65 protein-coding genes, 1 pseudogene, 1 riboswitch and 1 other annotated feature (2 of these 68 running past the window's edge) are annotated in these 57,158 nt (G+C 44.4%); of the genes and pseudogenes, 7 read left to right on the top strand and 59 right to left on the bottom strand.

Annotated features, from left to right (window positions below):
* The 12 genes from rpsA to GK047_RS08815 form a co-directional block, all read right to left on the bottom strand.
* Positions 1 to 396 carry the start of a 30S ribosomal protein S1 gene (rpsA, locus tag GK047_RS08760; protein ID WP_163944324.1) on the bottom strand. 912 nt of this gene lie to the left of the window's left edge, so the window shows 396 of its 1,308 coding nt (coding positions 1–396); it begins with the start codon at positions 394 to 396; the stop codon falls past the left edge of the window.
* 147 nt (positions 397 to 543) lie between these two features.
* A complete protein-coding gene (locus GK047_RS08765; RefSeq protein WP_163944327.1) occupies positions 544 to 1,125 on the bottom strand; it encodes a lysophospholipid acyltransferase family protein in 582 nt (193 codons plus the stop codon).
* A gap of 1 nt (position 1,126) precedes the next feature.
* The gene (cmk, locus tag GK047_RS08770; RefSeq protein WP_163944330.1) at positions 1,127 to 1,810 is read right to left on the bottom strand and encodes a (d)CMP kinase; all 684 of its coding nucleotides are present in this window, start codon (positions 1,808 to 1,810) and stop codon (positions 1,127 to 1,129) included.
* 128 nt (positions 1,811 to 1,938) lie between these two features.
* On the bottom strand, positions 1,939 to 2,229 hold the full coding sequence (locus GK047_RS08775; protein ID WP_163944333.1) for a hypothetical protein: 291 nt from the start codon (positions 2,227 to 2,229) through the stop codon (positions 1,939 to 1,941).
* Between the two features lie 5 nt (positions 2,230 to 2,234).
* Complete coding sequence (locus GK047_RS08780; RefSeq protein WP_163944336.1) at positions 2,235 to 2,906, bottom strand: flagellar brake protein; 672 nt, start codon at positions 2,904 to 2,906, stop codon at positions 2,235 to 2,237.
* A gap of 112 nt (positions 2,907 to 3,018) precedes the next feature.
* On the bottom strand, positions 3,019 to 4,389 hold the full coding sequence (gene ypeB, locus GK047_RS08785) for a germination protein YpeB (RefSeq protein WP_163944340.1): 1,371 nt from the start codon (positions 4,387 to 4,389) through the stop codon (positions 3,019 to 3,021).
* A gap of 118 nt (positions 4,390 to 4,507) precedes the next feature.
* Entirely contained in the window at positions 4,508 to 4,663 is a 156-nt protein-coding gene (locus tag GK047_RS08790) for a hypothetical protein (RefSeq protein ID WP_163943845.1), read from the bottom strand.
* Between the two features lie 70 nt (positions 4,664 to 4,733).
* Positions 4,734 to 5,429, bottom strand: coding sequence for a glutamic-type intramembrane protease PrsW (prsW, locus tag GK047_RS08795; protein WP_163944343.1), 696 nt, complete (start codon positions 5,427 to 5,429; stop codon positions 4,734 to 4,736).
* A 72-nt stretch (positions 5,430 to 5,501) separates the two neighbouring features.
* Positions 5,502 to 6,752: a Glu/Leu/Phe/Val family dehydrogenase gene (locus GK047_RS08800; protein ID WP_163944346.1), complete on the bottom strand. Its 1,251-nt coding sequence runs from the start codon at positions 6,750 to 6,752 to the stop codon at positions 5,502 to 5,504.
* Positions 6,753 to 6,773: 21 nt separating this feature from the next.
* A complete protein-coding gene (locus GK047_RS08805) occupies positions 6,774 to 8,276 on the bottom strand; it encodes a DnaB-like helicase C-terminal domain-containing protein (RefSeq protein WP_163944349.1) in 1,503 nt (500 codons plus the stop codon).
* 114 nt (positions 8,277 to 8,390) lie between these two features.
* The gene (locus tag GK047_RS08810) at positions 8,391 to 8,996 is read right to left on the bottom strand and encodes a genetic competence negative regulator (RefSeq protein WP_163944352.1); all 606 of its coding nucleotides are present in this window, start codon (positions 8,994 to 8,996) and stop codon (positions 8,391 to 8,393) included.
* Between the two features lie 284 nt (positions 8,997 to 9,280).
* Positions 9,281 to 9,622: a hypothetical protein gene (locus GK047_RS08815; RefSeq protein ID WP_163944355.1), complete on the bottom strand. Its 342-nt coding sequence runs from the start codon at positions 9,620 to 9,622 to the stop codon at positions 9,281 to 9,283.
* 175 nt (positions 9,623 to 9,797) lie between these two features.
* Between GK047_RS08815 and GK047_RS08820 the strand changes: the two genes are divergently transcribed.
* Positions 9,798 to 10,634, top strand: a complete 837-nt coding sequence (locus tag GK047_RS08820) for a polysaccharide deacetylase family protein (RefSeq protein WP_163944358.1) — start codon at positions 9,798 to 9,800, stop codon at positions 10,632 to 10,634.
* 48 nt (positions 10,635 to 10,682) lie between these two features.
* Here the strand turns inward: GK047_RS08820 and GK047_RS08825 are convergent, their stop codons facing one another.
* From GK047_RS08825 to GK047_RS08845, 5 genes are all read right to left on the bottom strand, one after another.
* A complete protein-coding gene (locus GK047_RS08825; RefSeq protein ID WP_163944361.1) occupies positions 10,683 to 10,955 on the bottom strand; it encodes a copper amine oxidase N-terminal domain-containing protein in 273 nt (90 codons plus the stop codon).
* Between the two features lie 14 nt (positions 10,956 to 10,969).
* Complete coding sequence (locus tag GK047_RS08830) at positions 10,970 to 11,587, bottom strand: hypothetical protein (RefSeq protein ID WP_163944364.1); 618 nt, start codon at positions 11,585 to 11,587, stop codon at positions 10,970 to 10,972.
* A gap of 11 nt (positions 11,588 to 11,598) precedes the next feature.
* Entirely contained in the window at positions 11,599 to 11,772 is a 174-nt protein-coding gene (locus tag GK047_RS08835; protein WP_163944366.1) for a hypothetical protein, read from the bottom strand.
* 319 nt (positions 11,773 to 12,091) lie between these two features.
* On the bottom strand, positions 12,092 to 12,292 hold the full coding sequence (locus GK047_RS08840) for a hypothetical protein (RefSeq protein WP_163944368.1): 201 nt from the start codon (positions 12,290 to 12,292) through the stop codon (positions 12,092 to 12,094).
* A complete protein-coding gene (locus GK047_RS08845; RefSeq protein WP_163944371.1) occupies positions 12,289 to 12,897 on the bottom strand; it encodes a CPBP family intramembrane glutamic endopeptidase in 609 nt (202 codons plus the stop codon). Before GK047_RS08845 ends, GK047_RS08840 begins: the two co-directional genes overlap by 4 nt.
* Positions 12,898 to 12,987: 90 nt before the next feature.
* Here GK047_RS08845 and GK047_RS08850 point away from each other — a divergent pair, with 90 nt between their 5' ends.
* Positions 12,988 to 13,908, top strand: a complete 921-nt coding sequence (locus tag GK047_RS08850; protein WP_163944374.1) for a hypothetical protein — start codon at positions 12,988 to 12,990, stop codon at positions 13,906 to 13,908.
* Positions 13,909 to 13,948: 40 nt separating this feature from the next.
* Here GK047_RS08850 and GK047_RS08855 read toward each other — a convergent pair whose 3' ends face one another.
* The gene (locus tag GK047_RS08855) at positions 13,949 to 14,272 is read right to left on the bottom strand and encodes a rhodanese-like domain-containing protein (RefSeq protein ID WP_163944377.1); all 324 of its coding nucleotides are present in this window, start codon (positions 14,270 to 14,272) and stop codon (positions 13,949 to 13,951) included.
* A gap of 239 nt (positions 14,273 to 14,511) precedes the next feature.
* Positions 14,512 to 14,742 (top strand) — a binding site (T-box leader).
* A 74-nt stretch (positions 14,743 to 14,816) separates the two neighbouring features.
* Between GK047_RS08855 and serA the strand changes: the two genes are divergently transcribed.
* On the top strand, positions 14,817 to 16,397 hold the full coding sequence (gene serA / locus GK047_RS08860; RefSeq protein WP_163944380.1) for a phosphoglycerate dehydrogenase: 1,581 nt from the start codon (positions 14,817 to 14,819) through the stop codon (positions 16,395 to 16,397).
* Positions 16,398 to 16,526: 129 nt separating this feature from the next.
* On the opposite strand, the gene GK047_RS08865 is transcribed toward serA, so the two are convergent.
* From GK047_RS08865 to GK047_RS08905, 9 genes are all read right to left on the bottom strand, one after another.
* Positions 16,527 to 18,413, bottom strand: a complete 1,887-nt coding sequence (locus GK047_RS08865; RefSeq protein WP_163944383.1) for an ATP-binding protein — start codon at positions 18,411 to 18,413, stop codon at positions 16,527 to 16,529.
* Between the two features lies 1 nt (position 18,414).
* A complete protein-coding gene (locus GK047_RS08870) occupies positions 18,415 to 19,128 on the bottom strand; it encodes a response regulator transcription factor (protein ID WP_163944386.1) in 714 nt (237 codons plus the stop codon).
* Between the two features lie 35 nt (positions 19,129 to 19,163).
* Positions 19,164 to 20,423: a cytochrome c biogenesis protein CcsA gene (gene ccsA / locus GK047_RS08875; RefSeq protein WP_346010307.1), complete on the bottom strand. Its 1,260-nt coding sequence runs from the start codon at positions 20,421 to 20,423 to the stop codon at positions 19,164 to 19,166.
* Positions 20,420 to 22,084: a cytochrome c biogenesis protein ResB gene (gene resB / locus GK047_RS08880; protein WP_163944389.1), complete on the bottom strand. Its 1,665-nt coding sequence runs from the start codon at positions 22,082 to 22,084 to the stop codon at positions 20,420 to 20,422. Before resB ends, ccsA begins: the two co-directional genes overlap by 4 nt.
* A 129-nt stretch (positions 22,085 to 22,213) precedes the next feature.
* On the bottom strand, positions 22,214 to 22,753 hold the full coding sequence (locus GK047_RS08885) for a redoxin domain-containing protein (RefSeq protein ID WP_163944392.1): 540 nt from the start codon (positions 22,751 to 22,753) through the stop codon (positions 22,214 to 22,216).
* A gap of 83 nt (positions 22,754 to 22,836) precedes the next feature.
* Positions 22,837 to 23,583 carry a pseudouridine synthase gene (locus GK047_RS08890; protein WP_163944394.1) on the bottom strand — a complete coding sequence of 249 codons (747 nt, stop codon included), beginning with the start codon at positions 23,581 to 23,583 and terminating at the stop codon, positions 22,837 to 22,839.
* A gap of 96 nt (positions 23,584 to 23,679) precedes the next feature.
* Entirely contained in the window at positions 23,680 to 24,213 is a 534-nt protein-coding gene (locus GK047_RS08895; RefSeq protein ID WP_163944396.1) for a spore maturation protein, read from the bottom strand.
* Positions 24,214 to 24,219: 6 nt separating this feature from the next.
* Positions 24,220 to 24,819, bottom strand: coding sequence for a nucleoside recognition domain-containing protein (locus tag GK047_RS08900; protein ID WP_163944398.1), 600 nt, complete (start codon positions 24,817 to 24,819; stop codon positions 24,220 to 24,222).
* 12 nt (positions 24,820 to 24,831) lie between these two features.
* On the bottom strand, positions 24,832 to 26,025 hold the full coding sequence (locus GK047_RS08905; RefSeq protein ID WP_163945273.1) for a D-alanyl-D-alanine carboxypeptidase family protein: 1,194 nt from the start codon (positions 26,023 to 26,025) through the stop codon (positions 24,832 to 24,834).
* A 236-nt stretch (positions 26,026 to 26,261) separates the two neighbouring features.
* On the opposite strand from GK047_RS08905, the gene GK047_RS08910 reads away from it, so the two are divergent.
* Entirely contained in the window at positions 26,262 to 27,557 is a 1,296-nt protein-coding gene (locus GK047_RS08910) for an ArsB/NhaD family transporter (protein ID WP_481855952.1), read from the top strand.
* Between the two features lie 50 nt (positions 27,558 to 27,607).
* On the opposite strand, the gene ytfJ is transcribed toward GK047_RS08910, so the two are convergent.
* The 14 genes from ytfJ to GK047_RS08980 all read right to left on the bottom strand — a co-directional run bounded on the left by ytfJ (position 27,608) and on the right by GK047_RS08980 (position 40,158).
* A complete protein-coding gene (gene ytfJ, locus GK047_RS08915; protein ID WP_163944400.1) occupies positions 27,608 to 28,108 on the bottom strand; it encodes a GerW family sporulation protein in 501 nt (166 codons plus the stop codon).
* Between the two features lie 125 nt (positions 28,109 to 28,233).
* A complete protein-coding gene (locus GK047_RS08920) occupies positions 28,234 to 28,950 on the bottom strand; it encodes a DUF2953 domain-containing protein (RefSeq protein WP_240343881.1) in 717 nt (238 codons plus the stop codon).
* 77 nt (positions 28,951 to 29,027) lie between these two features.
* Complete coding sequence (gene scpB, locus GK047_RS08925; protein WP_163944404.1) at positions 29,028 to 29,627, bottom strand: SMC-Scp complex subunit ScpB; 600 nt, start codon at positions 29,625 to 29,627, stop codon at positions 29,028 to 29,030.
* On the bottom strand, positions 29,611 to 30,405 hold the full coding sequence (locus tag GK047_RS08930; RefSeq protein ID WP_163944407.1) for a segregation and condensation protein A: 795 nt from the start codon (positions 30,403 to 30,405) through the stop codon (positions 29,611 to 29,613). Before GK047_RS08930 ends, scpB begins: the two co-directional genes overlap by 17 nt.
* Positions 30,406 to 30,421: 16 nt before the next feature.
* Positions 30,422 to 31,063 (bottom strand): site-2 protease family protein, encoded by a 642-nt coding sequence (locus GK047_RS08935; RefSeq protein ID WP_163944410.1) that lies wholly within the window; start codon positions 31,061 to 31,063, stop codon positions 30,422 to 30,424.
* The gene (gene ribH / locus GK047_RS08940) at positions 31,063 to 31,533 is read right to left on the bottom strand and encodes a 6,7-dimethyl-8-ribityllumazine synthase (protein ID WP_163944413.1); all 471 of its coding nucleotides are present in this window, start codon (positions 31,531 to 31,533) and stop codon (positions 31,063 to 31,065) included. Before ribH ends, GK047_RS08935 begins: the two co-directional genes overlap by 1 nt.
* Before the next feature lie 35 nt (positions 31,534 to 31,568).
* Entirely contained in the window at positions 31,569 to 32,795 is a 1,227-nt protein-coding gene (locus tag GK047_RS08945; RefSeq protein ID WP_163944416.1) for a bifunctional 3,4-dihydroxy-2-butanone-4-phosphate synthase/GTP cyclohydrolase II, read from the bottom strand.
* Between the two features lie 76 nt (positions 32,796 to 32,871).
* On the bottom strand, positions 32,872 to 33,540 hold the full coding sequence (ribE, locus tag GK047_RS08950) for a riboflavin synthase (RefSeq protein WP_163944420.1): 669 nt from the start codon (positions 33,538 to 33,540) through the stop codon (positions 32,872 to 32,874).
* 42 nt (positions 33,541 to 33,582) lie between these two features.
* Positions 33,583 to 34,689, bottom strand: coding sequence for a bifunctional diaminohydroxyphosphoribosylaminopyrimidine deaminase/5-amino-6-(5-phosphoribosylamino)uracil reductase RibD (gene ribD, locus GK047_RS08955; protein ID WP_346010308.1), 1,107 nt, complete (start codon positions 34,687 to 34,689; stop codon positions 33,583 to 33,585).
* Positions 34,690 to 34,924: 235 nt separating this feature from the next.
* A riboswitch (FMN riboswitch) is annotated at positions 34,925 to 35,108 on the bottom strand.
* Between the two features lie 227 nt (positions 35,109 to 35,335).
* Entirely contained in the window at positions 35,336 to 35,767 is a 432-nt protein-coding gene (locus tag GK047_RS08960; RefSeq protein WP_147948164.1) for a peptidylprolyl isomerase, read from the bottom strand.
* A gap of 222 nt (positions 35,768 to 35,989) precedes the next feature.
* Positions 35,990 to 37,321, bottom strand: a complete 1,332-nt coding sequence (gene lysA / locus GK047_RS08965; protein WP_163944422.1) for a diaminopimelate decarboxylase — start codon at positions 37,319 to 37,321, stop codon at positions 35,990 to 35,992.
* 161 nt (positions 37,322 to 37,482) lie between these two features.
* Positions 37,483 to 39,081 carry a spore germination protein gene (locus tag GK047_RS08970; protein WP_163944424.1) on the bottom strand — a complete coding sequence of 533 codons (1,599 nt, stop codon included), beginning with the start codon at positions 39,079 to 39,081 and terminating at the stop codon, positions 37,483 to 37,485.
* Between the two features lie 25 nt (positions 39,082 to 39,106).
* Positions 39,107 to 39,526, bottom strand: a complete 420-nt coding sequence (locus tag GK047_RS08975) for a stage V sporulation protein AB (protein ID WP_346010318.1) — start codon at positions 39,524 to 39,526, stop codon at positions 39,107 to 39,109.
* The gene (locus tag GK047_RS08980) at positions 39,526 to 40,158 is read right to left on the bottom strand and encodes a stage V sporulation protein AA (RefSeq protein ID WP_163944427.1); all 633 of its coding nucleotides are present in this window, start codon (positions 40,156 to 40,158) and stop codon (positions 39,526 to 39,528) included. Before GK047_RS08980 ends, GK047_RS08975 begins: the two co-directional genes overlap by 1 nt.
* Before the next feature lie 181 nt (positions 40,159 to 40,339).
* Here GK047_RS08980 and GK047_RS08985 point away from each other — a divergent pair, with 181 nt between their 5' ends.
* Both GK047_RS08985 and GK047_RS08990 read left to right on the top strand, forming a co-directional pair.
* Complete coding sequence (locus GK047_RS08985; RefSeq protein WP_163944430.1) at positions 40,340 to 40,549, top strand: DUF378 domain-containing protein; 210 nt, start codon at positions 40,340 to 40,342, stop codon at positions 40,547 to 40,549.
* A gap of 335 nt (positions 40,550 to 40,884) precedes the next feature.
* Positions 40,885 to 42,108 carry an NAD(P)/FAD-dependent oxidoreductase gene (locus GK047_RS08990; RefSeq protein ID WP_163944432.1) on the top strand — a complete coding sequence of 408 codons (1,224 nt, stop codon included), beginning with the start codon at positions 40,885 to 40,887 and terminating at the stop codon, positions 42,106 to 42,108.
* A gap of 116 nt (positions 42,109 to 42,224) precedes the next feature.
* Here GK047_RS08990 and sigF read toward each other — a convergent pair whose 3' ends face one another.
* From sigF to GK047_RS09070, 16 genes are all read right to left on the bottom strand, one after another.
* On the bottom strand, positions 42,225 to 42,980 hold the full coding sequence (gene sigF / locus GK047_RS08995; RefSeq protein ID WP_163944435.1) for an RNA polymerase sporulation sigma factor SigF: 756 nt from the start codon (positions 42,978 to 42,980) through the stop codon (positions 42,225 to 42,227).
* Positions 42,981 to 42,992: 12 nt separating this feature from the next.
* Entirely contained in the window at positions 42,993 to 43,439 is a 447-nt protein-coding gene (gene spoIIAB / locus GK047_RS09000; RefSeq protein ID WP_163944438.1) for an anti-sigma F factor, read from the bottom strand.
* Positions 43,436 to 43,789: an anti-sigma F factor antagonist gene (spoIIAA, locus tag GK047_RS09005; RefSeq protein WP_163945296.1), complete on the bottom strand. Its 354-nt coding sequence runs from the start codon at positions 43,787 to 43,789 to the stop codon at positions 43,436 to 43,438. The genes spoIIAB and spoIIAA overlap by 4 nt, the downstream gene beginning before the upstream one ends.
* Before the next feature lie 128 nt (positions 43,790 to 43,917).
* Positions 43,918 to 45,093 (bottom strand): D-alanyl-D-alanine carboxypeptidase family protein, encoded by a 1,176-nt coding sequence (locus GK047_RS09010; protein WP_163944440.1) that lies wholly within the window; start codon positions 45,091 to 45,093, stop codon positions 43,918 to 43,920.
* A 163-nt stretch (positions 45,094 to 45,256) separates the two neighbouring features.
* Positions 45,257 to 46,558: a pyrimidine-nucleoside phosphorylase gene (locus GK047_RS09015; protein WP_163944443.1), complete on the bottom strand. Its 1,302-nt coding sequence runs from the start codon at positions 46,556 to 46,558 to the stop codon at positions 45,257 to 45,259.
* Positions 46,559 to 46,624: 66 nt separating this feature from the next.
* Positions 46,625 to 47,008, bottom strand: coding sequence for a cupredoxin domain-containing protein (locus tag GK047_RS09020; RefSeq protein ID WP_163944446.1), 384 nt, complete (start codon positions 47,006 to 47,008; stop codon positions 46,625 to 46,627).
* A 180-nt stretch (positions 47,009 to 47,188) separates the two neighbouring features.
* Positions 47,189 to 47,626 carry a flagellar protein gene (locus GK047_RS09025; protein ID WP_163944449.1) on the bottom strand — a complete coding sequence of 146 codons (438 nt, stop codon included), beginning with the start codon at positions 47,624 to 47,626 and terminating at the stop codon, positions 47,189 to 47,191.
* A gap of 152 nt (positions 47,627 to 47,778) precedes the next feature.
* Entirely contained in the window at positions 47,779 to 48,633 is an 855-nt protein-coding gene (locus tag GK047_RS09030) for a purine-nucleoside phosphorylase (protein WP_163944452.1), read from the bottom strand.
* A gap of 27 nt (positions 48,634 to 48,660) precedes the next feature.
* Positions 48,661 to 49,488: a purine-nucleoside phosphorylase gene (locus GK047_RS09035; protein ID WP_163944455.1), complete on the bottom strand. Its 828-nt coding sequence runs from the start codon at positions 49,486 to 49,488 to the stop codon at positions 48,661 to 48,663.
* Positions 49,489 to 49,575: 87 nt separating this feature from the next.
* A complete protein-coding gene (gene deoB / locus GK047_RS09040; RefSeq protein WP_163944458.1) occupies positions 49,576 to 50,751 on the bottom strand; it encodes a phosphopentomutase in 1,176 nt (391 codons plus the stop codon).
* A gap of 108 nt (positions 50,752 to 50,859) precedes the next feature.
* Complete coding sequence (xerD, locus tag GK047_RS09045; protein ID WP_163945299.1) at positions 50,860 to 51,756, bottom strand: site-specific tyrosine recombinase XerD; 897 nt, start codon at positions 51,754 to 51,756, stop codon at positions 50,860 to 50,862.
* Positions 51,757 to 51,840: 84 nt separating this feature from the next.
* Positions 51,841 to 52,080 carry a DUF4227 family protein gene (locus GK047_RS09050; protein ID WP_163944462.1) on the bottom strand — a complete coding sequence of 80 codons (240 nt, stop codon included), beginning with the start codon at positions 52,078 to 52,080 and terminating at the stop codon, positions 51,841 to 51,843.
* A 190-nt stretch (positions 52,081 to 52,270) separates the two neighbouring features.
* Positions 52,271 to 52,756: a ferric iron uptake transcriptional regulator gene (fur, locus tag GK047_RS09055; protein WP_163944465.1), complete on the bottom strand. Its 486-nt coding sequence runs from the start codon at positions 52,754 to 52,756 to the stop codon at positions 52,271 to 52,273.
* Between the two features lie 102 nt (positions 52,757 to 52,858).
* Entirely contained in the window at positions 52,859 to 53,500 is a 642-nt protein-coding gene (gene spoIIM / locus GK047_RS09060) for a stage II sporulation protein M (protein WP_163944467.1), read from the bottom strand.
* Positions 53,501 to 53,562: 62 nt separating this feature from the next.
* Positions 53,563 to 54,741: an endonuclease Q family protein gene (locus tag GK047_RS09065; protein WP_163944469.1), complete on the bottom strand. Its 1,179-nt coding sequence runs from the start codon at positions 54,739 to 54,741 to the stop codon at positions 53,563 to 53,565.
* A 1-nt stretch (position 54,742) separates the two neighbouring features.
* A complete protein-coding gene (locus GK047_RS09070; RefSeq protein ID WP_163944472.1) occupies positions 54,743 to 55,297 on the bottom strand; it encodes an NUDIX domain-containing protein in 555 nt (184 codons plus the stop codon).
* Between the two features lie 95 nt (positions 55,298 to 55,392).
* Here GK047_RS09070 and mciZ point away from each other — a divergent pair.
* A pseudogene (gene mciZ / locus GK047_RS30570) lies at positions 55,393 to 55,458 on the top strand (Z-ring formation inhibitor MciZ); the annotation flags it as partial.
* Between the two features lie 34 nt (positions 55,459 to 55,492).
* On the opposite strand, the gene GK047_RS09080 reads toward mciZ, so the two are convergent.
* Both GK047_RS09080 and GK047_RS09085 read right to left on the bottom strand, forming a co-directional pair.
* Positions 55,493 to 56,605, bottom strand: coding sequence for a DUF3866 family protein (locus GK047_RS09080; RefSeq protein ID WP_163944477.1), 1,113 nt, complete (start codon positions 56,603 to 56,605; stop codon positions 55,493 to 55,495).
* Positions 56,606 to 56,737: 132 nt separating this feature from the next.
* Positions 56,738 to 57,158, bottom strand: partial view of a M20/M25/M40 family metallo-hydrolase gene (locus GK047_RS09085; protein WP_163944480.1) — the 3' portion only. It continues 710 nt past the right edge of the window; only the last 421 of its 1,131 coding nucleotides appear in the window; its start codon lies beyond the right edge, outside the window — the gene reads right to left on this strand; the stop codon is at positions 56,738 to 56,740.

The raw sequence follows: 57,158 nt of genomic DNA on the forward strand, positions 1-57,158 counted from the left end.
CGCTTCCAAAATTTCTTTGCTATCGAGTTGAGTCTGCAAAGTTTCCCAAGCTTTCTCGTTATCAATTACACGTTTGGACAAAACTAGGGTTTCCTTAGCATCATTAATCGTAACGACTTTCAATTCAACTTCTTGACCGATTTGAACTGCTTGCCCTGCATTTTCCAGCGCGGTAGAAGAAAGCTCGCGAACAGGAATAACACCATCGTATTTGTAGCCGATATCAACGAAAGCTTGATCTGCGTCTACTTTAACAATTTTACCTTTAACGATAGCACCTTTTTTTAATACAGCTACATTATTAAGCGCTAGCTCTGCTTCTGCTTGTGATACGGCAGTTTCCTGCACTTCTTGAACTTCTTGGGCTTGATCTTCAACTTTTACTTCATCTGACATGGGTTTACCCTCCTCTATTTACAACCAACAATACATAATATATAAGTTACAAAGCAGTTGCAAGAACGCGTCTACTCTGTTTCAAACAAAAACTTCCATTCGCTTACGGATAGTATAATTCCAAGCTTTCGTTTCCATACATAACAATTAGCCATGGCTGTGTGCGGCATGGATACTGCGAATTTCTTTCATAATCGTATCGGTAGCTAACTCTAAGTCTTCGGAACTCCCACCCGCGAAAGCGCTCAAATCAAGCGGTTTGCCATAAACGATGGTCATCCTGCGAAACAAGGAGTAATTACCAATAATAGCTACTGGCACTACGGCTGCACCCGATTTCAGCGCAAGACTCGCCGCACCTTTTTTCCCCATCCCACCTGCATTGCTTCGAGTTCCTTCTGGAAAAACCCCCATCATATTGCCGTCTTTCAGCAATTGAATGGCAAGTCTGATGGACTCCCTACTAACGCCTCCACGCTTTACTGGAAATGCTCCCACCTTGGCAATAATCGACCCAAGAATAGGAATATCAAACAGCTCTGCTTTTGCCATGAAGTGAACCATGCGTTTAAGTGGAGTCCCTAACATAGGAGGATCCCAGAGACTAGTATGGTTGCCGCAAAGAACGACAGCTCCGTCTTTAGGAACATTCTCGATACCAATCGCACGAAGTCGGAAAAAAAACGTGAAAATAATCCGAAACATGGCTCTTCCGATGCGATACAGCATCTTATTTGCCACCTCCGACTTTGTCTTTGCAAAGCCCAAGAATTTCGTCCACGACTTCCGCTATCGTCATAGCTGTGCTATCCATTAGTACAGCATCATGTGCACGTTTCAGCGGAGAAATTTCTCTCTCCTGATCCATCTGGTCGCGACGAGCAATATCCTGCTCAAGTTGCTCGAGCGTCAATGTACCCGTTCCGTTAGTGTGCATTTCTTTGAATCGTCGTTCTGCTCGTTCCGTAACGCTAGCTGTAAGAAATATCTTAACTTCAGCGTCTGGAATAACATGGGTACCAATATCTCTGCCATCCATCACGATACCTTTGGCAACTGCCATCTGCTTCTGCAGGGCAACCAAAAGTTGTCGGATACCACCGATGCTAGCGATTTGGGAAACATCATCGGTAATGGTTGTCATACGGATTTCTTTCGTCACGTCGACCCCATCCACAAAAACCTGTTGTCCTTCAGGTCCTGGAATCAGCTCAATTCGCATGCGGTTAGCTAAAGCCACGACTTCCGTTTCTTGATTAGGATGCAGCCCTTCTTGTTGTACCTTCCATGTTACTGCCCGATACATGGCACCAGTATCCACGTAAATAAAACCAAGCATACCGGCAACTAGCCGAGCTATGGTACTTTTACCGGCTCCCGCTGGACCATCTATGGCAATATTAAACTTATCCAAGCTGTTGTTCCTCCTAACAATACCTTACGAACAAAAAAGCAGGCACTGCCTGCTAATTAACAAAATTATACCACACAACGGAGGCATATGCAAAACCTGGACTGTTCTTATGGACGAACATCCTTAATTCAGGAACGCTCTCCGCTATAATTTTGAGGCGATGAATACGGCTTTCCCTCAAGCAGTTCTACACGTGTTAGCCGTTCTCTAACGTACGGAATTTGCAATAGGGCTTGAATACTAATAAGCAGAATTAAAAATACGAGCGTGACCCGAATCATTATCTTCTCTACCTTTGCAGAAAAGAGAATAAACAGCTGCTCGTACGATTTGTCTTCTTGTTCCCGTAGCATGCGACGATTCACCTGCTCGCTTCGTGTAAGTTGCTTCGTAGTATTCCCAAGCAGCGAATGTCTCATGCACCTTATCTTTTGCGGAAATCCATTTGACGTTCGAAACAGAAGCGAATCAGTTTCTGACGGTCACGATCCGTAATTTCAATAAAACGCACCATCGCAAGCTGTTTGCCTGTTTCCAATTGTTTAACTCTCACAACTTCACCTTGTAAAGGTATATGTTCAATAACACCATTCTTATAGGGGACAAGTACCCAGCAAGATATTAAAGCTTGAACACCAATAGGAATATGACCTTCGCAAATAAATGAAATGCCACCGCCACCGACATCATCGGTCATTGCTACAAATTGAATTTGATCCGATAGCCTTACCGCGATTTCGAGTTCCGCTAGAACACGAAGAAAACTTCTTCTCTGAATTTGAGTAACAGCTTCTGGTTCAGGCTTAACAATTTCAACAAGTCGAATAACATCCTCTCTAAACCCTTTAACGGATGTGGTGAAATAATGCTTAACGCCACCTTGGCTTAAAAAGAAAGTGCTAAGCTCGTCGCCTACGTATAGCTTTTTCAACCGTCCTGTCTGCTCATTGAGAGGAACCTCGATTACAATCGTTGTCTCTGTAATGTCGGCAATTCTAGCTTTGTACTCAATTTTGGATTCCTCATCATCGATGGTATTTATTTGCAAATGTAAAATTTGGTTAACCTTAGGAAGCAATCTCTGCACCTCCGACATAATGTGACACATTATTCCTATTTTTACTTTTTCCTTACTCCAACGATTATACCACGACAAATTAATTAAGAAAGCAAAAAAAGAAGCAAGGAATCCCGCTTCTTTTCTCCCATCACTTGGCCGCTTTTACAGCCGCAGCTTGCTCAGGACGTATATTTTCTATTTTCTCCTCTGCGCCGGTCTCTGCATTGATATAGACTCGGTAGAGATTTCCATTCATCGTCCCTATAAATTCATGAGCTAAGACTTCCTCATCCAGTTCATTTTTAATGATTGCTAGTGATTCACTGGACACATCGAGATTTTTACTCAATGTTTTACGCGCCTCTTGGGCACTTATTTTCGGTGATCCGAGGTTGCGTGGTTTGTCTCCGAACACGTAATCCGTTGCTTGAATACCTGTAACTTCCAAGTTATCAAGTGCTACTTTCACACTGACCTGTTGAGGATAAATTGTCACATCTTTTTCTCGTTTAGCGAAAATTATGTTCGCCGTATTCTGATATTGGTCATAGCTTACTGCGCTCATGCTTTTGTACTCATGCTGATCCAAAAATTCATTGGCAATATCTCTGGCTTGTCGAAGTTCAAACTTTTTGTCTTGAACGGTTCGCGACTTCATGTAATAAATAAGATGTCCGCCTTTTTTCGTAAAATCCATATGAATGTCATTCTCACTACCTGAACTTGCGGGTACAACAACGCTAAAACTTTGATATTCTGAAGCAGCACCCCCATTTTCGACTACCTTCAGATTGGTCGTATCGCTTTGCCCTAGAAATTGAACAGCTTTCTGTTTGATTTTATCCACTGTCATCTCTTCACCTGACAGCAGCTTCCCATCATTTTTAGATAATATGCTTAAATTACCCGGTCCCCAATTTAACTCCTCATAAGCACTAACTTTTTTATCTACCAAAGTGAAACCATCGATTATTGCGTTATCGTGGACTTCATTTTGCGAGGCTAAGGCAACTTCAACGTCCATCCAGCGCAAATTGTTGGTAATGACTTTATCCTGAACTCCTCGCAGCTCTGTCGTAATGTCTTTAGAATGATCATAAAGTGTATTCAGTGTCTTTATTTCTTCTTCGTTTAACGGTTGTTTTGTCATATCGCGCACGGACATTCGATAGGAGAAATTCGCCATATTTGCTAAGAAATCTTGTGTTTTATTAAAAGGAAGCAGTGAAAGCGGCAGTTGGTTTATTTCGCTTTGCGCTTGGCTTGTCAACCTCCATACATTGACCAAACCCTTACGGTAAGAAGGCTCCGAAGCCGAATTAACAGCTAAGGTATTCCCTAGTTCATTATGAAGCTTGTCCACATGGAAGGAAAGATCATGGAACGCTCGCTGGTATTGATTCTCAGCTTTGATCAGTATGGTATTCTTCTCTTGATGCTCCAGATAACCCCAAACCGACGCTCCAATAAGGGCTAGCAAAAGGAATGGGAACATGACGATACTTAGTCTTTTATACACAACCTGACTCCCCTTTCATTTCCGTCAAACCTGCCGTTAGTTTTTGCTTGGAAACACAGGTTTATACATCTAAAATTGACAATGAAAAGAGGCCAATTCTATAAGAATGGCCCCTGCGTCAATCATCGACTTCTACGTCAAAATCATGTTCATTGCTGCAAATACATTGACGAAATCCGGTTTCAATTTTATCTATTTCTTTTTTGCCTTTCAGTACAAATCGTTCACCGCACTGCTTGCAGCGAATCTTCACTTTCACTCGTGTCATGGACATGTATACCCTCCCGGCTATTCCCGGCAGCATTCGTTAGAATTTCGCCTGTTACCGTCCATTATGACCCCACTCAACTCATTTTAATCTTCTCATCCGTAGAAGCAATTCTTAGCGGAGATCGTGCATTTGCACGATCAACCCGCCAGAGTGTACGAATCCACAAATATGACATGACTGGAATCATAATCCATACCCAGTATGTTTTGGCGACCAGTAAAATGTAATCGAACAATCCGTGCCAAGCAATAGGCAGCAGCAAGGAATACCATAAATACCTTTGTGACTTGTTTGGGGTGAACTTGGCTTTGCCCATGTAATACCCCATAGTGACTCCGAATAACGCATGACCTGATACAGGCAATAACGCACGAAGCATTAATGCCGAAAAGGATGATGCATTCAAGAAAGCATAAATAATATTTTCTAAGGTTGCATAACCCAAACTCACTGCTACGGCATATACGATACCATCGTAAGGCTCATCAAAGGAAGCGTGTCTGTAAATCAAATGATACAAAACGAACCACTTAAGAAATTCTTCAATCCCACCTGAGAGAAAAAACGCCGATGTAAACGTCCCTTCGCCTATTTCCTCAATGAATGAACGCTGTAGCACCATTGTAGGATACACAAGTAAAACACCAAATAGAAACATTCGAATAACTAAATGTATCGGTTCCGTTTCGTAACGATCCTTTAAATAAAAATATGCAAGCAGAGAGAGACCTGGGGCTATCGCTGCCAACAAAATTGGCAGTATTTGCATGAGTAGCTCCCCCTTTTGCTTAAAATGTAGTTCTTTTACGACTATTATCCATGGAATTCATCTTACGTATAATTACACCCAACCACGGAAACGAGATGCTTCAGCCATCTTGCGAACGCCGACCATATAGGCAGCTAATCGCATATCGACGCCACGAGTACTATGAACATTATAGACATTTTCAAACGACTTTTCCATGACAATTTGAAGTTTGGCATGCACTTCATCTTCCGTCCAATAATAACCTTGGTTATTTTGTACCCATTCAAAGTATGAAACAACGACGCCGCCGCTGCTTGCCAGAACATCCGGCACGATAAGCACACCTCTATCAGTCAACATCTTGGTAGCCTCTAGCGTCGTAGGTCCGTTCGCGGCTTCTACGATAATACTTGCTTTGATACGATCCGCATTCTCAGAAGTAATCTGATTCTCAATCGCAGCAGGCACCAAAATGTCGCATTCTTGCTCAAGAATTTCCTTATTGGATAGGGTGTTTTTGAATAAGTTCGTCACCGTTCCGAACGAGTCTCGACGATCTAACAAGTATTCGATGTCTAATCCATCGGGATTATACAACCCCCCCTGCACATCTGAAATCCCAATCACCCTCGCTCCGGCTTCGTGCATAAACTTAGCAAGATAACTACCGGCATTTCCGAAACCTTGTATAACAACTCGCGCGTCTTGCAAAGCGATATTTTTCTTTTGCAATGCCTTGTCAATCATAATCGTTACGCCTTTTGCTGTCGCTGTCTCGCGACCATGAGACCCCCCTAGTACGATGGGTTTGCCCGTAATGAATCCTGGTGAGTCGTACTCGCGAATGCGGCTGTATTCATCCATCATCCATGCCATGATTTGGGAGTTAGTCATTACGTCAGGAGCTGGGATATCTTTGGAAGGCCCAACAAGTTGACTGATCGCTCTAACGTACCCTCTGCTCAAACGTTCTAGCTCCCGAAATGACATTTCACGCGGATCACAAATGATACCGCCTTTACCACCTCCATAAGGCAGGTCAGAAATACCGCACTTCAGGCTCATCCAGATCGAAAGTGCCTTTACTTCGTCCTCAGTGACATCGGGATGGAAGCGCACTCCCCCCTTCGTAGGACCAACTGCATCGTTATGCTGCGCTCTGTATCCGGTGAACACTTTCACATTTCCATCGTCCATACGAATAGGAATACGTACTGTAAGAATGCGTAGCGGTTCTTTTAACAATTCGTACATTTCATCTGGATAGCCAAGTCTTTTGAGTGCTTCATGAATGACGGTTTGGGTAGATTGAAGTACATTTAAATTTTCTGTGTTTGACATAAAGTCCACCTCTTAAGTAGATTATTCTGTAAATAGAGCGCGATCCATATGGGATTGTAAGGGTAAACTACCTAAAGTTCCATTCCTGTTTTTCGTTAACTCGAGCACTAATGCCTGAGCCTGGTTATTTTCTGCTTCATTAGATTTCATAATCATGACAACATCAGCCGAAGCCTGTACGGATTCTGTTACGGTGTCTTGTCCGAATTCCAAAGCGGTGGCAGCAACGACAGGACAGTTCCATTCACGGGACCATTGTTTAAGCGTATATGCGATTGCAGCTTGCTGCTGCTGCCAAGTCATTGGGCCAGATTGCTTATGAACTGGAATCCGCTGTAAATGATCAATAAAAATTACTGGCTCTCTGCCGACAATAACAGCAATTCGCTCGATAGAAGCAGCAACTTGCTCTAATGACGTGTCAATTGTACTCTCAAGCGTCCATAACATCTTGCTAATCTTAGCGTACTGCTTATTAGCTTCAGTTACTTGATCTGGCTCCACCTTCCCACCGAGTACTTGCTGCGGTGCTATCCCAATGATTCTTGCTATACTGCGTGCCCAAAGCTCAAAATTGGTTAAATCCCAAGACACGAAAATAACGGGAATCTGATCTAAAGCAAGCTGATCTGCCATCTGTTTGAGCAGCATGCTTTTACCAATTGATCCTGTACCTGCCAGCAAGTACAACCCGCTGCCTAACCCTCCAAAAAGCAGGTTGTCCAACTTTGTGAAGCCCGTACTCAAGCTAGCGACTTGTCCTCGATATCGTTTCATATATTCTTCCAGATAGATTGTGCTATTCTTGTTGTCAGGAGCTACAGGAGCGAGCATCGCTGCTTCGACTGATTGATTAATGAGTCGAATGAACGTATCTATCGGATTCTGTGCTCTAACGAACAAATCATTAATATCCCGTATCGTCTCTGGTAAAATCACGATATAAGTTTCTTTAGCATGTTCCCTTAATAAAGATTCTATGCGGGAGGACTCTCTTCTCCCCGACTCATCATTCCCCATACAAATGTAGACCCGTTTGCCTTCAAACATTGAAACATGATGCTCTTTGAAAACCGCATAGTCAGGTACGCAGACAGCAGGCACTCTCGCTTGCACCAAAGTCATCACATCGAATAGGCCGGAACAAAGCACCACCTCATCCGACTCTTCTAAAACCGCATAATTAAACAAATACTGATCTAAACCGTATAACGGTTTATATTTAGGCTCTCTATGATCAATCGCGCGTCCGATTAAATCGACAATTTCACCATTATAGTTACGAATCGGGATAATAACTCGATTCTCGAAATAATCCCCCAGTTGGTTCTGGTCGACATAAAATCCAATTTTACCGATTTCAAATCCGATTCGAAACTGCTCAACGGTTTCTTCCGTGATTCCTCTTTTTTGCAAATAGAAAAAAGCCTCTTCCCGTATTTGCTTTTGATAGTAGGCAAGCAACCCTTCCAAATCGGCAGCTGCTGGTGTAGGTGCTAGTCGTTTACGCTCTGAGTTCGTCATCTGCTACCCCCTCATGTTGATCAAGCTACTCAACTTAAAAAAGCATCCGCAAAAACAAATGTTTTTGAAGATGCTTTTTTTATTTCCATTGTATGACAAGACAGAACGTCTAACTTAACGGAAATGGTGGCAAAGCACCTTCACCGCATCATCAGCGATAATCGTCTTCCCATACTCTTCCAATACAGCAGGAGTAACTGAAGCAGCTTCCCCGAATTCGGAAAGAAATGCAATAAGCGCTTGGTATTTGGAATCCTCAAGCTCAACAGGTTCAAGCTGTAGAATATATTTTCCTTTATAGGAATACAATATGCCGCCTTCCATTAAAAGCGGATTAATTACTTTAGCAACGCGAAGCAGATCTTCAAAATCACGGAAAGCATAAGAGATTAAATCACTTTGATCAACCGTGACTTCCATTTCGTACACTTCTTCGGCCTCATGATCATCATAGGCATCGGAATTCGCATATAAATCAAGCTTTCCTCTGGTTACAATAACTACCATACCTTGCGCTGGAAGTGCGAACACCTCAACTGCAAGTGGTCCGGACGGGTCAAATCCGAGTTCAGAATAAGCTTGATCCATCATTTCACTGAATAGCTCGTGTACTTTCGGTATTTCTCTCCACATGTCATCCTTTTGAATTCCGCGTTCAGTTAAGTCATCGAATGTTAGGAAAATCCGTATCTTATCCTGACTTAAGCGTTCAATTTTCATGATAGGATCCTCCTCAGAGCTTTTCGAAGAAAAGCTATCATCATAAGCGCTACTAAGCTTTTCGTAGAAAAGCTTTCAATGTTAAGCATGGTCACCTTATTAAAACAGAATATGACGAAAAAAAGAAAAGGTGAGTCACAAAAACGAATTGGACTTGCATTCAGCTTACGTTTTCACCTCTCATGTTAACACTATTTCATTACAAATGCACGTGGAAGTTATGTATATAAGAAAAAAGCACAGCCGGCACTGTGGGTATGCCTGACTGTGCTTAATGCTTATGTTTACTGAATGGTCGTCGTGTTTTCATGATTTTCCTGAAGAATTTCATTCACAGTTGCCTTTAAACTCGGATCTTCTTTGACAACTTTTTCGACTTGGTTCAAATGACCAGAACCTGTTGCATTGCCAGAATTAGTTGGCGAGAAGCTCTTGGAAGTTGAATCTTTGAATGATTCTTTGAATGAATTGTTTACAAGCGAGTCTTTGGCTCTCCCCATTACCTTACCCATCGATTCGCTGGAAGAGCTAAATGCGGACATCATCAGCGATTTGCTTTTGCGATTCAAATAAATGACCGCCGCTGCACCTGCTATGCCACCAAGCAAAAATGTACCTATTTTCATTTGGTTTCCCTCCATGTCAAGTAGTTTGAATCAAGAGTAGCTTGTGCGAGTTTGGATGCGTGCATACGCCACAGAGGCAGGAAAACAAAGGAGATATGTTACGCCTGAAATGTGGTAAACTACTTATAGCTTTAATAAAAGAACTTTCAAAGAGGATTGGGGAGAGAGAATTCGTATGAAACAAGCAAGTATTCTGCTGGTTTGCGCAGCTGTTTTGTTGTCGGCCTGCGGTCAAGGGAAGACAACTACGAGTCCAGCGGCAACCACAAGTCAGGCACAGGCGACAACTGTAGCACCTAGTCCAACAGCAACAGCAACACCAGTACCAAGCACAACCCCTGTACCAGAAAAACAAGCTCAGCAAATTGTCAAAAAGGACTATCATATGAACAAAAATTATGATATTGTCCCCAATGATCCGAACGGGAATAAAAAAGTCGTTCTTCTAACTTTTGACGATGGTCCCAAAGAACAAGAAATGAATGCTTCCCTCATTGCCACTTTAAAAAAGCATAACGCAAAAGCAATCTTTTTCATGAATGGGTATCGGATAAAGCAAAAACCGGAACTAGTAAAGCTCGTCCATGAGAGTGGACAAGTAATCGGTAACCACGCTTGGGATCATGACAACCTCAAAGATATGAAAACCGAGAAAATCGATCAACAGGTCGATGATGTCCAGAAAATCGTCAAAGAATTAATTGGACAGGAGCCACAATTTTTCCGCCCTCCATTTGGTGCGGGGAATGACTATCTAAAAGATAAAATCAAAAATAATCACATTCTTTATATGACTTGGTCCAATGGCTCATTAGACTGGGAGATGACAAACAAAAAAAACGACCCAAACAAAGTCCTTGAAAATGTGATGAAACAACTACATGGGGGGAGTAATATTCTCATGCATGAATTGCCTTGGACAGTATCCATCTTAGACACGTTACTCACTCAGTTGGAAGAGAAAGGATATTCCTTTGTTGATCCAAATGCTATTGAGCTTGAAATGAGATAAAAAGAAGCGCCCTGCTGTCCAACTGAGTTGGTGGCAAGGCGCTTCTTTTTATTCATAGCTTATGCTAACGGTATGCGAGTTTTCCAAATAATCGACTTTCGCACCCAACGATTCAGATAGCAAGCGAACAGGAATCATTGTAGTCTCATTAATGAGTTGAGCCGCAGAGTCCACCTTGTGCTCAACCCCATTAATCACGTAAGAATTTCGATTCGTGTAGAACACGATTGTCTTTTCTTTCTTTTTATAGATGGCTGCTTTTTGCTGATCGTCCCATTCGACTGTGGCCCCAAATGCCGCTGCAAGATCACGAACGTACAAAAAAGAACTTCCATCTACAATCGTGGGTTCTGTTTCATGGGAAATGATATCATATCAAGCTTATAGTTATCGTCTGACAAACCAAAAGTAACTGTATGAGAATGGTTTAAGCCGAAGTTTGCTTGTTGAATCGCATAAGAAACCGCATCTTTATGGAGCTTCAACACACCAAGACCTACTTTTGGCTCTGTACGGAAGGACCAATTTTTATCAAATTGTCTTATCGTGCCATCCTTCATCGTCGCAGTCAACTTAACCCTTGCCTGATAGGTCATATCTAGCTGCAGCGGCTTTGTTGGCATGAGAATCACTTCCGTATCCAGATGGTCGTCTTTGTCAGGAGAATTGATCAAAAATGGCACAGCCGCTCCAATTTCGTCTTTCAATTCTGCTTCAATCAAATTAACCTTTTGTACACCAGGTCCATTCACCATTGCCATGATTGGATAACCTACAGGGTAGGCATTCCCCGAATGGATCCGCATTGGATCAGGCTCTTCGTGTCCATCAAATAATGTTGGGGCATAAATATCCTGATGACCCGGAGAAACCACTAATTCGGGTGCAATTCCTTCTGAAAATCCAAACTCGAGAACATGATAATTCCCCTCTTTAAAGACACCAATTTCCACTAAACCAGGAATTAGGAATGGTGATCAATGGTAGGGCGCATCGAATAAATCATCAATAGCTCGACAAGGGAACCGGAATTATAAGCAACGTCCTCGCCGCTTGCGCGTGAATAGCCCATATATTGCAAGCGATCACTTAATGATTTACCAAAATAACCCTGAAGGCTTGTGTCTTCGTCATGCAAAGAAGCGCTCGCTATATGAAAAGACTAAGCGAGCCTTATAATCTCCTGGGGGGAGATTATAAGGCTCGCAGGCCTGTATACATATTTGACAGAAACGGGGTCATAGCTTGGGTTTACTTCCGTATCATTCAAATAAAAATGGAAGGATTCAGGCGTCTTTCCTTCACTTAAATTAATCGTTACGCCAATATCTGGTCTTAAAAGGCCTACAGAGCCTTCCGGATACGTCATATACCCAAAGGATAGAAACTATGAATCTATCATAGCTTCTTAAATAAGGTTAAACAACAAAAACAGAATTAGGATATCTCGGAATTCCTCAGGAATAACGAATCCCCCACACGGTTAAACCTGCAACTAACACGACAAACAGCCAAAACAAAGTTAAGTAAAAAATTCGGGTCCATTTTCCCTGTTCAGAGGAATGAATCACTTTACGGGGTGGCAGGTAAGTATCGTCCTTTTCTGTTGCACTTGTTATTTTCGCCGACCGCAATGGAACCCTATCTTCAACGCTCATGAGCTTTTTTCTTCCTCCTTGCTAAACCGTAATATGCAACCCATTACAAAATCGATAATAAAGTGCGCTATGATAGGCGTCCAAAGACTCCCTGTATATTGGTATATCCAGCCCAGACCGTAACTAATTCCAAAAACCATTCCTGTCATCAACCAATGCTGTAAATAACGGACATGGATCGCTGCGAACACAATACTCGTCCAATAAGGCCCCCACCAATATTGAAGGGCTCCTCTGAACAGCAACTCTTCACATATGGCAACGATGAGCGAAATAAGGGCAATGTGCCAAACTGCACGATTACCGAATATCATTTCATTAATTCCACCATCATCAGATACTTCCTTCGGTACCCAACGTGATATTAAAACATCAACACCAAGCACGACAACTGCGAATAAACAACCCCAAATGAGAATTGCCCATCCCCCTTCAAAATGAAACATTGAAAGAATCTTATGATTGCTCTGAAAAAAAACGATGACAATTCCGATAATAAACGTAAGAAGCTGGGTTATGTATAAATTGAGTAACAAAGTACGATCATTTAAGTCGTTAAGATCCACTTTGCCGAAGCGAATATTTTTGAAATCGAATTTTTTCATGTAAGCTTCCCTCTTTTCTTGACATATTCCCTTTTCTAGCTATTTCACCTATACTAAGTAAAAGAAAAAGAGAGAATAAGGAGCTTGATTATGGATAAGCGTCTGACCCGCACTGATTATTTATTCGCCCTCATGTTTATCTTTATGCTTGTTTGTATACTAGGCGCCTTCTTCTACGGCTTAAGGCTCGGCCAAGAAAAATCGGATCAGAAGTATGACAAAATCTTGCATGCAGACAAGGGCACTGCCCAAGAAATTGGAGCCTACGATCAACAAGTTTTGGTTTCTTATTACCATACCATCTTTTTACCCTTTAGGGAATTTCAGAATAAATGGTTTGAACAGATGAATCAGATCGAACTTGGCAACTCGGCAGTAGACGCTTCGGCTGTTCTCAAGGAATTGTCTAAAGTCGCTGATGAGAAATACAATCTGTTGATGAGTAAAAACATGCCTGCTTCCTCCCCCCTTCTGGTACAGTCTCATCAGGGATACCTAAAAGGGCTTAAGCTTTTTGCAGACACTTTGAAAACGTACCAAAGCAAAGCAAACGGGATGAGCGCTTCCCAGCTTCTAGCAGCCATTGATAATGACGCTTACTTCCAAGAAGCGAAAACACAGTCACTAACCGCGCAAAGTAATTATTTCAGTTCGATTGTGGCTTGGAACGGAACCATTGATCACGACTTGGAAGCCTTCGATCCGAATAACAATGCTAACTTGGATCAATGGCGGGCTATGAATGTAAATGTGAAGAATCTTTACATCACTACAAAATTACTTAAAAACAAAGCATTTTCACCCTTTTATCCCCAAGACTTAACAATTCGCATCGATGAATTCATCGCTTCTGGACAAGCCAAGAAAATGAATGTTAACGATGTCAACCAAATGATGGATCTTCTACTAAGCACAAATGCGGTAAGATCAGGGGATTTCGTAAAAGGCAAAGCTAAATGGTATCCAAATGAATTGCTTCCCCAACTTCCATTTTTCTCTGATGTAAATTGATTAATCAAACCGGACGCTCAGGCGCCCGGTTTTTTATTTATTAATCGTATTGAAATCCTCGTAGCATACCGATGGCCGCCATGCCGCCTTCGATATTAATGACGCGATCAAAGCCATTTTCACGCAAAAATCCCGCTACATGATAGCTGCGGACGCCATGGGCGCAAACGAGGTAGATGTCCTTGTCTTCAGGTAGCTCCCCTAAGCGATGTGGAAATTGCTGCATAGGGATTAGTACAGCCTCATCTAAATGATAGAATTCCCATTCGTGAGGTTCTCTTACATCTACGATGAGGCTGTCTTTTATAAGATTTTGATCTAGTGCCTCCAGAAATTTATGCGGCTGGATATTCATTATCTCCATGATTTTCCTCCCTTAATGAATTACCTCAATGAAATTTTTTTTTTATTGAGAAGAATAGCGAAATTAGGCTTTTTTCCAAGCTTAATGGATTGCATTCTCCTAACGCATACTATAAAATAAATAACGAAAAGGATGCAAGCCAAACCTCCTTGCTCAAATATGGCTTTCATGTGAAAATGATTCGACGTGTATTGACACAATTTCAAACCCATGTTAATCTTATGAAAATTCTATAACACAGTAAAGCGTTGACGGAGCCAAGTAAATAAAGTAGCTTTCAGAGAGCCGATGGCAGGTGCGAATCGGCAGCGAACATTTTACGGAGCACTCCAGAGTCATTGCATTGAAATAAGTAGATGCAGTCGGAATAGGAACCCGTTACAGTTCCAGGTCGCAAGACCAGTGAGGCTGTCCGTGTGAACGGGTAGCGAATTAGGGTGGTACCACGAAATCAATCTCTCGTCCCTTTGGCTACAGACTATATGTCTGTAACTGAGGGGTTGGGAGTTTTTTTTATGTTCATATTCTAAGGAGGCACACAACAATGTACAAAGTATTAGTATCTGATCCAATTAGCGACATGGGAATTCAAATGCTTTATGATGCAAGCGACGTCGAGGTTGTTAAGCAATCTGGACTCTCCGAAGATGAACTTGTGGCAATCATTGGTGACTATGATGCCCTCCTCGTTCGCAGCCAAACGAAAGTCACTGAGAAAATCATGAATGCCGGCAGTAAGCTAAAAGTAATCGGTCGCGCCGGAGTAGGTGTTGACAATATTGATTTGGAAGCTGCGACAAAACGCGGCATTGTTGTAATCAATGCTCCCGATGGAAACACCATCGCAACTTGCGAACTTACGTTTGCCATGATGATGGCAACAGCTCGTATGATTCCACAAGCTTACAAGAAAACTGTTGGCGGCGAATGGGATCGTAAATTTATCGGTGTCGAGCTGCGTAATAAAACACTCGGAATCCTAGGCATGGGACGAATCGGAAGCGAAGTTGCGAAACGAGCTAAAGTATTCGGTATGGAAGTAATCGGTTACGATCCCTTCTTAACGGAAGATCGTGCTGAGAAAATCGGCGTGAAACTCGGGACTGTGAATGAAATTGCGGCACAAGCAGATTTCATAACCGTGCATACACCGCTCACAGCAGAGACTCGCCACCTCATTAGCAAACCACAGTTCGATCTAATGAAAAAAGGGATTCGCATTATCAATTGTGCCCGCGGCGGTATCATTGATGAAATGGCATTGGTTGAAGCAATCGATCAAGGTATCGTAGCTGGAGCAGCATTCGATGTATTCGAAGTGGAACCTCCACAAAAAGACCATCCGTTCCTTACGAATCCTAAAGTCATTGTAACGCCTCATCTTGGAGCTTCGACGGTAGAAGCTCAAGAGAATGTCGCCATTGACGTATCCGAGGAAGTCCTTCACATCCTCCGTAACGAGCCTTACAAGAATGCCGTAAACATGCCTCCTGTGCCTGCTAACGTGCTTAACAAACTACAACCTTACTTCGGGCTTGGCGAGAAAATCGGAAGCATTCTGGGTCAAATTTCTCAAGGAGCCGTGTATGAAATCGTCGTAAACTATGCTGGTGATCTGATCGATGTCGATACAAGTCCACTGACTCGGTATATTGTCAAAGGCGTGTTCGAGAATCAGCTAGAATCGATTAATATCGTTAACGCGATGCATTTAGCTAAATCCCGCGGCGTGAACATTGTCGTTCAGAAGTCAAATACGGCCAACAGCTTCACGAACTTAGTAACGGTAACAGTGAAAACAAAACAAGAAGAAAAAACACTTGCCGGTACGTTACTAGCAGGGTTTGGCGAGCGTATCGTCCGAATCGACCAATATCCAGTTGATGTCACCGCAGAAGGCAATCTGCTTCTTATCTCACATAACGATAAACCAGGAATTATTGGCCGCGTAGGTACACTACTCGGTAATAACGATGTGAATATCGCGACGATGCAAGTAGGTCGTAAAGTGATCGGCGGATCGGCGATTATGGTGCTGACGATTGACAAATCAGCAAGTGCTGAAGTACTTGCTGAACTTACGAAGCAAACAGAAATCGTCAACGTACGTGCCTTAACCATCTAATTTAAAATGCTAATCCTCTTAGTGTTTCACGAACAACAAGATTTTGTCTGAATATTCTACAAAATAAAGGCGTTTGCTGTGATTTTCATCAGCAAACGCCTCTTCTTATGTGTCTAAATTGTCAGACAATTACATTTTAGGTTCACAGGGCAGCAAGATTGTGAACGTCGTTCCGTGCCCCAATGCACTCTGTGCCTTCACATTGCCTTGGTGCGCATCAATGATGTTCTTTACGATGGCCAGGCCAAGCCCTGTGCCTACCGATGTACCGCGTGTACGCGCTTTGTCTGCTTTGTAGAAACGTTCAAAAATAAACGGTAGGTCAGCAGCAGGGATACCTTTCCCCTCATCAGTGACCTCAATTCGAATTGCTTGTTGATCCTTGTAAGTAGCCATCTCCGCTTTAATCGTAATGCGCGCTCCGCCTGCGGTATGCCGGAATGCATTGTCGAGCAGGTTGGTTAGCACCTGCTCAAGCCGATCCTCATCCCCACGCTTAAGGATGAGTGGCTGCTCTGGCAGCTCGGCGTTCAACACGATGCTGCGTTCTTTGGCCAGCACCGAAAATTTGCGGTGCATACGTTTGATCAGGGAGTCGACTTCGACCTCCCTGAAGTAAAGCTCGAGATGACCAGCTTCCATCCGAGCCAGATCGAGCAGGTCGCGAACGAGGCGCCCCATGCGGAGCGACTCATCATGAATGACCTGCACCAACTCTTCGCGTTCCTCGGGTGTGGAGGCGATATCATCGAGCAGGGCTTCGCTATAGCCCTGCAGCATCGAGAGCGGTGTGCGCAGCTCATGCGAGACATTCGCTACGAAGTCCTTGCGCAGTTTGTCGAGGCGGACCTCTTCCGTAACGTCACGAAGCACGGCGACGGCGCCACGAATTTGGTCTCGCGAATAAAGCGGCGTCATCGCAACCGACCAAACACCATTTTGTACATGCAGCTTGGAAGCTGCCTCTGAGGATTCAGCCACCACGGCTTCGAACAGCGGAATTAAAGGAATCGGAATTGGCTCAGAATCAGGGTTCCTATAACTCATTAGTCCCCAATCACCTAATGAAGTATCCGGCTTGCTGAAGCGATTCAGCCCCTCATCGTCAGACCACTCAATCGAGCTCCACTCTTGAACGATCTTCTCCCCTTGCGGATTGGTAAGCATCACAGATCCATCTGCATCTAGTGTAATAACCGCATCCGTCATACTTCGTAATATACTTGTCAGATGTTCCTTTTCCTGACTCAGGGCCTTGATGCTCTCCTGCAGCTTTTCACCCATGTGATTAAATGTTTTCGCAAGCTCCCCGATCTCATCTTTGGATACAATTGGAACACGCGTGCCATATTGACCAAGTGTAATTAAATCAGCCGCCTTTTTCAGTTGCTGAAGCGGACGGGTTATGCGCGAGAACAAGAAGAACCCAAAGAAAGTAGTCATCAAGAAACCAACTAAGGACACATAGACGAATAACCTTAACATGTAACTCTGGGTAGCTTCCAACGATTGAAGCGACTGATACACCAGCGTTGCACCGACAGTAGCGCCTTGAGGATTTTTCAGCGGAACAGCTACAACGAGATACTCGACTCCCGCATGAAAACGTCCATTGTTGGATTTATTGAGTTGTTTCGCCTTCTCTTGGCCGGCAAATACTTGATTAAGCTCATTATCCGTAAAAAAATCAGTCGCATGAAACGACGGCAGTTCACTTCCGGTAATAACCGGAAGCACCATTTCCTTCAAATCCGTCGAGATTACAAGCATTTTCGCATCTTGAAAACTTAAGAGCTCGTTGCTTAACTGATAAAACTGTTGATCATACATATGTCTCGATGCTTCATCAGAAAATCGAACGGCTAATTTTTTCATATTTTCCGTTTGATCCTTGGCTTGCGCGAAATAATTTTCCATATAATTAACAAGAAAAAAGCCTAGTATAAGCAGTATAACCGCAACCAGGCCGATAATTGTTAACCAAAGCTTACCTACAACACTTCTGAATATAAACACGTTATTTAGGCACCTCTAGCTTATAGCCGACTCCCCAGACGGTCGTAATCATAGCGGCAGCATCCGGGGATACCTTATTTAATTTTTCGCGCAATCTTTTCACATGCGTATCTACTGTACGCAAATCTCCAAAAAATTCGTAATTCCAAACATCCTTCAATAATTCCTCTCTGGAGAAAACCTTATCAGGAGAAACAGCTAGATAATGTAAAAGTTCATACTCTTTTGGAGTTAAAGCCACTTCTTGTCCGCCTGCCGTCACACGGTGTGCATCATGCTCGATAACGAGATTCGGGAAAACAATATTGTTGCTCGAACCAGCATCCTTAGATAAGTAAGCCGTTGCCGAAGAGCGACGTAAAATCGCTTTAACTCGGTAAATAACCTCACGCGGACTAAACGGTTTAACAACGTAATCATCAGCGCCAACCTCGAAACCACTAACACGATTCGTCTCTTCCCCTTTGGCTGTAAGCATGATCACAGGCGTTGACTTCACCTGACGAAGACGAGCACATACCTCGATTCCATCTATCCCCGGCAGCATAACATCTAACAGCACCAAGTCAAAGTCTGAATCAGTAGCCATTCGAAGCGCAGTCTCTCCATCTTCCGCCTCTTCAATGATATATCCTTCTTTCTCCAAATACATACGTAATAATCTGCGAATACGCTCTTCATCATCGACTACCAAAATGCTAGCTTTCATTTCCATGGAGCGTCACATCCTTTCGTGTTTTATTCCAAACCCTACACACCTGCGTATGAGTGAAGACCTGCGATAACAAGGTTCACCCCAACCAAAGTAAACATGACCACAATGAAACCGATAACAGATAACCAAGCAGATTTCTTGCCTTGCCAGCCCTTGGACAGGCGCAAGTGCAAAAACACGGCATAGAACAACCAAGTGATCAATGCCCATACTTCTTTAGGATCCCAGCCCCAGAATCGTCCCCAAGCTTCCTGTGCCCAGATCATGGCAAAAATAAGCGCACCTAATGTAAAGATCGGATAGCCAATGGCAATCGCCCGATAACTAATTTCATCCAAATCTTCGTGATCCATGCCATTCACAATGGGCGCGATGGCCGCCCCTAATGGTTTACGCGCAACCACACGAGCAAAGCCATATAAGATTAAACCACCAAGAATTGACCAGATCACGGTGTTAAGCTTACGTCCAGCACTAGCGCCTTCCATCCAAGATGGGGCTGTGAAAAGCGGTTCCGACATCCCAAGAAACGGCTTCATTTCAACCACCTCAGTGCCATGCGGCTTAACGATTGGCGGTAGTACATAAGTTTCATTCTGCACATTGGTTTGTTGTTGACCTTGCGCATCCGTAACAGTCACTGACTTGGAGAAGACAGCTTTATAGCCAGAAGCATTAAAGGTAAAGATGGAGCCGATGAAAGCGACTAATATCAAAATAAATAGTAAGGTAAGCTCCACGCCTCTTTGCTCACGTTTCTCTGTTTTCGATGTTCCTGAGTAATCGACCGCTCTCAACAGATACATGAGTCCACCTGCAAAGCCTACCGCGAAGAAAGCTTCGCCAGTCGCAGCCGTTGTTACATGAATCTTCAACCAATAACTTTGCAAGGCCGGAATTAAAGGCTGTACCTCACTTGGAAAAACAGATGCATAAGCAATAATGATAAAGCCAATCGGCAGTGCGAATACACCAAGCACAGGTGTACGGTAGATGAGATAAACGATCAGGAACGCGAACATGATCATCATTCCCAAAAAGGTCATGAATTCGTACATATTCGATGTCGGAATATGATTTCCTTCCGCCCATCTCGTAAAAAAGAACGTCACATGACAAGCAAACCCTATGACTGAAGCAATGAATGCGACAAAGCCCCATTGTTTCGTATGTTGTTCAGGATCCCGATTACTCCATTTCCTACCGGTAATGGAGAGGACGAATAATAGAAAAGCTAGCAGGTAGACGAAAAAAGCAATGAGTAAAAATGTGCTGCTCACAGAGTTGACATTCACCCTGGGGTCCCTCCTTTATCTAAAGATTTAGGTGACACGTCTATGTGGTTCTTACTAAGAGCTGCTGCCACCTCATTGCGAAGACCGAACCAATTTTTATTGGTATGACCTCCGAGCGTGAGCATTCCATCATCAATTCGAATCCAAATGCGTCTGTGCTGCCAATAGAAGCCCATAATGACGCCAATCATAAATATCGCAGAGCCTACCCATATATAGGGCATCGCTTTGTCGATACGAATATTCAAATAGGTTGTGTATTGAGCGAATTGAACGCCTTCCATTGATCCTACAGCAATCTTCAGCTTTTGGCTGATAGCTCCATTAATCGCATCCTGCGAAAACGATTCCTTGTCAATTTGTCTTGGGAAATACATATAAGGCTCTCCGCTAGCTGCAAGACCAGGTCCCGTAATACTAAAAATAAAAGCAGGCGCTTTAGGTTCATTCGACTTACTTATTGGCTGTCCTTTATCATCCAGTCCGAATTCCGGAAAAAAACCTTTGAGCTTGAGCCTATAAGGACCCGCCGTATATTCATCCTTCGGATTGTTCATAGGTAAGTCAAAACTTCCATACGATTCACCAGTCTGAGGATTGGTAAGAGCAGGTTTTACTGAAATCAGCATAGGCGATGCTTTGTAATCGAATTGATAAGCTTGCAGACCCTTGTAATCCATCGGATGGTTTACAGTGATATCAGCTTTATGAACTTCTTCAAGCGTTGGTTCTTTCGAAGAATCCTCGCAGTTCGCTGAACAGTGATACAGAACTGCCTTGGTTTCATAGGTTTTTGGAACGATTTGTCCCTTTTCCTTAATACTTGCCGGCAGATCCTTGTCATCATAGAGCTCAAGCGTAAATTTCTCATTTTTCAAGTAATAGGAAGTATGGGGAATTTGTTTGGTTTCCCCTTCCAGAACGCTCATATATTCATCCATATGCCAGCCAGGGATACTGCGCATTAAAACTCCCAACAGGAAAATAATGAGGCCAATATGATTAATGTAGGGCCCCCAGCGGCTAAATCGGTATTTTTCAGCAAGGAGCGCCGTTCCATCCGTATGTACACGATAATTTTTTTTGCGAAGCAGCACGCCAAGCTGGCTTGTCCAGGCTTCCTCATCCGTTTGATCCGGTAATTTGCCTACGTAAGTCACTTTCTGCCTAGTTAAAAAATTGATGTGCTTACGAATTTGCTGTTTAGACAGTGCACGATAAAGCGGCAAGACTCGATCCAAACTACAAATAACGAGTGATGTCCCAATCATAAACAACAGCGTGATAAACCACCACGAGCTAAAGGTGTGCGAAAATCCGAGAAAATGGTAAATGGTACCCAGTGTTCCATAGTTTTGCGCATAGTACTGCGCAGGATCCATATCTAAGAACGTATTTTCTTGCGGGAAAATTGTGCCTACTGCTGAAGCGACAACCGTCCATATGATGATCCATACCGCTATTTTAACCGAAGAAAAGAAATTCCAGACTTTATCCAGTACGGAAGGGTTGGATTTCTGTGAACGGCGAGCCATCCCGTCGTATCGCATCTCCAATAAATCTCTGCCATCCACATCGACTAGCGGATTACCGCAAGATTCGCAGAGTGAGGTGCCGGTTGGATTCTGATGCCCGCAATCACATTTGGTGTTGTGAAACATGATGAACCTCCTAAGCATAGTGCCTCCACTTAACGCTTGCTTCGTAAGCAGTAAGCGGCATTTTACTCCAGTGTAACTAATATCAAAAGCGTTTTCATTTGTAAATCCTTCTTATCACACTTACCCAAGTTAAGACTTCGTTTTCGCAACTAGCTTAGTAAGCGTCTCATCGATAAACAACTCGGACATTTGGCCTATCTTTTTCACTTCAACTTTGCCATCCGCTCCAATAAAGAAGGTTGTCGGATAATCCATAACCCCGTACATTTTCCGCACCTGTTCCTTCGCATCTAGCAATACAGGCATATTCAGCTTGTACTGATCCATGAAGCTCTGAACCGTGACTTTATTTTTATCGACGTTAACCTCGAGAAAGACAACGCCTTGCTGGCTCCATTTGTCATATTGCCTTTGGAGTGCAGGCATCTCTTCTTTACATGGCGGACAAAAAGTTCCCCAAAAATTAATTAATAGAGGCTTCCCTTTGTAATCCGATAACTCATGGGTTTTGCCATCGAGACCAATTAAGCTGAACTCCGTAGCTTTATCACCGACTTGTGGATACTTCTTACTATCCGAGGCCGACAAATTCGTAATAATCGTAAACACACCAATAATAAGCACGACAGCAAATATGGCCATCTGTACCCATTTCTTATTTCTACCCATGTTTGATCACCTTCACTTATTAACATTGTTAGCCAATTTCGGCACGTTTATATGTCCATTATAACGAAAAGAAGGCCAATTCTTTATTGGCCTTTTTGAACGTTATGTGTCTGGAGCGCTGCTTCCCTAAGCTCTTCTACCTCTTTCGGCGTCAGGTGACGATACTTCGCTCTTGGCAAGCCAGTAAGAAAGATCGGACCAAACTTAATGCGTTTAAGCTTAATTACAGGGAAAGCAATCGACTCAAACATACGTCTTACTTGTCGATTCCTACCTTCGTAGATCGTAATTTCAATAATGGATTCATTTTTCGTTGGATTCACATCCGCATATTCCACTTCAGCTGGAGAGGTCATGCCATCATCCAACTGAACGCCAATTCTAAGCTTCTCAAGCAGTGTTCCGTGCGGAACTCCTTTGACGGTAGCTTGGTAAGTCCTCGGAACGTGATGCTTCGGATGTGTTAATAAGTGCGCAAATTCTCCATCGTTGGTCAGAAGGAGTAACCCTTCCGTATCATAATCCAGTCGTCCGACCGGGTAGACGCGTTCCCTAATGCCAGGTAAGAAATCCGTCACTACTTTGCGCCCTTCAGGATCTGTCGCACTTGTAATAACACCCTTTGGCTTATTCAAGATGACATAAATTTTCTTTTGTTGGCCGACTGTACGACCATCGACCTTAATTTCATCTTCCGATGCGTTCACTTTCACGCCAAGCGTCGTGACGACTTCCCCATTCACTTGTACGCGCCCGGACGTGATAATTTCTTCGCATTTCCTGCGGGACGCGATCCCCGCTTCGGCTAATACTTTTTGCAGTCTTTCCATGATCCGCTTTCACCTCATGCTAATGATAACGGAGTTAATAGTAAATCACAAGTGTATGAAGCGTGTTCGAGGCATATTCACCCCAGAATGGAGCCATTAAGTGAAAACTAGATAACAAATCACAATAGAGGCAACGAATCCTACAAGATCAGAAATAAGTCCTACCTTTAGCGCATAGCCCGCTTTACGGATGCCAATTGCTCCAAAATAAACCGTCACAACATACAACGTCGTATCCGTACTGCCCTGTACGGTTGAAGCGATCCTCCCAATCATCGAATCAGGGCCGAATTGCTCGATGAGATCAGTTGTGAAAGCCAGAGAACCCGCGCCTGTAATAGGCCTTAGAATGGCAAGTGGAAGCACTTCAGTTGGGATGCCCATACTTTCAAATAAAGGCCTCATCCAGCTAAGCACAATATCCATCGCACCCGATGCGCGAAAGACAGATATAGCTACCATCATCCCAACAAGATGTGGAATTATTTTAATTGCAGTGTCAAAACCTTCCTTCGCCCCTTCTACAAAAGACTCATAGACCGGAACTTTGCGATAGGCAGCGTATAAAGGGATAAAGACAATCATAACAGGTATTGCCCAAGCAGACAGGAGTGAGACGAAGGCATACATACATAATCATCCTTTCAATGGAGGAATGGGCGAGCGAGACCTCCGATACCAACGATCTACCAAAATAGCCGCAGCCGTTGAAATCGCAGTCGCGATTAACGTGGTACCCACGATTTCAGCCGGATTCACGGAATTATAATTCATTCGAATGGCAATCAACGTAGTCGGAATTAGCGTGATGCTTGATGTATTTAAAGCCAGCAGTGTACACATTGCTGGACTTGCTGTATCCTTGTCCCCATTCAGTTTTTGCAGTTCCTGCATAGCCTTGATGCCCATAGGCGTCGCTGCATTCCCTAGGCCTAGGACGTTAGCGCTCATGTTAGACATGATGTAGCCAAGCGCTGGATGATTTTTCGGTATGCTGGGGAAAAGAAAGCGCACGAATGGGCGAAGCAGAACCGCTAGTTTGCTTAGAATGCCTGCATCCTCCGCGATACGCATCATGCCAAGCCAGAAGACCAGTACACTAATTAACCCGAAACATACGGTAACTCCACTCTTAGCGCCATCAAAAGCTGCTTGGGTTACCGTTTCCACATTACCGCTTAACGCTGCAACAATGAAACCCGCAACAATAAAAAATAACCATATCCAGTTCACCATTTCAGCAGCCCCCTAATCTAGCCATTCCGTCTCAGAGAAATTGAACATCTTATGTATCATCATGCTGCAAATCAATTGATAACGTGTAAGGAGTGTCTCTTTGTAGGGCTTCCCTACCTTAAAGCTAAAGGTCGACTGATCCGCCGCTTGCATACGCGTGCTTGTTTTATCGAACAAGGGGACCGTCTGTATGAGCTTCTTATTTAGAAAGTACTGTAAGCTCCCTCTTTCGCCCAGGCGATAATCCGTGGATAAGGGATCGACTAATACTACTTTTTTGCTAAGTGAGGCCGCTTCACCTTCCGCTAATGGGTAGGAGAAGGAATGACCAATAACCCAAGGATTACCGTCAATCGCATCACCTTTATTCGCGACTTGTTGAAGCGGATAATATTTGAAGCCATACTGCAGCAAACTTGAATGATCCGCCCAATCGTTCGGATCATTAAGCGTAACGACGGCAAGCTGCTGCCCGTTACGAGTAGCCGAGGACACGAGACAACGCTTGGCCAGCTTGGTATACCCCGTTTTGACGCCATCGGAGCCTTCAAAAAGAGAAAGCATCTTATTCTTATTCAACCACGTGTAATCCCATTTTTCATTAGGATTCGGGACTTTTTTCACCTTGGTGCTAACAATTTCTTGAAAGATGGGATTTTTCAATGCATAAGCAGTGAGCTTTGCCATATCATTTGCGCTCGAACGATGGCCCTCGCCTTCATCTAACCCTGACGGATTCATAAAGTTCGAATGGGTCATTCCAAGCATCTTCGCCTTTTCATTCATCAGATAGACGAAGCCCTCCACACTTCCCCCAACATGCTCAGCGATTGCCGTTGCGGCGTCATTCCCTGAACGCAGCATCAGCCCATACAACATATCGTGTAAGCGCATCTCTTCACCCAGCTTCAAATAAATAGAAGAACCTTCTTTACCGAACGCATTTTTGCTAACCTTGACCGTATCCGTCAACTTGCCATTATCGATGGCTACGATGGCCGTCATAATTTTGGTCAAGCTGGCTATACGCATGGGCACGTCCCCTTTTTCACTATATAGGATGCGTCCTGACTCCACGTCGATAAGAGATGCACCCACAGCATTAGCATGCACGACAGGCGGGGCTGCCTCCACTTGTCCCAGTGGAGCGCAAAGTAAGCACACGAATGCTGTCCACATTATTGTAATCCTGACTTTTTTTTTCATCATAATCCTCCTAGGCAAAAGAACTTGTACGTATTGATCAGACAAAACTTTGTACAAGTATATGCTTTTCCAATTGGGATATGTCCAAGTCTTGTTATTTACAAACCATCATACACTCGGTATAATGAGAAAGAATTTCATATGGAGATTACCGGAGGAGCCTGCCAACGCGGGCTCTTTTTGCATTTTTTTGGGTTCTCCGTGCAAACTAACACGACATACAAAGGAGGAGAAACATGATGACTTGGCTAGCCTTACTTATTTTCTTAATAACGTATGCATTGATTATTTCTGAAAAAGTGAACCGCGCCGTTATCGCCATGCTGGGGGCAGCGATCATGATCATTGCGGGCATCCTTGATGTTCACAAAGCTTTTGAACATTATATTGAATGGGGAACCATTACCCTACTAATCGGGATGATGATTCTCGTAGGCATAACGAACAAAACCGGCGTCTTCCAGTTCGTAGCCATTCGTGCGGCTAAACTAGTGAAAGGCGATCCCCTGCGTATTTTATTAATCATGGCAACCTTAACAGCCATCGGTTCTGCGCTTTTGGATAACGTAACTACGGTGCTACTCGTCGTGCCCGTAACTTTTGCCATAACACGAATCTTGGAAGTCAATGCGGTGCCCTTTTTAATGGCGGAAATCATGGCTTCTAATATCGGCGGCACAGCAACGCTCATCGGAGATCCACCTAATATCATGATTGGTTCGGCCAATCCACACCTAACATTCAATGCTTTTTTACTTAACCTTGCTCCGATAACAGTTATTATTATGGGAGTTACGCTGTTCATTCTTTATTGGATCTATAAGCGTCAATTAAAACCAAACCCTCAGCTTCAAGCCAAATTAATGAATATGAGGGAGAGCGACTTTATACAAGATCCTGTTTTGATGAAAAAATCATTACTCATCTTGGGACTTACAATAATTGGTTTTATGCTCCACGCCATCATTCATGTGGATGCTGCGGTCGTGGCAATAACTGGAGCCATTCTCCTCATGATATTCGGACTCAAAGAACATGAAGTCGAAACTGCTTTTGATTCGGTAGAATGGGTAACGATTTTCTTCTTCGCAGGCTTGTTTAGCTTAGTAGGAGGTCTTCAAGAAGTGGGCTTGATCAAAGATTTGGCCATGAAAGCTTTGGACGTCACAGAGGGGAATATTGGGACAGCTTCTATTCTTATCTTATGGGGATCAGGGATTGCATCAGCCACTATCGACAATATCCCTTTCGTCGCCACGATGATCCCGTTAATCAAAGACATGGCAGATGCTCTCGGTTTAGCAGTGGATTCTCCCCAAGTTACTACACTTTGGTGGTCTCTCGCACTAGGCGCGTGCCTAGGAGGAAATGGCACTATCATTGGAGCTTCTGCCAATGTCATTGTTGCTGGACTCGCCGCTAAAGAGGGCAAAAGCTTCAGTTATTTTGAATTCCTAAAAATAGGTGTACCCATAACGCTTGTTTCTCTTCTACTTGCTCAGATCTATGTATATTTCAGATATTTGATGTAAGCCACACTAAAAAAGCTGTCCGCGAGGACAGCTTTCCATTTTAATTAATGCTAAACAATAAAGTTCTGATTTTCGATATTTGTCACATTGCTGGACCCCGAAGTAGTTAAGCCACTCGTTGGCGTTTTTGCGCTTAACCCTTTAATCATACTCTGGATTTTATCCACAACTTGTGGCGCTGAATCAATCAAGCGCTCCAGTATATGCGTTTGGTTATCCAACGGAACCACTTTCACGCCATTTTTACCAACTACCAAAAAAGCAATAGGTGTAATAGATACCCCGCCTCCACTACCTCCACCGAAAGGGAGTGCCACCTTAGCGTTAATTGCATCGCTTTTGTCAAGGGAGCCACCTTGTATTTCGATTTCTGAATCCGTGACGAATTCACTTCCACCAGCAGCAAACCCGAAGCCTACTTTGGAAATCGGCATAATGACGCTGCCGTCTGGCGTTTCAACCGGATCCCCGACAATGGTATTCACGTCAACCATCTCTTTGATGTTTTCCATCGCAACTTTCATTAACCCTTGGATCGGATGTTCTGACATCGTTATCTACCTCCTAATCGTTTTTGGCCAGAAAAACTGGCATCGGAATCATAAGCTTGAAAGAGCAATAATGGTTCTTTTTTAGAATGCCCTCACGGGTTTGCCCTTATGTACGACTTCTAGCATCACGAAACGGTTTTGGGTCTAGTCTTATGCAAAATTTGGATCCAAGCACGCAGTCCTCCTTTCACCTTGGCCGCTCTAACCACTAACCGAACACCTGCTAACAAAACAAACCAGACACGGATACGGCCAGCTGCACGCAGCTCTGTGTCAAAATGCATTTGGTTGTATTGTGGAACAACATCAATCATGGGCTTCGTCTGCAGCTTGATATATTGAATTCCAAAACCAAGAAGGGATGATTTAATTGCCCAAATCGCTCCAGTGGTGATTGCTGTTTCAGGAGCATCTCCAACGCCGACCCGTGTGGTCCATCTTAACTCGGTACATTCGACTTTAGCTAAGGTCATCTTCATCCAATCGTACAAATGGAGCGTATTGACGAGTGCTATTTTAGCTTTTTTATAAAAAGAAATAATTTTTTCTTTGGTGATATGCTCTTTCTGTGCATCCTTGAGTTCCGCATTCGATTTCGATTTCGAATTCGATTTCGTAACCGTCTCTGATTTAATCATAATACCCTGACCGAAACCTTTAAACTGAATAATCGGAATGACATATCGGTACCTGACCAGCCCGAACAAAGCTCGCATTTCCACAGATAACGTGTCATTATCCTTAACCCTAGAAAAATAAAACTCACCGCGAATAAAACTGCTCATCACGACGATAAGCATAAACAAGATCACAAGAACGACCATCCCTACCCCAAACAACATCAACGCGTTGATCCCTCCTAAACAAAAAAACTCCACTGCAAGAAGAGTCTTCTCGCCATTGGAGTTAGTATGTACCATTATTCGCCGCGTTTATCCATATCTTCAAAAGTGATTTGCTTTTGATCACCTAAACGATCGAACAGCATCCGCGTTTCTTCTTCTAAATCCAAATTCCCTTGGAAGCTGGTAGAATCGGGAAGCTCTTGGATGGAGCTTAAGCCGAAGTATTCCAGAAATTGCTTGGATGTTCCATAGAGTATAGGCCTCCCCACTGCATCAGCTCGACCGACTTCTTCAATAAGATCTTTTCCCGTTAACGTTTGCAAAGCGCGGTCACACTTCACTCCACGAATTTCTTCAATTTCTACCCGGGTAATTGGCTGCTTATAAGCAACAATCGATAATGTTTCCAATGCTGCCTGCGAAAGAGAGGATCGTGAAGGTGTATAGGCAAGCCGCTCAAAGTAAGGCGCATGGGCAGCTAGTGTAGTCAATTGGTAAGCTCCGGCCACTTCCACAATTTGTACCCCGCGGCCTTTGCGTTTGAAATCTAATTTCATATCACGGAGTAAATCGGTTACTAAATGTAAGTCAAGCTCTAACACTTCAGCCAATTGCTTGGCATCCAAGCCTTCGTCGCCCGAGGCGAAGAGCAATCCTTCAATAATTGATTTCATCTGTTGAAAATTGAGTGTCAATTGCAGAATCCTCCTCTTTGGCTTGAATGACGATATCTTCAAATAGCTGATGCTGAAAGCACGTCACTTTTTTCATTTTCATTAATTCCAATAAGGCTAAGAACGTGATAACAATTTCTTCCCTTGTCATTTCATAATCGAATAGCTTGGAAAAAAGCAGCTTGCCACCCTTAAATTTGAGCAGGTCTACGACTTCTCGCATGCGGTCTTTCACGGAAATTTCATCTCTTCGGATCTTTGCAATGACATTACGGTTTGATAATTTGCGCAAAGTACGTTGGAAAGCAATGAGTAGATCCGCTACGTCAAGCCCCTCTACTGGGTTTTCGTGTACAACCGGTCTAAAAGGGGTTAAATCCTCCGGCTCGCGCGTATAAATTAAGCTTCGCTCCACTTCTTTATCACGGAGCATGTCTGCTATCGATTTATACTTCCGGTATTCAATCAGCTTCGCAACGAGCTCGGCACGAGGATCTAAATCATCATCCATACCGTAATCATATTCATCATCAAATTCAATAACAGGCGGTTTAGGCAGCAGCATCTTACTTTTAATAGATAAAAGCGTAGCCGCCATGACGAGAAATTCGCTAGTTACATCAAGCTCCAACTCCTGCATAGCCTGTACATAAGCTAAGTACTGATCCGTGATGTCTTTAATCGGTATATTATAAATATCGAGTTCATTTTTATCAATCAGATGCAGCAATAGATCAAGGGGGCCTTCATACGCTTCGAGCTTATAAGTGACTTTCATTCAGCTTTCCCCCTTGTCAAAGTGAAAATAAGTTCATCACAATTTGTGCAGCTAGTGGATAAATATGTGCCAGTGCCCACTGACCGATCGGTGTTATCATTAGGATAAGAACTAGTAAAAGACCATAGTATTCATTTCGTTCAAACCACGGGCGATTCCGATCCGAAACAAGCCCCCGCACCACAAACCAACCGTCTAGCGGGTACAACGGTAATAGGTGGATCATACCCATCATAAGATTAACAATAACGCAATACTGCAAATAGACTCGCCATTCCTCCACAGCAATTGTCTCTACGCCTCTGCCTATCCAGGTCGGAGCAAAGAAATACAACCACCAAAAGAAAAAGACAAGTAAGAGATTCATTAAAGGCCCTACCAAATAAACGAAAGTAAGAGACAGTTTAGGCCGTCTTCGAAATTGGGTCACATCTAACGGAAGCTTTTTGGACCAACCATATGGTCCAAACACAATCATGGCTAGCCCCAAGGCATCGATATGTGCCAAGGGGTTTAGCGATAATCGTTTGCTGTCCCTGGCTGTTCGATCTCCCAATAGCCAAGCAGTGCCCGCTTGTGCTGCATCATGCAACGTCATCGCAATCAGAAAGGCGAACAACCTAGGAAGCAGTGTTTCAAGATGAAAATAAGACAGCATTAAGAAGAGAATTGTTTAGTCAAATTCGCCATTTCGATCGCTGTAACGGCCGCTTCCCAACCTTTATTACCAGCTTTCGTACCCGCACGTTCTATCGCTTGTTCTATGGAATCCGTCGTCAACACGCCAAAAATAGTCGGAATACCTGTTTTCAAATTGATTGCCGAGACTCCCTTAGCCACTTCGCTGCACACATAATCAAAATGTGGCGTTGAGCCGCGAATAACCGTACCTAATGTAATAACCGCATCGTATTTACCGCTTTCCGCCATCTTTTGAGCAATCAACGGAAGCTCGAAAGCGCCTGGAACCCAAGCGATATCCACTTCGTCGTCTTGTACACCGTGACGTTTCAATGCGTCCTGTGCCCCTCCCAAAAGTTTGGAAGTTATAAATTCATTGAACCGACCTACAACGATTCCGTATTTCAAGTTTTGCGAGACTAAATGACCTTCAAAAATGTTTGGCATGTGAGTTTCTACCTTTCCCTATTTGGAATGTTTATTTAAATGCCGCTGCCAGAGTCTTGAAATTCCAGCATGTGTCCAAGCTTTTGCTTTTTAGTTTGCAAATAACTTAAGTTATGTTCTTTACTTTCCATTTGAATCGCCACGCGCTCAACGACCTCTAGACCATAACCTTCGAGACCTTTAATTTTGCGAGGATTATTCGTTAAAAGGCGAAGCTGGCGAATGCCAAGATCTTTTAAAATCTGCGCTCCGATGCCATAATCCCGAAGATCTGGAGCAAAGCCAAGCTTAATATTCGCCTCAACCGTGTCAAATCCCTGCTCTTGCAGCGCGTAAGCTTTCAATTTATTAATTAAACCGATACCTCGACCTTCCTGTCGCATATATAATAATACACCTGAGCCTGCTTCATCAATCTGTTTTAATGCAGCATCAAGCTGTGGCCCGCAATCACATCGATGAGAATGGAAGACATCACCCGTCAAACACTCGGAGTGAACACGAACCAGCGTCGGCTGCTTAGGGTCTAGCGTTCCCTTCACCAACGCAACGTGCTCCTTGTTGTCTAACTGGTTCGTATAGGCAATCGCCTTGAAGGTACCAAAATCAGTTGGCAGGCTGATTTCAACTTCTCGCTTAACTAATTTCTCCTGCTGATTACGATAATGAATCAATTCCTTAATGGTAATGATGCTCAGCTCATGTTGCGCGGCAATATCCATTAGATCAGGTACACGCGCCATTGTGCCATCTTCTTTAATCACTTCACAAATTACTGAAGAGGGATAAGATCCACACATGGTGGCAAGATCTACGGCCGCTTCTGTATGTCCTGCCCTGCGCAGTACCCCTCCTGCTTTGGCGATCAAAGGAAATATATGACCAGGCCTACGAAAATCTTGCGGTCTTGTTTGGGGATCGATCAATGCCTGGACAGTGGCTGAACGTTCATGAGCGGAGATTCCCGTGCTTGTCCCGATATGATCGACTGAAACCGTAAATGCCGTTCCATGAAAGTCCGTATTTCTTGCTACCATTGGAGGTAAGTCTAGCGCTTGCGCTCGTTCCTCCGTAATCGGTACGCACACAAGCCCACGACCTACTTTGATCATAAAATTGATAACTTCAGGAGTCGCTTTATCCGAAAGCGCGATAAAATCCCCTTCATTTTCACGGTCTTCATCATCCACTACTATAATCACTTTACCTTGTTTTAAATCATCAAGAGCTTCTTCAATCGTATTAAAACGCACCTCTGCCATTTTCACCCCTCCTAAACATTTTTATTTGAGAACTTGTAACGGGAGATAAGGTCATCGCTTTCGGTATGGCTAACTATTACATGAAGCCGTGCTCCGCCAAAAAGCTTTCTGATAAAGCACGCGGCTTCCTTCCGCTATCTCCCTCACCTGACGGACCGAAACGAAGAAGTCTTTCCATATATTTGCCTAAAACATCGCACTCAATGTTAACGGTATCTCCAGCCTTCTTGTCATGAAGAACCGTCTGCGCCAGCGTATGCGGAATGATAGATACAGCAGCATCGTGCTCCGTCACACTTACTACGGTAAGACTGATGCCGTCAATCGTAATCGAACCACCAGCTAGGATATATCTAAATATCTCCTTATTCTCCGGAGCGAACCGGTAGACAACCGCATTTTCTTCGGGTGAGCGGGAGAGGATTGTAGCTGTCGTATCCACGTGGCCCTGCACGATATGACCGCCGAAACGACCGTTAGCGGCCATAGCCCGCTCCAAATTGACGCGAGTGCCATTTAGCAGCTTACGCAGATTCGTTTTGCGATACGTTTCAGGCATGACATCCACGGAGAAGGATTCTGCATCAAAGGCAATCACCGTTAAGCAAACACCATTCACGGCAATGCTATCTCCAAGATGAACATCCTCAAGCACTCGCTTAGCGCCAATCGTCAGCACCATCGCTTGTCCCTGACTGTGGATGCGACGCATATGGCCGATCTCTTCAATAATTCCGGTAAACATGCAAATCCTCCATTCCTAAGAACACATTCACAAACCTACGGTTTACGTGTATTTCGGATAACCCGTCAAACAGATATCCGAACCAAACTGCTCCACTTTTACCCGGTCTAGCCTTATGGCGTCGGCCATCTTCGCAAAGCCTGTAAAGTTGAAGTTCGATGGCGCTTCACTGCCGCCGCCAATTATTTTGGGCGCATACATGAGCACCAGCTTATCAAGCAGCCGCTGCTCCAGCATAGCGCCGCTTAGTCTGCCGCCACCCTCGAGCAGGATGGAGCCGATCTCTCGCTCGCCCAGTTGGCGCATGGCGTGCATGAGATCCACCTGCGGGCCGTCCCCGCAGGTAAGAACCGCGATGCCGCGCGCTTCCAGCGCAGCGCGGCGCTCTGCGGGCGCTTGCGCGCTCGCGAGCAGGATCGTCGGCTGATGATCCTGCTCCTGCAGCACACGGGCGTCCAGCGGGACTCGCAGCTGCGAGTCCGCGATGATCCGTACCGGCTGCACAGCCGGCACGTCTCCGCGGGCGCTCAGCAGCGGATCGTCGGCGATGACGGTGTCAACGCCGACCATGATACCCTGATGCCGATGGCGCAGGGTGTGCACAAAGGCCCGAGACGCTTCGGAAGTAATCCACTTGCTGTCGCCTGTCTTCGAGGCGATCCGGCCGTCTAGCGTGCTTGCCGTCTTGAGCGTTACGAACGGCATTCGCGTAACGATGAATTTATTGAACACCTCGTTCATCGAAGCGGCTTCCTCCCCGAGCAGCCCAACACTCACATCAATGCCATGGGCGCGCAGCTTTCCAATCCCCGAACCGGCAACTTGCGGGTTCGGATCGGTTCCCGCTACAACGACACGCGTCACCCCGGCTTCTACGAGTCGGTCGCTGCACGGGGGTGTCTTTCCGAAATGACTACATGGCTCTAGTGTAACATAAGCCGTGCTGCCTTTCGCCTCTTCCCCAGCCATCTGCAGCGCTAAAACTTCCGCATGGCCTTTGCCCCGCTTAAGGTGTGCACCCATTCCTACAATGCGTCCATTCTTCACAAGGACGCATCCAACAACAGGATTGATCCCCGTCTGTCCTAGAGCGCTCTGTGCAATTTGCAGCGCAAGGCGCATATAGGCTTCGTCATTTATCACGTGCACTGTTTCACCGCCTCACCCTGCTAACACAGGAATTTGAATGCAAAAAGGCCCCTCCGTGTATCGGATAGGGGCCAGAGATTGTTTAGATAACACGAAAAAGCTTCATCCATACCTGCTTGCCACATTTTTGATCACATCAAACAACAACGGCGCAATCGCTCAAAAGAGCAGACCTGCCGAATTTTTGTTTACGTGAAAAAATGAACAACCATGCATAGCGAATCTATCTGTTCGCGTTTTCCTTCTCCCATCCAGACTATACTGTCGGTTCCGGAATTACACCGGATCAGCCGTAGCGAAGCTGTGCATCAGGTACCGCTAGCTTCAAAACGGGTCACGGACTTATCGATTAGCAGCAAACAAGTACCGCTAGTCAAATTACCGCCGGTGTGGAATTGCACCACGCCCCGAAGGTTTGCATTGTTTTACATTCAAGAAGAAAGTAATTAATTACTAGTCAGTAACTAAAAATTACTTTCATAATGAAAAATTTATCATTCACAACTAGAAAAAGCAAGGGCTTTTTTACCTCCAGCATTTATTTCATAGTTTTTATATTAAATAACTCGGATTTATTGATGTCAACAAAAAAAGAACCTATTGATCGTTTGGAATCAACAGGCTCTTCTCAAGTGTTTACAATGAATTAAACTTCAACAACTTCTACTTTTTCCATAAGGTCTTTGCCTTTAAAACCATCAACAAACTCCATCCCTTTGGACACTTTACCAAAAACAGTATGTTGTCCATCCAAATGTGGTTGTGGTTGGTAGGCGATGTAGAATTGGCTTCCGCCAGTGTTTCTGCCTGCATGAGCCATAGCTAGAGAGCCGCGCTCATGTTTGTTCGGATTAATTTCACAATTAATTTGGTAGCCTGGGCCACCAGTTCCTGAACCGGATGGACATCCACCTTGTGCTACGAATCCTGGAATAACGCGATGAAAAACAAGTCCGTTGTAGAAACCGGAGTTTGCTAATTTTTCAAAGTTGGCAACCGTATTAGGAGCGTCATTTTCGAAAAGATCGATAACAACTTCTCCTCCGCCTGCGAGTTTAATATGTGCTTGTTTGGCCATGTGTGGTCCACTCCTTTAGACAATAATATCTTATTCTACTATGAATTCATCCATTTCACAAACCGAGCATAATCGGCTGATGAATCCAGCATTCACTTCATGTTCAAAAGTCCTCCTCATTCCCCCTGCAAAGAGAGTTCGACTTGGAATTTATCCGAAATGAAGAAGGAAACCAAGAGCTAGGCTCGAGGTTTCCTTCTTCATTTCTTTAACGTTATCCGCTTAAACAGTGCTGATTACTTTTTTCATTTTCGCAGGAATTACATCGTTACTCACGAGGTTATCGAAAGATTCGCGTTTGACAACAAGATCGCTTTGTCCGTCCTTCACAAATACAACGGCTGGCCGACGTATACGATTGTAGTTGCTTGCCATCGCATAGTTGTAAGCACCTGTGCAAGAGACCGCCAGAAGGTCGCCTTTGCTAACCTTAGGCAGCTTCAGATCCCAAATCAGCATATCGCCGCTCTCACAGCATTTACCTGCGATGGAGACAACCTCATCTGGTTGTTCGGTTGCACGGTTTGCCAGCATGGCCTCGTATTCCGACTCATAGAGAGCAGGGCGCGGGTTGTCAGTCATACCGCCATCAACAGCCACATATTTACGAACGCCTGGAATCTCTTTGGTCGTACCTATACTGTACAGCGTAGTACCTGCATCACCTACGATGCTGCGCCCCGGCTCCGTCCAAATCTCTGGCAGCGGATAATCGTTGCTGCCGAAGTTTTCCTTAATCGCATCCGTTATTGCTTTAACATATACAGCTACAGGAAGCGGAGTATCCCCTTCCACATAGCGAATACCGAAGCCCCCGCCAAGGTTAATGACCTTGAACGTAACGCCTGTTTGAGCGCGAACCTCCACGGCGAAACCAGCTACTTTCTCAGCCGCCATGTGAAAGCCTTCAACCTCGAAAATCTGAGAACCAATATGGGAATGTACCCCTAGAAGCTCTAAGTTACTCAATTGAGAAGCTTCTTGAATCGCGCGAAGTGCAGTGCCGTTACCCAAATCAAAGCCGAATTTGGAATCTGTTTGACCAGTCGAAATATATTCATGCGTATGCGCTTCAACACCTGGCGTAATACGCAGTAAAATTTTAACTTTTTGGCGTTTCTCGCCAGCTATGGCATCCAGCATATGAAGCTCGATAAAGTTGTCAACAACGAAGCAGCCGATTTTGGCCTCAATCGCCATTTCGATCTCTTCCACTGTCTTGTTATTTCCATGGAAATGAATACGCTCTGCGGGGAAACCTGCTTGGAGCGCAGTAAACAGCTCGCCTTCGGAAACAACGTCGAGTGACATGCCCTCTTCCTCTACAATACGGCACATCGCCATGACGCAAAATGCTTTACTTGCATAGGCAACTTGAAATTTCAAACCGGATGCCTTGAAGGCCTCAACAAATTCGTTACAGCGTTGACGTACAAGCGCTTCGTCGTATACGTATAAAGGCGTTCCATATTTAGCGGCCAACTGCGTCGCGTCAACGCCACCGATTTGGAGGTGCCCTTGATCATTTATTTTGCTCGTACCGTGTAAATACATCGCTATGATTTCCCTTCTCTCTATACATCTATTGTATAATTTTCACGATATAGCTTCGTATGCATTACTATTTAAAGTACCATAGTGAAAGCGCTTTTGACAATACACACTTCAACATAAACACAAAAAGGACAGGGGAATTCCCTGTCCTTTTTGTGCTTCTACTTTGGTTGGCGTGTCCCATCGATGGGTTTGGTTAAACTGGGCCGCGTTTTTCCGGCAAGAATAGGGCGACGCACCAGAATTGCGAAAAAGCTTTTCGCATTAAATGGTATTAATGGCCACATATAAGGCGCATTAAACGATCTGCGAGTTGCCAGAAGAAGCAACCACACTGTTGAGCCGATAATAAGACCCGGGACCTGAAAGATTGAAACAACAATTAAGAGAAGCAGCCTTGTAATTCGATTGGCCAAACCTAGCTCATAGCTTGGCGTAGCGAACATCCCTATGGAGGCTAACGCTAAGTATAGGATCACTTCATTAATAAAAAGCCCTGTCTTCACCGCGATATCCCCAATCAGGATTGCTGCAACCAAACCCATTGCTGTAGCTAGAGGCGCTGGGGTATGAATAGCTGCCATCCGCATAAGATCGATACCAATATCAGCTAGAAGAAACTGTACGAGCAACGGCAATGTTCCTTCTTTCTGCGGTCCAAGAAACTCTAAACCCACTGGCTTCAACGATGGATCTATTACCATTAGAAACCACACTGGCAGCAGAAATAATGAAGCCATAATGCCACCGAAACGAACCCATCTTAAGTAAGTACCAATAAAAGGTGTCTGCCTATATTCTTCTGCATGCTGAACATGATGGAAAAATGTCGTTGGCATAATCATTACACTTGGCGATGTATCCACGAAGATGCACACATGGCCTTCCAATAAATGGGCCGAAACAACATCAGGCCGCTCAGAATAGCGAACCATGGGGTAAGGATTCCAACCTTTATTAACAATCGCTTCTTCCAATTGCTTTTCGCCAAGCGGTAGACCGTCAATCTCCACTGCCTTAACCTTGTCTTTAATTGCTTGCACCAAATCAGCGTCGGCGATGTCGTTTATGTAGGCCACACACACATCCGTTTTTGTCCTCTTACCGATCTGCATAATTTCCAGCTTAAATCTTTCATCGCGTATGCGGCGTCTGACCAAGGTTACATTAATCAACAAGGTTTCAACGAAACCGTCCCTCGACCCGCGAACAACCCGCTCTAAATCAGGCTCTTCGGTGTTACGAGCAGGATAGCTTTTGACATCAATAGCTATCGCCGTTGTCTCTCCTTCTATAAAGAGCGCAGTCCCTCCCATGAGCACTTGACCCACAATTTCAGACATTTTTTTGTAGGACTTTACTTGAATGTGGGGAATCAGATTTTCCATAAATGCTTCTACGGTATGATGCTCGACTGCTTTTTTATCTGCGTAGGAAAGACGAGTTATAATGTCAGTTAAGACCGTATCTTTGGCGAAGCCGTTGCAATAGAATAAACCTACTCGTTTGGTGCCGTACACCATCTCTCTGAGTACCAAGTCAAAACTCTTGTGTAATCCGACCCGCTCCTCGAGAACTCGCTGGACTTGTCTCAAATTTCGAGGAATGTCCTCTTGTACTTTCAACGCTTTCTCTTGCGCGGTCATATCCGTTTCTGGATTATACGGAGATAAATTCCCCTCCTCATCAATGGCCAGCTTTTGATCGTTCTCCTTGCTATTTTTATTGTTTGATTCTCCTGCTTTTACGATCACCTTCATCTTAATTCTCCTCACTCTCTTTCAATTAATAAAGCAGCCATTCGAATAAGGATCCTACGACCTTGCCGAAGATCATCGCCATAAGCAACAAAATCATATAAGAGCCCATACCTACCCGTTTGGCTAGAATGGGAAGTACATTAATAATCTCCGTTAACGCAGCGGCAAGCATTCCTACAAAACAGCCTGCAAAAAGACCAACTAAAGCCGTGCTCATCGGATACAAATTCAGCTTACCATCGCCAAAATCAACCCATGTAAAAACAAGTGAGCCTGTAACGACCGCTGCCTCGTAGGCGTGTATGCTCTTAAAAGAGTGTGTAATCTGGGCTAGCCGCGGAATAATATCAAGCACAACCAAAAAAGCGACCATACCGCTTCCAACAGCGATTCCACCAGCTAGTCCAATAAAGGCGGCGAGAATGTCTTTTGCTATCTGCGCGATCACTTGGAGTCTTCTCCTTCATGGATTTTGCCGTACTCTTCTGTAATTACGTAATGATTGACATTCTCCTGATACATGAACATCTCCACTTCCAGCGGACTTGGTTCTTCATTAAATTTCTTCTTAAAAAGATGGTTAAAGAAAATAACCATTCCTGCCCCAATGCCTAGGGAATAAGGAATTTGTAAAATAAGCGGGTGATCCACTCTTTTCCCCGTCATCAGCTCATAGATACGTTGATGAACTTCCAACATACTGACATCAGCATGAAAATTCATAATAGCAAGACCTGATCCTATAAAAAGCAATAACCACACGATACCGATTAAAATCGGACTCGGTTTCTTGTTATCCGTGTAAATCTCTAACAGTACGTGTGGTTCCCCAAAATGTTCAATCTGCAGTTCAGGATATAGTTCCTTTACTTTACGTACGATCACCATCATGTCAATAAGGACTCGATTGCCATCTTGCTGCTGAGGCTTATGAATGACAAGCGATGCTAGCGATTTTTCATATTCAGGCTCTACGATCATCTGTGCGATATGACTTAATTGGACAACGTTACCTTTGCGTACACGCGCTTTCCTGCGAAGCCGGATAAAAAGGTATGGAGCGGCAATATGACCCATTTTCTCCCCCCTTAGCGTTGATATCATCCATGTATAGGGGTAGTATGCAAAATTTTTCTCGCACCTAATCGCCCGCTCCTTTGGTAAATCCTCCTAGCCAAACGAATATGAATAAAGATTGTTTGGCATTGGCATATTAAACTTGAATAAGGCAACTATTCCTAGCAAAGAGGGTGATAACATGGCAAAGGTAGCGTTAACCTTAGTAATCATTGGTGCGCTCAATTGGCTACTGGTTGGGCTTTTCGAGTGGGATTTGGTTTCTGCTATATTAGGAGGAGCTTCACACCGTGAATCTTCAGGTTTAAGTCGAGTTGTCTATACGCTCGTAGGTTTATGCGGTTTATATTGTGTAAAATTCTATTCCGATGAAAGAACTGAAGTAAGATAGCTTCATGTAAAAAAGCCGTTGTTCCCTTTGAAAAGGGGGACAGCGGCTTTTACTATACTAGGCCTCCTATTATTGGAGTTGGGTTGGAGCGGCTGACACTTGATGCTGAAGTGTGTTCAATAACGAATGGTAATGCTGTTGGTGAGTGTAGATCATTTCTGTACACAGTTGTTGAAATAATGGATTCCTTGATGTCACCGCTGCCCCCGTACATTGCTTGATTAGCAACATTAACCCTTATCTACTATTTCCACGAGTATGGGTAATTATGAATAGTTACGGTTCGATTCATCGCATACTATTTTAGTCCTCATCCTAGCTAAAGGAGTTCCATTATGGATCTGCATACTGGCTCACTATTATGGCCGAATACGTTTCCCGAGTTTCCTGTATATCCAGTTCTTGAATCGGATATTGAATGTGAAGTTCTCATTATCGGTGGCGGATCAGCTGGCGCGCTAATGGCCTATGAACTCACCCAACATGGTGTAGATACCGTACTTATCGATAAAAGGAACATTAGTGGCGGTACCTCCTGTGCCAATACAGGTCTTCTTCAATTTGCCAGCGATAAACATTTGACTGCTTGTATGCATACGTATGGTGTGGATAAGGGTATTCGTCTGTACCAGTTATGCAAAGATGCTATAAATGAGTTAGAGCAAATAACTTCAATGCTTGAAATTGACAGTAAATTCGTTAGGCGGAGCTCCCTCTATTTCTCCAGTTGCCAGGAGCACCTCCCCCTGTTGAAAGCAGAATTCGCAGCACTTATTGAATTAGGAATTGATGCGATTTATTTAGAAGAAGAGCAAATCTCCAAGTTGTATTCTTTCCGGAAATCCGGGGCAATTCTCTCTAACAACGACGCAGAAGTCAATCCATTTCGGATGGTACACGCTCTCATTCATCATGCTAATCAAAAAGGAATGCGTGTTTATGAACAAACAGAAGTATTAAGACAAAGCTACAAGCAAAATACAATCATTTTCCACTTGAAAAATCAACGCACCATCCGAGCACGCAAAGCTATCTTTGCAACCGGTTATGAGACTCAAAGCTTCAAGAAAAATCCTAATGCTGTTATGTCTAGCAGCTATGTGCTTGCAACACAACCCCTTTCCGAATTTCCAGGGTGGCCTGATCGCTGTCTGATCTGGGAAACCGCAAGACCTTATTTATACATAAGAACAACCTTGGACAATCGCATCATCATCGGAGGGTTGGATGAGGCTACAAAGATCCCGGCAGAGCGAGATGCTCGCCTGCTGCATAAAAAGGATTTACTGCTCCTAGAGATTCAGAAGCTGTTCCCTGGACTCCCTGCGTTGAAAGCCGAACACTACTGGGCTGCCACGTTCGGAGGAACGCATGACGGCTTTCCAATGTTCGGTCCGCAAGCAGGTTATCCCCATTGTTATTTCATTCTCGGTTATGGTGGCAACGGTACCGTCTATAACAAAATAGCTGCGAAAATCATCGCTGGACTGATTCTTAATGGTTCTCATCCTGATGCAGAATTATTTCGTTTTGATCGGAGTCCCAGTTCAGGTGTCTAAAAAAGGAGCTATCCAAAAAGGGGATCAGTAAAAGAGCGAGTCCCAAACAATAACGCAAAAACGCCTTCAAAACCACTATGCATGTGGGGATGAAGGCGTTTTTGCCGTAGGATTATTCACTGGGCAATTTGATCTTTGATTGATTGCAAAATTTTCTTCTCCAAGCGAGAAACCTGCACTTGCGAAATTCCCAATCGATTAGCCACTTCTGACTGTGTCTGATCCCGGAAATAACGCAGATAAACAATGAGCCGTTCTCGTTCTGAGAGGGTTCCTATGGCTTCATTCAACGCTAGCTTCTCAAACCATTTCTCCCCAGACTCATCAGAAATTTGATCCATCAATGTAATCGGGTCACCATCGTTTTCGAAAACCGTTTCGTGGATCGAAGATAGCGGTTTGTTCGCTTCCTGCGCGAAGACAACTTCCTCTGCTGTAATCATCAATTCTTCTGCTACCTCTTTAATTGTAGGCAATCGACCGAGCCGTTTAGACAGCTCATCCTTCGTCTTGCGTATTTTATTGGCCAACTCTTTCAGTGATCGACTAACTTTCAGTGTTCCGTCATCGCGAAGGAAACGTTGAATTTCACCGATAATCATCGGCACCGCATACGTAGAAAATTTAACATCATAAGATAGATCGAATTTATCAACGGACTTGAGCAGTCCGATACAACCGATCTGGAACAAATCTTCGGCTTCGTATCCTCTGTTCAAGAAACGTTGAACAACAGACCAAACCAGTCGGATATTGCAGCTGACGAGCGTTTCTCTAGCGAGTTGATCTCCGGATTGGCTGAGGGCGATTAACCGTTTGACTTCACTGTCGTCCAAATAACTGTGAGAGGCGTGTTTCAAATCGACATCCATAAGATCAAACCCCTAATTGTATAAAGCTTTTTTAGATTCAATTCGCTTCATCATTTTTATTTTGGTCCCGATTCCGACGGCCGTCACTACTTCCACTTCATCCATAAAATTTTCCATAATCGTAAAGCCCATACCAGAACGTTCAAGCTCCGGTTTGGATGTATAAAGCGGCTGCTTGGCTTGCTCCAAATCTTCTATCCCTAGCCCATTGTCTTCTACCGTAATGTGAACAATATCTTCATTGATTTGCGCCGAAATGGTGATCACACCATCGATCCGGTTGTTGTATCCATGAATGATCGAGTTCGTTACAGCCTCAGAAACGACCGTTTTAATATCTGTCAATTCATTCAACGTAGGATCTAATTGTGATACAAAAGCAGCTACAGCTACCCTTGCGAATGCTTCATTCTCAGAACGGCTGGCGAATTGCAGTGACATGAAATTTGTATCACTCATAGCGCAACCTCCAAACTGGAGATCGCAGATCTTTCGTTATCCTGAATCGAGACGATTTTGAACATTCCGGATAGCTCGAACAGACGGTAAACCGCAGGAGCAACGTCGCAAACAACCATCTTGCCGCCTTTGCCCGTGATTTGCTTGTAGCGACCAAGAATGACGCCAAGACCTGAGCTGTCCATAAAAGATAGATCTCTCAGACTGAGAATGAGATGGCGCGTTTCTTCCTTAGCAATCGCATCCTCCATCCTCGCTTTCACGCTATCTGCTGTGTGATGATCCAGCTCGCCTTTCAATCTAACAATCAGCGCTCTTCGGCCTTGCTCGAATTCAATTTGCAGGCTCAACATGTTCACTCCTTCCCTGTCTTGAAAGTAGATTTCTACAGGGAAGATGGAATATCCTGCCACCCGACAAAACTAGAAGAAAAGCGCTAAAAGTAGAAGAAAAGTGAGCTTATTCGTGTATTCAAGCCTTAATCCGTATGGAAAAGGTGTGAGGTCGTCCGTTTAAACAGCTTCCACCAAGAGGCTTTATTCACGCCTACTGGTGATTCCAACGGGTACTCGGCAAGCACGGTGTCACCGTTATACACGATAATTTTACCAATTGGTTGGCCTAACGAAATGGGTGCTTTAAGGTTAGGATCGACTTGCAGTTCATGTCGAATGTTTTGGGTCGCTTCGCCTTTTTTCATCAGAATGCTGTAGTTTTGCTTTGCTACAAGAGGAACCTTCGAAATCTCCCCTTTGCTTATTGCGAAATCGCCTAAGCTATCCCCTGATTTGAACAACGGATAATTGGTGTATTGGGCAAATGCAAAATCAAAAAGCTTCGAGACTTCCGCGTTTCGCGTCTTCGTATTCGGTTCACCCAGAACGACGGCTATGACACGAAGATTATCTCTTTTCGCCGTTGCAGATAAGCAGAACTTCGCTTCACTGGTGTAGCCTGTTTTAAGACCGTCAGCACCGCTATAGAAGCGCACCAGCTTATTCGTATTAACAAGCCAGAATGGACTCGGTGACTCTTTACGCAAGTAGTCCTGATAGACACCTGTGAATTTGGTAATCTCCTCATGCTTCAGCAGCTCTTTTGACATAAGCGCAATATCGCCCGCCGATGTATAATGATTGTCCACGGGAAGCCCATTGCAGTTGGAGAAATGAGTGTTTTTCATTCCTAATTGCTGTGCACGCTCGTTCATCATTTGCACAAAATTTTCTTCGGACCCCGCGATTTTCTCCGCCATCGCAACCGATGCATCGTTGCCTGATGCCATCGCGATTCCTTTGAGCATCTCTTGGACCGACATTTCTTCGCCAGGCTCAAGGAAGATTTGCGAGCCTCCCATAGATGCGGCATATTCACTTGCACGAACCTTCTCATCCATCTTGATCTTACCCTGATCGATAGCTTCCATAATGAGCAGCATCGTCATAATTTTGGTAATACTAGCTGGTGGGAGCTTCGCGTCCTTATTCTTATCCACGATCACGGTACCTGTGTCCGCATCCATCAATACGGCAGACTGCGCATTTGGCGTTAAATCAACGGTTGGAGCCTTCTTCTCTTCAGCAAAAACTGCTGGCATCAACAGCAGCAAACACAACTGTAAACATAGGAAACTGATAAGCCCTTTTTTTCGCATAGCAATTCTACCCCTCCTGTGAATGTATGAAGCGAAAGCCTTACACTTGCAGCATGAATTACTGCTAATCAGTGTTGACGAATTCCCTACAAAATATTCCAACAGAAGGAAATTAAAAAAAGCACTTCCCCGAAGGAAAGCGCTGCATGGAGCTACTTAAGCATTATAAAATAACATCGTAGATCAACTGTACCGCAGCAGGCTTCTCGCTATCGATGCGATAAGCTTCTCGAATCATCGTTTCAACTTCTTTCACATCTTCACGATTGGCATGCAATGTGCAGATTGAATCGCCATGTTTCACGGCATCGCCGATCTTCTTATTTAGGGTTAGACCAACTGCATAATCGATTTGGTCTTCCTTCTTCGCTCGCCCCGCACCCAGAAGCATCGCTGCAATACCGATCTGTTCAGCGTCAATTTGACTGACATAGCCATCTTTGGAGGCAACGACTTCAAAATGATAGGCAGCTGTTGGCAGCAGCTCTGGTCGATCAACGACCCCAGGATCGCCGCCTTGATTGGCAACGAACCGTTTAAAGGTTTCCAATGCCTTACCATTGGTCACAATATCGGTGATGGCCTCCTGCGCCTCTTCAAAGGTATTAAACGCCTTTCCTAAGACAGACATATACGCTGCGACAGATATCGCAACCGCTGTAAGCTCTTTATCTCCCGTGCCGCGAAGCACTTCAATAGATTCACGAATCTCGTTCGCATTGCCGATTTCACGACCAAGCGGCTGTTCCATATCCGTGATCATTGCTATCGTATTACGATTCAAACTCTTGCCGATATCCACCATTGTGCGGGCAAGCACTCTTGCGTCATTCACCGTTTTCATGAACGCGCCTGAACCAATCTTCACATCCAGCACTATCGCGTCAGCACCAGATGCAATTTTCTTGCTCATAATGGAACTTGCAATAAGCGGAATCGACTCAACCGTAGCTGTCACGTCGCGTAATGCATAGATCTTTTTGTCGGCAGGAGCCAAATTCCCACTTTGGCCAACAATCGCGATTTTATTCGTATTCACAGCTTCGATGAAAGCTTCTTTGGTCAGTTCAATCTGGAATCCAGGAATCGATTCGAGTTTATCTACAGTCCCCCCTGTATGACCTAGGCCTCTCCCCGACATCTTAGCCACTGGAATACCTAAGTAAGCGACAATCGGTCCAACTATCAAGCTAATTTTATCACCGACACCGCCTGTCGAGTGCTTATCCACCTTCACGCCTGCAATTGCAGATAAATCAATCATTTCTCCCGAGCCAGCCATAGCTAACGTAAGTATGGATGTTTCCTCGCTAGTCATCCCGTTGAAAAAAATAGCCATCAGAAGCGCTGACATCTGATAATCAGGAATATCGCCTTGCGTATAACCGCTTACAATATATTGAATTTCTTGCTCATTTAACGCTTCACCAGATCTTTTTTTATGTATCAGATCTACCATTCTCATCAGAAATTCCTCCTTATGCAAAATCGAAAAAGGGAGCTGCTTGAGCCCCCTTTTGATTTTCAACTTTTATTGTACAACTAATTTCGATTTCATTTTGGCGTGTCCTTCGCCGCAAGGAAGAACGCACTCAATTTCATAAGTACCTGGTTTATCAAATGTGATTTCTTTGGATGGGTTCTCTTTATCCAATTTGATGTCTAAACCTTTGATTTCCACCGCATGAACGCCTTCTTTTAAAGACAAGGAAACTTTCGTCGGTTCACCGCTCTTAATGGTGTAGTCAGCTGAATCGAATTGCCAGTTGGAAGCAGCAATTTTTAATTGTTGTCCTTTGTTAGAAGCAGTTTCAGCAGCTTTCGCATCTTGACGTGCGGAGATATCTTGAAATAGGACTCCCAGACCAAGTGCGCCCGCAAGTATAAATAACACAAAGAAAATCCACTTTTGCATGTATATCCCCCTCGTAGTGTGTTCACTTCATCTATTTTACCTAACAAGTTCAGACAATCCCATATGTGGTTGATGGCAAAACGTTGAAGTTTTTGTGACAAAAGTGTGAACGAGAGTATTTAAGGGACTTCTCCTCCGCACGGAGAATCATACTTTTACTATTGCCCACACCGCAGTAATTTACACACCGCTAAATCGCTCACGGATTTGAAAACCACCTGCTACACTCAACACTTTTTCTCTACGGATAAGGCCAAACTGCGGCTCTTTCTCCTTCAATGCACGAATATCCTTATTCAGTCTGTACGTGCAATCCGCACAAAGCTTATGGTTACGTATGGGGCTCGAGCAAGAAGCGCAACGATAATGTAAATTCGGATAATCGGAAAGAAATAACTTACCCTCTTTCATCCATCCATACATTTGATCCAATGTCACACCTGTGGCAGCTTGAACCTGCTCGCAGGATGAACGATGATTTTTGCGTAAAAATTCTAAAACACGGTTTAGCATCGAATCCAAACCATGGCTGCAATCCGAACATTGGTTTCTTAAGTTTTTTTGAAAAACTTTCCCGCAGCGCGGGCAGTTGGCTACGATTAAATGAGGAATTGTCATGCTCCATCACTTCCTGGTTTGGAGTTTGTAGTTCTAATTGACTACATTGTAGCATGACAACAGCCTCATTCATAGGTCTTTCGAAGCTAACCTTCAAAAAAATAAATGAAATCACATAGAGCCCATATTCATCAAATTTAGTAGGGTTTAGACTAGCTCAACTTTACTTCACGAACAAAAGCCTTTACCAAAGCAATGAACTTCGGCTTCGTGCGATTCGCAACCGCAACTACCTGCTCATGCGTTAATGGTTCCAGTTCTTCGCCGATCGCCATATCCGTAATGCAGGAAATGCCTAACACTTTGAGCCCCGTGTGACGAGCTGCAATAACCTCTCCAACCGTTGACATCCCAATCGCGTCGCCCCCAATGCGAGCCAGCATCGTCAGCTCAGCTGGCGTACAGTAAGTTGGTCCTGTAATTCCTGCATAAACACCTTCTTGCAATTTCAAAGGCACGCCATCTTCGCCAACCACAGTTTTTGCCAGTTGATGAGCAAGCTGACGGTATTCACGATTATAAGCTTCCGACATATCAGGGAAGCGAACACCAAGATCATTATGATTGGGCCCGATAAGCGGGTTATCGCCTGTCATGTTAAGATGATCGCTGATGACCATGAGGTCTCCAGCTTGGAAATCACGGTTCATTCCCCCAGCGGCGTTAGTCATGACAACGGTTTGAACACCAATTGCTTTCATCACATAAACCGGAAAAACAACTTTTTTCATGGAATAGCCTTCATAATAATGAAAACGACCCTGCATCACAATCACTTGTTTACCTTCCAGTGTTCCAACAACAAAGCGGCCTTCATGCCCCTCAACTGTAGAAACCGGAAAATGAGGAACCTCGCTATAATCAATAGCGATTGGATTTTCAACTTGATTCGCCATATCGCCCAAACCTGAGCCCAATACCAAACCAATCACTGGTTTCACTTCATTTAAACGACCTTGAATATAGCTTGCCGCTTCTTTAATTTGCTCTATGTAAGTCAGTTCCATGTTGGTTCCCCTTTTCTTTTTCCAATGTTAAAGAGCTTCAATAATGCCCAAGACAAGCTTAAGAAACTTCGGCTTTACTTTCTCCGTGGTTTCCATTACTTCGGCATGGGAAAGCGGTTGATCCAAAATTCCTGAAGCCATATTTGAAATGCACGAGAATCCAAGCACTTCAATACCCGCATGACGAGCAACAATAACCTCTGGAACGGTTGACATCCCTACAGAATCGCCACCGAGCGTGCGGAACATTCGAATTTCAGCCGGAGTCTCGTAGTTAGGACCAAGAAGCCCCACGTACACGCCTTCTTGCAGCTTGAAGTTTTGGGTTGCAGCCACATCATGCGCAAGTTTGCGTAGACGCTTGCTGTAAGCCTCTGACATATCAGGGAAGCGTACGCCTAATGCATTATCGTTAGCTCCAATAAGAGGATTACGGTAAGTAAGATTCAAATGATCGCTAATTACCATCAAATCCCCAACTTGATAAGTCTCATTGATCCCGCCTGCAGCATTCGTCACGATAAGCGTTTGAACGCCCAGCTCTTTCATGACCCGAACAGGAAATGAGACGGTTTCTGCGCCATAACCTTCATAGGCATGGAAACGCCCTTTCATGACTAAAACGGACTTACCTTGTATGCTTCCGACAACCAGTTCGCCGGCGTGACCTTCTACCGTAGATACGGGGAAATGGGGAATTTGGGAGTAGTCTACGACGATGGGCTGTTCGATTAAATCAGCCAATACACCTAGGCCGGAGCCAAGAATAAGCCCGATTTGCGGCTTAATGCCAGTTTCTTTAAGAATGAAAGCAGCTGCCTCTTGAATTTTTTGAATCATGGACGTTTCAGACATGGATCGTTCCTCCTTCGCATTTTGGAAAACTTTCTTCGTAAACATGGGTTTCATTAGATGGGATCCAAATCCCTAAATAGCCTAGTTTTATTTTAAAAGCTCCAAGAAACTCTGGCCGTTTCCTGTAGAAGTCACACCGAAATTTTCGGCAATCGTCGCTCCCAAATCAGCAAACGAAGAACGAATACCAATAGATCCAGGCGCTTGCAGGCTAGGACTATAAAACAATACCGGTACATATTCACGTGTGTGATCAGTCCCTGGATGTATGGGATCATTCCCATGATCAGCAGTAAGAATTAACAAATCGTTCGGTCCGATTCCAGCCTTGAGCTGCGGAACAAAAGCATCGAATTCTTCAAGTGCTTTACCATAGCCCTCTGGATCGCGGCGATGTCCGTAGAGCGAATCAAAATCGACAAGATTCGTAAACGCCAAACCCTTAAAGGAAGCTCCCAGCGTTTCAATTGTTTTCTGGATGCCGTCCAAATTGCTTTTTGTAGATGTCGTTTGAGTAACGCCTTCACCGTCAAAAATATCATTGATTTTACCGATCGCAATGACATCTAAGCCCGCATCCTTGAGATAGTTCATGACAGTTGGTTCAGGTGGCTTCACCGCATAATCATGACGGTTAGATGTCCGTTTAAAAGCTCCTGGCTTGCCAAGATATGGCCTTGCTATAACACGGCCAACGACAAACTCGTCTTGTAGCGTTAACTTTCTGGCGATTTCGCATGCGCGGTATAGCTCGTCAAGTGGAATAACTTCTTCGTGCGCCGCTAATTGAAACACGCTATCCGCAGACGTATACACGATCCAAGCTCCGGTCTTCATTTGCTCTTCGCCTAGCTCATCCAAAATCTCGGTACCTGAGGCAGGTTTATTACCGATAACCTTGCGGCCTGTTGCATCCTCAAATTGACGGATCAGCTTCTCGGGAAAGCCCTCTGGATATACGTTGAAGGGAACCGAAATATTCAAACCCATTAATTCCCAATGGCCGGTCATGGTGTCTTTACCGACAGAAACCTCTGCCATCTTGCCATAGTAACCATCTGGCATCTCCACTGCTGGAATGCCTTTCAATTCAGCGATGTTACCAAGTCCTAATTGCTGCAAATTCGGCAATGCAAAATCTTGAACTTTCTCAGCTATGTGTCCTAGCGTATGAGCACCTTTATCACCAAACCGCTCTGCATCCGGCGATTCGCCGATGCCAACGCTATCAAGTACGATTACACAAATTCGTTCGAAGCGCATCTTTGTCCCTCCAAATCAATTGCTAGTTTAACCACCCTTTATTATCCCATTTTTACTGATGGAATGCAAAACAACGACATCATAGACTAGAGATGTCGTTGTCACTTGTTACATATTTGCACGCGGATGAGCGCGATTGTATACTTCCTTCATTTTGAGCTTCGTAACCTGCACATACATTTGGGTTGTTGAAATGTCAGAATGTCCTAACATTTCTTGCACGGACCTAAGATCTGCACCGTTTTCAATGAGATGCGCTGCAAAGGAATGGCGCAAGGTGTGCGGCGTAATATCTTTTTGAATATTCACTTCCTGCGCATAGCGTTTTAATATTTTCCAAAAACCTTGTCTCGTCATCCGTGTTCCCAAATGGCCAATAAATAAAGCTTGCTCATCCATTGCTTTTTTAAGGAGCTTCGCTCGATTCTGATTCATGTACATCTCCAGGCAACGAATCGACATAGAACCAATCGGAATCATTCTTTCCTTATCCGCTTTACCCACACAACGAATAAAACCCATTTGCAAGTTAATATCTGTTAGATTCAAAGAAATGAGCTCAGAGACTCGAATGCCTGTGGCATATAAAAGCTCAAGCATCGCTCTATCCCGCGATCCACTTACCTTTTCCGGATCAGGAGCTTCGAGCAGCGTCTCTACCTCTTGAACAGAGAGCACCTTGGGCACCTTTTTCTCCAGCTTAGGGGTTTCCACATAAATGGAAGGATCTGTTTCTATTACACGTTCGCGAATTAAATATTGGTAGAAGGCTCGTATGGAAACCATCGTGCGCGATAGCGTAGCAGGAGCTCGTCCAAGAGTCTTCAGCTTCGATAAATATCCGGTCAGGTGCACTTTCCCAGAATCTCTCCAAGCTCCTACTCCCTGCTGCTCCAAATAAGCAACAAACTGCTGCAAATCCCTCTCATAGGACTCAAGCGTATTCCTTGAAAGTCCACGCTCCACTGACAAAAAACGCATGAAGGATTGCAGATCATTATTCATCATGGCGATAGACTCCTTCGCTATATCCATTGTTATGTATCTACACATTCAACGATTCGGCGAAGAACTCCTCCTTTTTACGCGTTATTCACCGTACCAATAAAATAAACGCAAACGATCACTCATCGAGCTGGCATCTTTCACGGAAGCATGCTGATGCTGCTGGAACACCTTCACGGACTTCCCAGAAGGCGTTTTGTATTTATGAACAGGTTGAATCCAACTAGAAAGCACAACCATTCCTTGATACAACACGACGGTCAATGCCATAAATAACATAATAAACCGAAATCGCGTCAGCCATTTACGATAGGAAAAAATCATAGTTCGTCCCCTTTTCATAGCGCTCTTTAAGGACAAGATATGATTTCAAATACCCAATTATGCCAGAGGGCTAAATTGCCTGCTGCTACTTACTCAAACCCTTTGTTAGCCCATACAAGGAAAGAAATGCACGCAAAAATGCCTGTACGCGATGGATTCAGCATACAGGCATTTTCTTTGTATAAACAGCTTATTCAGAAGCTGTTATTTTGGATTTGTCCAATGAGTCCGGCTTCCCTCTATCGTTACAGCGATGGCATATGCCTTGAAAATCAAGTCGATGATCGAGCACTTGAAAATGGAAATCACGCTCTAGTCGCTCTTCGAACTCCCCGAGCCAATCTTCCATAATTTCATCTACGGCTCCGCATTGCACGCAGATTAAGTGATGGTGATGATGACGCGTGCTATCGTCGCGTAAATCGTAACGCGCTACACCGTCTCCAAAATTCATTTTCTCCAAAACATGCAGCTCGCTTAACAGCTCTAAAGTTCGATACACCGTTGCCAGGCCAATCTCAGGAGCTTTATCTTTTACGAGCATAAACACATCTTCGGCACTCAGATGATCTTGTTCATTTTCCAGTAGTACACGTACCGTCGCTTCCCGTTGAGGGGTAAGCTTGTACCCTTGGGATTGCAATTGCTGTTTGATCTTCTCAATCCTTGTTTCCATAAGCCTCCCCCTCAAACCGGCGGGCACCAAAGCCCAGTTTCAGCCACTTTACTCATTATAGGGGGAGTATGCTGACAAAGTCAAACAGAACCTGTATGGCTTTTATCCGTTTAAGCCTGCAAGCATAGGCGTAACCCATTTCATCATGATCTGCGACACATAGCCTTCCCAGAGGGCGGCCCCTACTAAGAAGAACCCCATAAGCAGCGTTATGGAGATGTAGCGCATGAAAGGCTGATAGATCGCGCCGTTACGGCTCATGAAGCGATTCTTAATCATATATATGGAGAAGGCCATTGCCGCGACACTGCAAAAGAGGATTGCAGGAATGACAATCAAGTTTTGCGGAGCAACGGAAACTAGTGCAAAAAGCATTCCCTTCCATGACATCTGCGCAACCAAATAACCGACGGTGAAGCCGATCAACACGCCCTTCAAGAAATCCAGGACAAGAATGAGGGGTAGCCCGACTATAGAAAGTCCGAGCAGCCAAATCAACAAGATCCACTTCATGTGCATGCCGAAAGATTGCACAAACGATTGCTTGCTGTCAAATTCGGCTCCCTCGTTAATCTCATGAAAAAAACTGCCGAGATGGCGCGTCATTTCCTGCTTTTGCTCCAGAGAAATCGCATTAACCATGACCGCGCCAAAAACAACCCCAATAACAAAAAGCACAGAGACGAATATAAAAAGCGGTAAATTATCCTTCATATATTGCTTCATTGATAAGTTCCTGTTCATCCCGCTGCTCCTTCCCATGTGTACAACCCTACACAGACAAGCTTATGAGCGAGACTAGGAAACTATGAATGATTTTTCACTTTACCGTAACGTCCGCCTCCGCCAACCTCTAGTTCAAGCCGCCCTTCACGGGCACCTACGATATAAGCGGCTATGTCTTCTCCTACTATACTGGCTAAATCTTCGCGCGCTGAACGATGGAGCACATTCATCTCCGTGCCGAAGCGAAGCAGCAGTTGATTAAGCTTTTTCGGTCCAAGCCCAGGAATGAATTCTAACGGCACTTGAAACTGATACGACGGCCTGTAAGGAGGCAAATATGGCTCCTCGCGATCGGCCAGAGCTAGAATACGATCCATCACGCCACGCACGATTTTTTTACTTCCACAATACAGGCAGCGTTCGACCGTCGTTTCGCTCTCATCAAGAATAGATTCACATGCGCCGCAATACGTCCGGTGATATTTACCTAAGCGCGGATTTAACCCGTAGTTCGCTTCCACTTTCCGCCCATCTTGGCGATGCAATGCTTTGACTATCTCTTCATAGGTTGGCGCAGCAAGCTGCATTTGATTGTATTCGCGCCCTATTTTTCCAAGGGAATGCGCATCCGAATTCGTCACAAAGGTGTACCTGTCCAGCTCTGAGATCAGTCCGGCCATATCCGAATCAGCACTCAGTCCTAATTCTACCGCTGAGATTCCATCCAATTGAAGGAGATGCTCCATCCGTGTAGACGAACTGCCATAAATACTTTTGTGGGGGGTGAAGATATGGGCTGGGATTACAATCCCGCCTCTTCCCAGCACCTCCTCCTGAAGGGTCCGAGCAGGTACATAAATCCGTTGAGAGCTTAATTCCACATTTTTCATGTGCCCCTTCATCCATCGGGTGAAATCCTGCATCGTGGATAAATTAGGCATGTAAGCGAGCAAATGAGCAGCACCCATACCTGGGTCACGAACCTCTATCTCGCTGCCCAGCAAAATATGGGTTTCCTTATAACGGATACCTCCTCCCGCCTGCTCAATCATTTCTCCACGATCCAAATACATCATGATTTCATCCTGAACAGTCGGAGAGTGACAATCTATGATACCGATGACTTCGATTCCTTTTCGCTCCGAAGCTTCCCGCGCAATATTGAAAAAAGTTAGGTCATTTGCCGCGCTAATCTTCACTGCGCTTCCCTTTTCTGTACGGCCAATATGAATATGCAGATCTACATAATAGGAATTCATATTAGATCTTCCCTGTTAATTTGTACAACTGCCACGCATAAACCGCTAAAATCGTTTTCGCATCGCTGATACGTCCCTCATGAATGTACCGCTGCGCTTCTTCAAGCGTAATGGCTTCACATTCCAGAAACTCATCTTCATCTAAATGAATTTCCCCTTTAATAAGCTGTTCTGCAACATAGAGATGAACGATTTCATCAGCGAAACCTGGCGAAGTATAGAAAGAACTGACATGTTTCACATGCTCAGAGCGATAACCGGTCTCTTCTTCCAATTCTCTTAATGCTGCTTGTAAAGGCTCTTCACCCTCATCTAACTTACCAGCAGGAATCTCAACCTGACTTTTTTCTAAGGGCTTTCGATACTGCTCCACGACAATCATTTTGTCATCAAGCAATGGAATAACCGCAACAGCGCCGGGGTGCTTCACAATTTCTCTTTTCGCCTGTTCTCCATTAGGAAGCTGCACGGTATCTACTTGAAGGGAGATGACTCTCCCTTTAAAAATAGGCTCTGAGCTTAAGGTGATTTCTTCGAATTTTTTATTTAATGTCATGATTATCCGTCATCCTTTCAACTGGCATAACTTGTCCAAACCTTGCATATTGTTCATTATATCAAAATTTAAAAATTAATGAGGGGGTCCCTATTATGAAAAGCTATATATCCGATCGTCAAATCCGACTTGTAGGAAAAGCCTGGGAAATCAAGCGTTATTTGCAGCTGATGCTTCAACAAACAGACAAAGATGTCACCTTGATTGATTGTGTAAATGCCATGCCCACTCTGCCGCAGCGCAAATGGTTTGAAAAAAAGCGAAATCCTGGGATAATTCCCTTCCCATCGAGGTAATAGCCTTGGGATACATCTGTAAAGCCGCTTTTACTTCCTCAGAAGCAACAGTCGAAATTCGAATAATTTTATGAAAAGAAGCTTGAGATATCTCGAACATCTGCGGCTCCATGATCGCTTCCTCCTCCTCCGTCAGTAAAGGAAACGGAATTACAGCCGGGCATCTAGCAGCGAGCTGCAGGGCCGTTAAGGTGTGGTGGCTAATCCCGCGATGGCGTTCACGACGATCCTTAAAACTGACGCGCGGAATGACGATCGGCCTCCCTCCAAGCGCATGAACCGCATTGACCAACTCACCGATCTCTAGACCCGCATGACCATATTTAGTCCCCGTACCTACCATGCCAGGCCCCATCGTAACCATGCATAAGTCTGCTTGAGCTGCATGTTTTGCCGCTAGAAGTGCGCTAAATTTATTAACAGCCTCTAATTTCCCCCCGTAGGCTTGACCATAGGTAATTGTCGTCTCTAACCACTCTAACCGCTCCAATTCAGCTACGTGTTCGCTCCATGCCATAGGTAGCGCCCCTCCATCGGTCATGATATAGGCAATACGTAGACGACTGGACAATCCTCTATTTCTATACCGTAGCCAGCAGATGGCGACTGGCAGCATACTGTGTAATTCTCCTAGCAGCACAGGTAATCCATCTAACCGAACATCCCCCTGAAAGAGGTCATGATAAGGACTCACCGGCTCCTCCACGGATCGCACAGCACGCTGCAGCGGTGTGTATTTCATTTTCATAATATGCCCTGCTGATTGAGAATTTGTTAATCTCTTGTTGCTTGCAAGGAGAGCTGCCACAAAATGATACCCTCCGGAACCAAGTCCCAATTGGACCGCTGTGACATTCAATAAGACACAATCTCCCGGAGCTAAAACAGGCAGCGAGTCGGTATAATGAACAGCCGGTTGTACGTTGCCATCGCTCCGCCTAACCAAGACTACCTGTAAACCCACACGAACAAGCATACTTTCCATAACAATACCTTGATCCCAATCGATCATCTGCTTCTTCCCCCAACAATACGAATTAGTGGATTAGTATGATCGAGCTTGGCGTTTCATGCAAAAAAACCGATCAGTCAACCTTTAAGAAAGGCACACTGATCGGTGGATGTTGGCTATTAAGTTCAATTATTAACCTTTGGCTGATTCTTTCACAATAGCAACTAACAATTCAGCAGTTTTCACCAAATCGCTGATTGCGATGTGTTCTTTTGTCGTGTGAATTTCATGGTATCCAACTGCCAAATTCACTGTAGGGATCCCCATGCCATTGAAAATGTTAGCATCGCTGCCTCCGCCGGAATGGAATGTGCGAGCAGTCAATCCAAGTGTAGACAACGCTCTAGCAGTTAACTGCACGATCGGAGCAGCGTCATCATGCATATAGGATGCATAGACGATATCCGCATGAAACTCGCACGTTGTTCCAGCATCAGCCGCTGCTGACTCGCATGCCTCTTTCATAGAGGCAATTTGCGCTTCCAGCTTAGGTTGTACAATACTGCGCGCTTCCGCTTCCAATTTCACCATATCACAAACGACATTTAAAGGC

The sequence above is a fragment of the Paenibacillus sp. SYP-B3998 genome (assembly GCF_010820665.1).
Lineage (GTDB): Bacteria > Bacillota > Bacilli > Paenibacillales > NBRC-103111 > Paenibacillus_E.

Bases quoted from the DNA above. Each gene is read 5' to 3' on its own strand.
- GK047_RS08765 (WP_163944327.1), bottom strand. From the start codon at position 1,125: ATGCTGTATCGCATCGGAAGAGCCATGTTTCGGATTATTTTCACGTTT.
- GK047_RS08775 (WP_163944333.1), bottom strand. From the start codon at position 2,229: ATGAGACATTCGCTGCTTGGGAATACTACGAAGCAACTTACACGAAGC.
- GK047_RS08780 (WP_163944336.1), bottom strand. From the start codon at position 2,906: ATGTCGGAGGTGCAGAGATTGCTTCCTAAGGTTAACCAAATTTTACAT.
- GK047_RS08790 (WP_163943845.1), bottom strand. From the start codon at position 4,663: ATGTCCATGACACGAGTGAAAGTGAAGATTCGCTGCAAGCAGTGCGGT.
- prsW (WP_163944343.1), bottom strand. From the start codon at position 5,429: ATGCAAATACTGCCAATTTTGTTGGCAGCGATAGCCCCAGGTCTCTCT.
- GK047_RS08800 (WP_163944346.1), bottom strand. From the start codon at position 6,752: ATGTCAAACACAGAAAATTTAAATGTACTTCAATCTACCCAAACCGTC.
- GK047_RS08805 (WP_163944349.1), bottom strand. From the start codon at position 8,276: ATGACGAACTCAGAGCGTAAACGACTAGCACCTACACCAGCAGCTGCC.
- GK047_RS08810 (WP_163944352.1), bottom strand. From the start codon at position 8,996: ATGAAAATTGAACGCTTAAGTCAGGATAAGATACGGATTTTCCTAACA.
- GK047_RS08815 (WP_163944355.1), bottom strand. From the start codon at position 9,622: ATGAAAATAGGTACATTTTTGCTTGGTGGCATAGCAGGTGCAGCGGCG.
- GK047_RS08820 (WP_163944358.1), top strand. From the start codon at position 9,798: ATGAAACAAGCAAGTATTCTGCTGGTTTGCGCAGCTGTTTTGTTGTCG.
- GK047_RS08840 (WP_163944368.1), bottom strand. From the start codon at position 12,292: ATGAGCGTTGAAGATAGGGTTCCATTGCGGTCGGCGAAAATAACAAGT.
- GK047_RS08845 (WP_163944371.1), bottom strand. From the start codon at position 12,897: ATGAAAAAATTCGATTTCAAAAATATTCGCTTCGGCAAAGTGGATCTT.
- GK047_RS08850 (WP_163944374.1), top strand. From the start codon at position 12,988: ATGGATAAGCGTCTGACCCGCACTGATTATTTATTCGCCCTCATGTTT.
- GK047_RS08855 (WP_163944377.1), bottom strand. From the start codon at position 14,272: ATGGAGATAATGAATATCCAGCCGCATAAATTTCTGGAGGCACTAGAT.
- serA (WP_163944380.1), top strand. From the start codon at position 14,817: ATGTACAAAGTATTAGTATCTGATCCAATTAGCGACATGGGAATTCAA.
- GK047_RS08870 (WP_163944386.1), bottom strand. From the start codon at position 19,128: ATGGAAATGAAAGCTAGCATTTTGGTAGTCGATGATGAAGAGCGTATT.
- resB (WP_163944389.1), bottom strand. From the start codon at position 22,084: ATGTTTCACAACACCAAATGTGATTGCGGGCATCAGAATCCAACCGGC.
- GK047_RS08885 (WP_163944392.1), bottom strand. From the start codon at position 22,753: ATGGGTAGAAATAAGAAATGGGTACAGATGGCCATATTTGCTGTCGTG.
- GK047_RS08890 (WP_163944394.1), bottom strand. From the start codon at position 23,583: ATGGAAAGACTGCAAAAAGTATTAGCCGAAGCGGGGATCGCGTCCCGC.
- GK047_RS08895 (WP_163944396.1), bottom strand. From the start codon at position 24,213: ATGTATGCCTTCGTCTCACTCCTGTCTGCTTGGGCAATACCTGTTATG.
- GK047_RS08900 (WP_163944398.1), bottom strand. From the start codon at position 24,819: ATGGTGAACTGGATATGGTTATTTTTTATTGTTGCGGGTTTCATTGTT.
- GK047_RS08905 (WP_163945273.1), bottom strand. From the start codon at position 26,025: ATGAAAAAAAAAGTCAGGATTACAATAATGTGGACAGCATTCGTGTGC.
- GK047_RS08910 (WP_481855952.1), top strand. From the start codon at position 26,262: ATGATGACTTGGCTAGCCTTACTTATTTTCTTAATAACGTATGCATTG.
- ytfJ (WP_163944400.1), bottom strand. From the start codon at position 28,108: ATGTCAGAACATCCGATCCAAGGGTTAATGAAAGTTGCGATGGAAAAC.
- GK047_RS08920 (WP_240343881.1), bottom strand. From the start codon at position 28,950: ATGTTGTTTGGGGTAGGGATGGTCGTTCTTGTGATCTTGTTTATGCTT.
- scpB (WP_163944404.1), bottom strand. From the start codon at position 29,627: ATGAAATCAATTATTGAAGGATTGCTCTTCGCCTCGGGCGACGAAGGC.
- GK047_RS08930 (WP_163944407.1), bottom strand. From the start codon at position 30,405: ATGAAAGTCACTTATAAGCTCGAAGCGTATGAAGGCCCCCTTGATCTA.
- GK047_RS08935 (WP_163944410.1), bottom strand. From the start codon at position 31,063: ATGCTGTCTTATTTTCATCTTGAAACACTGCTTCCTAGGTTGTTCGCC.
- ribH (WP_163944413.1), bottom strand. From the start codon at position 31,533: ATGCCAAACATTTTTGAAGGTCATTTAGTCTCGCAAAACTTGAAATAC.
- GK047_RS08945 (WP_163944416.1), bottom strand. From the start codon at position 32,795: ATGGCAGAGGTGCGTTTTAATACGATTGAAGAAGCTCTTGATGATTTA.
- ribE (WP_163944420.1), bottom strand. From the start codon at position 33,540: ATGTTTACCGGAATTATTGAAGAGATCGGCCATATGCGTCGCATCCAC.
- GK047_RS08960 (WP_147948164.1), bottom strand. From the start codon at position 35,767: ATGGCCAAACAAGCACATATTAAACTCGCAGGCGGAGGAGAAGTTGTT.
- lysA (WP_163944422.1), bottom strand. From the start codon at position 37,321: ATGTATTTACACGGTACGAGCAAAATAAATGATCAAGGGCACCTCCAA.
- GK047_RS08970 (WP_163944424.1), bottom strand. From the start codon at position 39,081: ATGAAGGTGATCGTAAAAGCAGGAGAATCAAACAATAAAAATAGCAAG.
- GK047_RS08980 (WP_163944427.1), bottom strand. From the start codon at position 40,158: ATGGGTCATATTGCCGCTCCATACCTTTTTATCCGGCTTCGCAGGAAA.
- GK047_RS08985 (WP_163944430.1), top strand. From the start codon at position 40,340: ATGGCAAAGGTAGCGTTAACCTTAGTAATCATTGGTGCGCTCAATTGG.
- GK047_RS08990 (WP_163944432.1), top strand. From the start codon at position 40,885: ATGGATCTGCATACTGGCTCACTATTATGGCCGAATACGTTTCCCGAG.
- sigF (WP_163944435.1), bottom strand. From the start codon at position 42,980: ATGGATGTCGATTTGAAACACGCCTCTCACAGTTATTTGGACGACAGT.
- spoIIAB (WP_163944438.1), bottom strand. From the start codon at position 43,439: ATGAGTGATACAAATTTCATGTCACTGCAATTCGCCAGCCGTTCTGAG.
- GK047_RS09010 (WP_163944440.1), bottom strand. From the start codon at position 45,093: ATGCGAAAAAAAGGGCTTATCAGTTTCCTATGTTTACAGTTGTGTTTG.
- GK047_RS09015 (WP_163944443.1), bottom strand. From the start codon at position 46,558: ATGAGAATGGTAGATCTGATACATAAAAAAAGATCTGGTGAAGCGTTA.
- GK047_RS09020 (WP_163944446.1), bottom strand. From the start codon at position 47,008: ATGCAAAAGTGGATTTTCTTTGTGTTATTTATACTTGCGGGCGCACTT.
- GK047_RS09025 (WP_163944449.1), bottom strand. From the start codon at position 47,626: ATGACAATTCCTCATTTAATCGTAGCCAACTGCCCGCGCTGCGGGAAA.
- GK047_RS09030 (WP_163944452.1), bottom strand. From the start codon at position 48,633: ATGGAACTGACTTACATAGAGCAAATTAAAGAAGCGGCAAGCTATATT.
- GK047_RS09035 (WP_163944455.1), bottom strand. From the start codon at position 49,488: ATGTCTGAAACGTCCATGATTCAAAAAATTCAAGAGGCAGCTGCTTTC.
- deoB (WP_163944458.1), bottom strand. From the start codon at position 50,751: ATGCGCTTCGAACGAATTTGTGTAATCGTACTTGATAGCGTTGGCATC.
- xerD (WP_163945299.1), bottom strand. From the start codon at position 51,756: ATGAATAATGATCTGCAATCCTTCATGCGTTTTTTGTCAGTGGAGCGT.
- GK047_RS09050 (WP_163944462.1), bottom strand. From the start codon at position 52,080: ATGATTTTTTCCTATCGTAAATGGCTGACGCGATTTCGGTTTATTATG.
- fur (WP_163944465.1), bottom strand. From the start codon at position 52,756: ATGGAAACAAGGATTGAGAAGATCAAACAGCAATTGCAATCCCAAGGG.
- spoIIM (WP_163944467.1), bottom strand. From the start codon at position 53,500: ATGAACAGGAACTTATCAATGAAGCAATATATGAAGGATAATTTACCG.
- GK047_RS09065 (WP_163944469.1), bottom strand. From the start codon at position 54,741: ATGAATTCCTATTATGTAGATCTGCATATTCATATTGGCCGTACAGAA.
- GK047_RS09070 (WP_163944472.1), bottom strand. From the start codon at position 55,297: ATGACATTAAATAAAAAATTCGAAGAAATCACCTTAAGCTCAGAGCCT.
- GK047_RS09080 (WP_163944477.1), bottom strand. From the start codon at position 56,605: ATGATCGATTGGGATCAAGGTATTGTTATGGAAAGTATGCTTGTTCGT.